General features: G+C 34.7%; 52 protein-coding genes (2 of these 52 cut by a window edge). 26 read left to right on the plus strand and 26 right to left on the minus strand.

From position 1 onward, the window contains the following. Window positions 1–1154 carry the 5' portion of a M1 family metallopeptidase gene (locus MR053_RS10530; RefSeq protein ID WP_242132392.1) on the minus strand. It extends 883 nt beyond the left edge of the window, so 1154 of the gene's 2037 nt are visible here — the first part of the coding sequence; its start codon is at window positions 1152–1154; the stop codon falls past the left edge of the window. 70 nt (window positions 1155–1224) lie between these two features. Here MR053_RS10530 and recG point away from each other — a divergent pair, with 70 nt between their 5' ends. Continuing rightward, window positions 1225–3372, plus strand: coding sequence for an ATP-dependent DNA helicase RecG (gene recG / locus MR053_RS10535; RefSeq protein ID WP_242132393.1), 2148 nt, complete (start codon window positions 1225–1227; stop codon window positions 3370–3372). Window positions 3373–3447: 75 nt separating this feature from the next. Here the strand turns inward: recG and MR053_RS10540 are convergent, their stop codons facing one another. The 5 genes from MR053_RS10540 to MR053_RS10560 all read right to left on the minus strand — a co-directional run bounded on the left by MR053_RS10540 (window position 3448) and on the right by MR053_RS10560 (window position 12267). After that, on the minus strand, window positions 3448–4539 hold the full coding sequence (locus MR053_RS10540; protein ID WP_242132394.1) for a DUF2911 domain-containing protein: 1092 nt from the start codon (window positions 4537–4539) through the stop codon (window positions 3448–3450). A 231-nt stretch (window positions 4540–4770) separates the two neighbouring features. Beyond that, window positions 4771–5631, minus strand: a complete 861-nt coding sequence (locus MR053_RS10545; protein WP_242132395.1) for an N-acetylglucosamine kinase — start codon at window positions 5629–5631, stop codon at window positions 4771–4773. An 85-nt stretch (window positions 5632–5716) separates the two neighbouring features. Then, window positions 5717–6718 carry a type I glyceraldehyde-3-phosphate dehydrogenase gene (gene gap, locus MR053_RS10550; RefSeq protein WP_242132396.1) on the minus strand — a complete coding sequence of 334 codons (1002 nt, stop codon included), beginning with the start codon at window positions 6716–6718 and terminating at the stop codon, window positions 5717–5719. A gap of 17 nt (window positions 6719–6735) precedes the next feature. Beyond that, window positions 6736–7722 (minus strand): 6-phosphofructokinase, encoded by a 987-nt coding sequence (gene pfkA, locus MR053_RS10555; RefSeq protein ID WP_223548509.1) that lies wholly within the window; start codon window positions 7720–7722, stop codon window positions 6736–6738. A 147-nt stretch (window positions 7723–7869) separates the two neighbouring features. Continuing rightward, window positions 7870–12267, minus strand: coding sequence for a translocation/assembly module TamB domain-containing protein (locus MR053_RS10560; protein ID WP_242132397.1), 4398 nt, complete (start codon window positions 12265–12267; stop codon window positions 7870–7872). A 240-nt stretch (window positions 12268–12507) separates the two neighbouring features. On the opposite strand from MR053_RS10560, the gene tsaD reads away from it, so the two are divergent. The 4 genes from tsaD (at window position 12508) to MR053_RS10580 (ending at window position 15693) form a co-directional block, all read left to right on the plus strand. Beyond that, a complete protein-coding gene (tsaD, locus tag MR053_RS10565; protein ID WP_242132398.1) occupies window positions 12508–13530 on the plus strand; it encodes a tRNA (adenosine(37)-N6)-threonylcarbamoyltransferase complex transferase subunit TsaD in 1023 nt (340 codons plus the stop codon). A gap of 67 nt (window positions 13531–13597) precedes the next feature. Then, on the plus strand, window positions 13598–14302 hold the full coding sequence (locus MR053_RS10570) for a 16S rRNA (uracil(1498)-N(3))-methyltransferase (RefSeq protein WP_242132399.1): 705 nt from the start codon (window positions 13598–13600) through the stop codon (window positions 14300–14302). Continuing rightward, window positions 14303–14947, plus strand: coding sequence for a DUF4159 domain-containing protein (locus MR053_RS10575; RefSeq protein WP_242132400.1), 645 nt, complete (start codon window positions 14303–14305; stop codon window positions 14945–14947). 239 nt (window positions 14948–15186) lie between these two features. Then, the gene (locus tag MR053_RS10580; RefSeq protein WP_242132401.1) at window positions 15187–15693 is read left to right on the plus strand and encodes a TrmH family RNA methyltransferase; all 507 of its coding nucleotides are present in this window, start codon (window positions 15187–15189) and stop codon (window positions 15691–15693) included. Here the strand turns inward: MR053_RS10580 and MR053_RS10585 are convergent. Together MR053_RS10585 and MR053_RS10590 are read right to left on the minus strand one after the other, a co-directional pair. Then, window positions 15680–16171 carry a GNAT family N-acetyltransferase gene (locus MR053_RS10585; RefSeq protein ID WP_242132402.1) on the minus strand — a complete coding sequence of 164 codons (492 nt, stop codon included), beginning with the start codon at window positions 16169–16171 and terminating at the stop codon, window positions 15680–15682. The genes MR053_RS10580 and MR053_RS10585 overlap by 14 nt on opposite strands. Before the next feature lie 5 nt (window positions 16172–16176). Beyond that, window positions 16177–16863, minus strand: a complete 687-nt coding sequence (locus tag MR053_RS10590; RefSeq protein ID WP_242132403.1) for a DUF4294 domain-containing protein — start codon at window positions 16861–16863, stop codon at window positions 16177–16179. Between the two features lie 239 nt (window positions 16864–17102). On the opposite strand from MR053_RS10590, the gene MR053_RS10595 reads away from it, so the two are divergent. From MR053_RS10595 to MR053_RS10605, 3 genes are read left to right on the plus strand one after another with little or no spacing between them, the layout of a single operon-like run. After that, window positions 17103–18191: a M42 family metallopeptidase gene (locus tag MR053_RS10595; RefSeq protein WP_242132404.1), complete on the plus strand. Its 1089-nt coding sequence runs from the start codon at window positions 17103–17105 to the stop codon at window positions 18189–18191. Window positions 18192–18224: 33 nt separating this feature from the next. Next, window positions 18225–18788, plus strand: coding sequence for an NUDIX hydrolase (locus tag MR053_RS10600; RefSeq protein WP_242132405.1), 564 nt, complete (start codon window positions 18225–18227; stop codon window positions 18786–18788). Between the two features lie 11 nt (window positions 18789–18799). Next, window positions 18800–20068: an NRAMP family divalent metal transporter gene (locus MR053_RS10605; RefSeq protein ID WP_242132406.1), complete on the plus strand. Its 1269-nt coding sequence runs from the start codon at window positions 18800–18802 to the stop codon at window positions 20066–20068. 79 nt (window positions 20069–20147) lie between these two features. Here MR053_RS10605 and MR053_RS10610 read toward each other — a convergent pair whose 3' ends face one another. Continuing rightward, complete coding sequence (locus tag MR053_RS10610; RefSeq protein ID WP_242132407.1) at window positions 20148–21233, minus strand: amidohydrolase family protein; 1086 nt, start codon at window positions 21231–21233, stop codon at window positions 20148–20150. A 212-nt stretch (window positions 21234–21445) separates the two neighbouring features. Here MR053_RS10610 and MR053_RS10615 point away from each other — a divergent pair, with 212 nt between their 5' ends. The 7 genes from MR053_RS10615 to moaA all read left to right on the plus strand — a co-directional run bounded on the left by MR053_RS10615 (window position 21446) and on the right by moaA (window position 26329). Further along, window positions 21446–22627 (plus strand): molybdopterin molybdotransferase MoeA, encoded by a 1182-nt coding sequence (locus MR053_RS10615; RefSeq protein WP_242132408.1) that lies wholly within the window; start codon window positions 21446–21448, stop codon window positions 22625–22627. Next, window positions 22624–22962 carry a winged helix-turn-helix domain-containing protein gene (locus MR053_RS10620; RefSeq protein WP_242132409.1) on the plus strand — a complete coding sequence of 113 codons (339 nt, stop codon included), beginning with the start codon at window positions 22624–22626 and terminating at the stop codon, window positions 22960–22962. Before MR053_RS10615 ends, MR053_RS10620 begins: the two co-directional genes overlap by 4 nt. Then, on the plus strand, window positions 22962–23552 hold the full coding sequence (gene mobA / locus MR053_RS10625; protein ID WP_242132410.1) for a molybdenum cofactor guanylyltransferase: 591 nt from the start codon (window positions 22962–22964) through the stop codon (window positions 23550–23552). Before MR053_RS10620 ends, mobA begins: the two co-directional genes overlap by 1 nt. Further along, on the plus strand, window positions 23536–23769 hold the full coding sequence (locus MR053_RS10630; protein WP_223548536.1) for a MoaD/ThiS family protein: 234 nt from the start codon (window positions 23536–23538) through the stop codon (window positions 23767–23769). Before mobA ends, MR053_RS10630 begins: the two co-directional genes overlap by 17 nt. Window positions 23770–23868: 99 nt before the next feature. Continuing rightward, on the plus strand, window positions 23869–24312 hold the full coding sequence (locus MR053_RS10635) for a molybdenum cofactor biosynthesis protein MoaE (RefSeq protein WP_242132411.1): 444 nt from the start codon (window positions 23869–23871) through the stop codon (window positions 24310–24312). Window positions 24313–24393: 81 nt separating this feature from the next. Further along, the gene (moaCB, locus tag MR053_RS10640) at window positions 24394–25305 is read left to right on the plus strand and encodes a bifunctional molybdenum cofactor biosynthesis protein MoaC/MoaB (protein ID WP_242132412.1); all 912 of its coding nucleotides are present in this window, start codon (window positions 24394–24396) and stop codon (window positions 25303–25305) included. A gap of 16 nt (window positions 25306–25321) precedes the next feature. After that, a complete protein-coding gene (gene moaA / locus MR053_RS10645; protein ID WP_242132413.1) occupies window positions 25322–26329 on the plus strand; it encodes a GTP 3',8-cyclase MoaA in 1008 nt (335 codons plus the stop codon). A 25-nt stretch (window positions 26330–26354) separates the two neighbouring features. Here moaA and MR053_RS10650 read toward each other — a convergent pair whose 3' ends face one another. Next, a complete protein-coding gene (locus MR053_RS10650) occupies window positions 26355–26939 on the minus strand; it encodes a DUF4202 domain-containing protein (protein WP_242132414.1) in 585 nt (194 codons plus the stop codon). A 17-nt stretch (window positions 26940–26956) separates the two neighbouring features. After that, complete coding sequence (locus MR053_RS10655) at window positions 26957–29254, minus strand: FdhF/YdeP family oxidoreductase (RefSeq protein ID WP_242132415.1); 2298 nt, start codon at window positions 29252–29254, stop codon at window positions 26957–26959. A 128-nt stretch (window positions 29255–29382) separates the two neighbouring features. On the opposite strand from MR053_RS10655, the gene MR053_RS10660 reads away from it, so the two are divergent. Continuing rightward, window positions 29383–30423: a LacI family DNA-binding transcriptional regulator gene (locus MR053_RS10660; protein WP_242132416.1), complete on the plus strand. Its 1041-nt coding sequence runs from the start codon at window positions 29383–29385 to the stop codon at window positions 30421–30423. On the opposite strand, the gene MR053_RS10665 is transcribed toward MR053_RS10660, so the two are convergent. The 10 genes from MR053_RS10665 to tilS all read right to left on the minus strand — a co-directional run bounded on the left by MR053_RS10665 (window position 30420) and on the right by tilS (window position 43425). Then, entirely contained in the window at window positions 30420–32036 is a 1617-nt protein-coding gene (locus MR053_RS10665; RefSeq protein ID WP_242132417.1) for a sodium:solute symporter, read from the minus strand. The genes MR053_RS10660 and MR053_RS10665 overlap by 4 nt on opposite strands. A gap of 3 nt (window positions 32037–32039) precedes the next feature. Then, window positions 32040–33365: a xylose isomerase gene (gene xylA, locus MR053_RS10670; protein ID WP_242132418.1), complete on the minus strand. Its 1326-nt coding sequence runs from the start codon at window positions 33363–33365 to the stop codon at window positions 32040–32042. A gap of 20 nt (window positions 33366–33385) precedes the next feature. Continuing rightward, entirely contained in the window at window positions 33386–34873 is a 1488-nt protein-coding gene (locus MR053_RS10675) for a xylulokinase (RefSeq protein WP_242132419.1), read from the minus strand. Between the two features lie 171 nt (window positions 34874–35044). Further along, entirely contained in the window at window positions 35045–35668 is a 624-nt protein-coding gene (locus MR053_RS10680) for a nucleotidyltransferase family protein (protein WP_242132420.1), read from the minus strand. Between the two features lie 2 nt (window positions 35669–35670). After that, window positions 35671–36699, minus strand: a complete 1029-nt coding sequence (locus MR053_RS10685; protein ID WP_242132421.1) for an XdhC family protein — start codon at window positions 36697–36699, stop codon at window positions 35671–35673. Window positions 36700–36709: 10 nt separating this feature from the next. Beyond that, window positions 36710–38917: a molybdopterin cofactor-binding domain-containing protein gene (locus tag MR053_RS10690; protein ID WP_242132422.1), complete on the minus strand. Its 2208-nt coding sequence runs from the start codon at window positions 38915–38917 to the stop codon at window positions 36710–36712. A gap of 11 nt (window positions 38918–38928) precedes the next feature. Further along, the gene (locus MR053_RS10695) at window positions 38929–39384 is read right to left on the minus strand and encodes a (2Fe-2S)-binding protein (RefSeq protein ID WP_242132423.1); all 456 of its coding nucleotides are present in this window, start codon (window positions 39382–39384) and stop codon (window positions 38929–38931) included. 55 nt (window positions 39385–39439) lie between these two features. Next, the gene (locus tag MR053_RS10700) at window positions 39440–40411 is read right to left on the minus strand and encodes a YheT family hydrolase (protein ID WP_242132424.1); all 972 of its coding nucleotides are present in this window, start codon (window positions 40409–40411) and stop codon (window positions 39440–39442) included. 43 nt (window positions 40412–40454) lie between these two features. Then, on the minus strand, window positions 40455–42074 hold the full coding sequence (ade, locus tag MR053_RS10705) for an adenine deaminase (RefSeq protein ID WP_242132457.1): 1620 nt from the start codon (window positions 42072–42074) through the stop codon (window positions 40455–40457). A gap of 37 nt (window positions 42075–42111) precedes the next feature. Continuing rightward, window positions 42112–43425 carry a tRNA lysidine(34) synthetase TilS gene (gene tilS / locus MR053_RS10710; protein ID WP_242132425.1) on the minus strand — a complete coding sequence of 438 codons (1314 nt, stop codon included), beginning with the start codon at window positions 43423–43425 and terminating at the stop codon, window positions 42112–42114. 124 nt (window positions 43426–43549) lie between these two features. On the opposite strand from tilS, the gene MR053_RS10715 reads away from it, so the two are divergent. Then, window positions 43550–44242 carry a hypothetical protein gene (locus tag MR053_RS10715; protein WP_242132426.1) on the plus strand — a complete coding sequence of 231 codons (693 nt, stop codon included), beginning with the start codon at window positions 43550–43552 and terminating at the stop codon, window positions 44240–44242. Window positions 44243–44258: 16 nt separating this feature from the next. Here MR053_RS10715 and pabB read toward each other — a convergent pair whose 3' ends face one another. Next, on the minus strand, window positions 44259–45548 hold the full coding sequence (gene pabB / locus MR053_RS10720; RefSeq protein WP_242132427.1) for an aminodeoxychorismate synthase component I: 1290 nt from the start codon (window positions 45546–45548) through the stop codon (window positions 44259–44261). An 80-nt stretch (window positions 45549–45628) separates the two neighbouring features. On the opposite strand from pabB, the gene MR053_RS14010 reads away from it, so the two are divergent. The 9 genes from MR053_RS14010 to MR053_RS10760 all read left to right on the plus strand — a co-directional run bounded on the left by MR053_RS14010 (window position 45629) and on the right by MR053_RS10760 (window position 54939). Then, window positions 45629–45865 carry an aldose epimerase family protein gene (locus MR053_RS14010; RefSeq protein WP_317221713.1) on the plus strand — a complete coding sequence of 79 codons (237 nt, stop codon included), beginning with the start codon at window positions 45629–45631 and terminating at the stop codon, window positions 45863–45865. Further along, window positions 45798–46520 carry an aldose 1-epimerase family protein gene (locus tag MR053_RS10725; RefSeq protein WP_317221714.1) on the plus strand — a complete coding sequence of 241 codons (723 nt, stop codon included), beginning with the start codon at window positions 45798–45800 and terminating at the stop codon, window positions 46518–46520. Before MR053_RS14010 ends, MR053_RS10725 begins: the two co-directional genes overlap by 68 nt. A 36-nt stretch (window positions 46521–46556) precedes the next feature. Further along, the gene (locus MR053_RS10730) at window positions 46557–47909 is read left to right on the plus strand and encodes a DEAD/DEAH box helicase (protein ID WP_242132428.1); all 1353 of its coding nucleotides are present in this window, start codon (window positions 46557–46559) and stop codon (window positions 47907–47909) included. A 179-nt stretch (window positions 47910–48088) separates the two neighbouring features. Next, window positions 48089–49174 carry a glycine cleavage system aminomethyltransferase GcvT gene (gene gcvT, locus MR053_RS10735; RefSeq protein ID WP_242132429.1) on the plus strand — a complete coding sequence of 362 codons (1086 nt, stop codon included), beginning with the start codon at window positions 48089–48091 and terminating at the stop codon, window positions 49172–49174. Between the two features lie 78 nt (window positions 49175–49252). Further along, window positions 49253–50095, plus strand: coding sequence for a sugar nucleotide-binding protein (locus tag MR053_RS10740; RefSeq protein WP_242132430.1), 843 nt, complete (start codon window positions 49253–49255; stop codon window positions 50093–50095). Between the two features lie 45 nt (window positions 50096–50140). Then, entirely contained in the window at window positions 50141–50431 is a 291-nt protein-coding gene (locus MR053_RS10745; RefSeq protein WP_242132431.1) for a 4a-hydroxytetrahydrobiopterin dehydratase, read from the plus strand. A gap of 66 nt (window positions 50432–50497) precedes the next feature. Beyond that, window positions 50498–51220, plus strand: coding sequence for a YebC/PmpR family DNA-binding transcriptional regulator (locus tag MR053_RS10750; RefSeq protein ID WP_242132432.1), 723 nt, complete (start codon window positions 50498–50500; stop codon window positions 51218–51220). Between the two features lie 11 nt (window positions 51221–51231). Continuing rightward, window positions 51232–52203, plus strand: coding sequence for a Gfo/Idh/MocA family protein (locus tag MR053_RS10755; protein WP_242132433.1), 972 nt, complete (start codon window positions 51232–51234; stop codon window positions 52201–52203). A gap of 156 nt (window positions 52204–52359) precedes the next feature. Then, window positions 52360–54939: a zinc-dependent metalloprotease gene (locus MR053_RS10760; protein WP_242132434.1), complete on the plus strand. Its 2580-nt coding sequence runs from the start codon at window positions 52360–52362 to the stop codon at window positions 54937–54939. 181 nt (window positions 54940–55120) lie between these two features. On the opposite strand, the gene MR053_RS10765 is transcribed toward MR053_RS10760, so the two are convergent. The 4 genes from MR053_RS10765 to kdsB all read right to left on the minus strand — a co-directional run. After that, on the minus strand, window positions 55121–55669 hold the full coding sequence (locus tag MR053_RS10765) for a 1-acyl-sn-glycerol-3-phosphate acyltransferase (protein WP_242132435.1): 549 nt from the start codon (window positions 55667–55669) through the stop codon (window positions 55121–55123). Between the two features lies 1 nt (window position 55670). Continuing rightward, entirely contained in the window at window positions 55671–56753 is a 1083-nt protein-coding gene (locus tag MR053_RS10770) for an iron-containing alcohol dehydrogenase family protein (protein ID WP_242132436.1), read from the minus strand. Window positions 56754–56855: 102 nt separating this feature from the next. Beyond that, window positions 56856–57566 carry an HAD family hydrolase gene (locus MR053_RS10775; RefSeq protein ID WP_394800250.1) on the minus strand — a complete coding sequence of 237 codons (711 nt, stop codon included), beginning with the start codon at window positions 57564–57566 and terminating at the stop codon, window positions 56856–56858. A 13-nt stretch (window positions 57567–57579) separates the two neighbouring features. Beyond that, on the minus strand, window positions 57580–57671 hold the end of the coding sequence (gene kdsB, locus MR053_RS10780) for a 3-deoxy-manno-octulosonate cytidylyltransferase (protein ID WP_242132437.1). The gene runs 637 nt beyond the window's last position; the window shows 92 of its 729 coding nt (coding positions 638–729); its start codon lies off the right edge, out of view; the stop codon is at window positions 57580–57582.

The raw sequence follows: 57671 nt of genomic DNA on the forward strand, positions 1-57671 counted from the left end.
AAGGTCGTGCTGCTGGATTTAGGATCTAACAGCGAGGTACTCTGCCCCGCTTTATCCTGCTCCAACAATTCCTGGGCGTATTCGTATAAACTCCAGTAATAATAATCATCACCAAAAATATCGCGTTCAGCTAACAGGGCATAATAAGTTGCAAAACCTTCCTGAAGCCAGTGGTGCGTGCCAGAGGTTTCGGTAACCAAATTGCCAAACCATTGGTGCGCCAGTTCGTGGGCGTTTACATTTACATAGTTTTTATCCACAAATGCAGTGGAGTCGATTACAAAACTATCCGAAAAAATAGTAGTACTAGTGTTTTCCATGCCCGCATATAAAAAATCTTTCACAGGCACTTGTTTATAATTCTGCCATGGGTAAGGTACGCCAATCTCTTCCTCCAAAAAATCGAACATACGCTTGGTATAACGATAGGTTGGCTCCACTTTATTGGAATCTTCTGGGTAATAATACATTTCTAACGGAATACCGCTTTTAGAATACGCTACTTTTTTATTGTATTTACCTATAGCCAAGGCGACCAAATAACTGGACATGGGCTCTTGCATATCGTAATGCCATGTAGTTGTTGATTCGTTGATTTGTTTATTTGTTAGTTTGCCGTTTGCAATGACTTCGTAATCAGAATCGAATGTAATTGACAAATCAAACTCAATTTTATCGGTCATGTCATCTATACTAGGCAACCAATTGCTGGTATATTTGCCCTGACCTTGGGTCCAGACTTGCCCTGAGGTTGCCGAATGGGCATCCCAATCAATAAAGTATAGGGCTTTTTGGGGATTATTTTTAAAAAAGAAAAAAGTAATTTGATAAGATTGCCCTTTTTTGAATTTATGAATTAGCCAGATCTTTTTGCCGTCATAATCGTTCACTACTTCTCCTCGACCTATAAAGTCTGATTTATTATTTTTAGGATGCATTCTTACGCGCATTATGCGCATATCTACTGCGTCCAAATAAATTGAATCTACATCTTTTAATATATTAAACACATAAGAGGCTTCTCCATAAATCTTCTTTTGAGAGATATCAAAACCAATATCTGCTTCAGCTGTTTTAAAATCAACGTATTCGGTTTGTTGTGCAAAACAAACCACAGCAAAAAAGTAACAAAACCATTGGAGCAATAACTTCATGCCTCGAATATAACAAACTTTAGTCCAAAATGCTACTTGCTAATACGCTCAAAAGAATTATTTTAGTTTTATGAATACCACCAACCTCCAAACCCCTATAGATTATTTAAAAGGTGTCGGTCCCAATCGTGGTGACCTGCTGCGTAAGGAATTGGGTATTCATACTTACCAAGACTTAATCAATCTCTTTCCCAATCGCTATTTAGACCGCACCCAGTATTACAAGATCAATCAACTGCAACACAATACGTCTGAATTACAGGTAATTGGAAAAATTATTGAATTTAAGGAAGTTGCTCAAAGCAGAGGCAAGCGCTTAGTAGCAACATTTCAGGATGATACGGGCGTTATGGAATTGGTTTGGTTTAGAGGTCATAAATGGATTCGCGAGAGTCTAAAAACCAATAAATTGTATGTTGCCTTTGGAAAGATCAACTGGTTTAATGGTCGGTTTAATATGGCGCACCCTGAGTTGGAACCATTGGAAGAGCATGAAAATAAGTTGCGTTCTGCGATGCAACCCATTTATCCTTCAACTGAAAAATTAACTAACAAAGGGATAACCAATAAGGTAACCAATAAAATCATGCAGGAGCTTTTTTTGGAAACGAAAGGGCGTTTTGTTGAAACTTTACCTGATAATCTATTATCTGAATTAAAACTAATCAATAAAAGTGACGCCCTGTTCAATATCCACTTTCCAAAAAGTCAGGAGCTCTTGGCCAAAGCACAGTACAGATTAAAATTTGAAGAGTTTTTTTATATTCAATTACAACTAATTTTAAAAAATCTAATCCATAAGACGAAGATTAAAGGCTTGCCTTTTGAGCATGTAGGCGACTATTTTAATCGGTTTTATGCTGAGCATTTAACTTTCGAGCTGACCAATGCACAAAAACGTGTGCTAAAGGAAATCCGTTCCGATTTAGGCAGTCACGCTCAAATGAATCGTTTGTTGCAAGGTGATGTGGGCTCTGGAAAGACCATTGTTGCGTTTATGTCAATGCTCATCGCACTTGACAATGGATTTCAAGCCTGTTTAATGGCGCCGACTGAAATTTTGTCAGTTCAACACTATAGCAGTTTACTGGAATTATGTAAATTATTGAATATCAACATTAAAATATTGACTGGTTCAACAAACACTTCAGAACGAAAGGTGATTTTTGAATCATTGGAAAATGGTGATTTAAACTTATTGGTTGGTACCCATGCACTACTTGAAGACAAGGTTAAGTTCAAAAAATTGGGGCTTGCCGTGATAGACGAACAACACCGTTTTGGTGTTGCCCAACGGAGCAAACTTTGGAAGAAAGGACCTAAAAGCCCTCCTCAATCCTCTGGGGAGGCCGGAGGGGCTGCCATACCTCCTCATGTTTTAGTAATGTCGGCTACCCCTATACCACGTACTTTAGCCATGTCTGTTTACGGCGATTTGGACATCTCGATAATTGATGAGTTACCCCCAGGGCGAAAACCTGTTAAAACAGTACATCGCTTTGATAAAAACCGACTTAGTGTATTCCGTTTTATAAAAGACGAAATAGCTAAAGGCCGACAAGTGTATATTGTATATCCATTAATCCAGGAAAGTGAAGCTTTGGATTATAAAGACCTCATGGACGGCTACGAAAGCATTGCAAGGGACTTCCCCCTGCCCGATTATCAAATATCCATTGTTCACGGTAAAATGAAAGCTACCGATAAGGATTATGAAATGCAGCGGTTCATAAAAGGCGAAACTCAAATTATGATATCGACAACTGTGATTGAAGTTGGCGTTAATGTGCCCAATGCTTCGGTAATGATTATTGAAAGTGCCGAACGTTTTGGTCTGTCCCAATTGCATCAATTGCGAGGCCGTGTTGGGCGTGGTGCTGAGCAGAGCTATTGTATCCTAATGACTGGCCATAAGTTGAGTAATGATAGTAAAGTGCGTTTGGAAACCATGGTGAAAACCAATGACGGCTTTGAAATTGCAGAAGTGGACCTAAAGCTACGTGGCCCTGGTGACCTTATGGGAACCCAGCAGAGTGGGGTTTTAAACCTAAGGATAGCAGACATTGTTAAAGACAAGGACATTTTGAATGCCGCACGTTACTACGCCAAAAAAATTCTTCATGCAGATCCTTCCTTGGTCAGCCCTGAAAATAAGGTCATATTAAATACCTACAAATCGATGGGCAAGTACAAAAATATTTGGAACTATATCAGCTAAGCTAAAAAACAGACCTGCAAGGTTTAAAAATCTTGCAGGTCTAAACAAAACTGTTGTAGTTTGATTGATGACAGTTTATATGGCGTCTAATTCGGCCAGTAATTTTTCTGAATTTGCCTTAACGTTTGCTGGCGGATTAAGTGCCAAAGCCTTCTTTAAGTTTTTAATAGCATTCTTTTTATCACCCATTGTTTTGTAGCACTCTCCTAAACTATCATAAGAATTAGCATCTGTAGGATTGTTGGCGACATTTTGCTTAAAATATTTTAACGCTCGGTCGTAATCTTTGGCATTTAACATTTGATAACCCAAAGCATTTAACTGATTTTTATTGGCCATTCCCGCAGCTTCATCCATTAATGTCGCATACTGCTCTGTTTTCCCCATTTTATTTAGAATTTGTCCCTTTATGGAGAGGTTGTTAAATGTTTTCTGACTAAAAAAGTTGCCTGAAATAGCATTATCTATCCAGCCTAAAGCCTCATTTAAATCACCATTATTATTTAAGGCATAATTAGCCGCACGTTCCCAGTTTTGCCTTTGGAAGCCATCTTGTCCGTTGAACCTGGCTCGAACATCATCTAAAACTATAGTTGATACATCCACCTCAATTTTAAAAGGAAATGCCTTTTCTTCCCACTTCAAAACAGCTGTTGCCGCATGAGGCTCAACGATGTCGAAATTATAGGTTAAAAGTTCAGTATGGGATACAGATTCTGTTTTAATGTCCACACGTAAAGCATCTTCTTTAGGGTTGTAAAAATAACTGCCCCAAGAGGTATGATTGTTGGAAAAAATAAGCGTGGCCGTATCATCTTGTTTCACTATAATGTGAACTCCGTATTTACCAGCTTTTAAAGCCTGTCCTTCAATAGTTACATCATCTGAAAATTTAATAACCGTGTTCTCATCTGCGCCTGCTCTCCATGGCGATTCCTTAGCAGTACCAAACCCAAGGTTGTTCATGCCATAGGGCACCAATTGCCCCCATATTTGGCGACCTTTTACACTTGGTCTGGAATAAGAAATTGTGACATCGGTAATACCTATGCGTTGTGAAACTTTGGCTTGCTGACTGCTTCTAGGAAAATTTAATTGAGCAAAAACACTAAAATTTAAAGTAAGCGCTATACATAAAAATAGCTTGGTTAGGTTGTTAGTCTTCATAATTGTTTGTTGTTTGATTTATCTAAAAGTAGATAGAAATGCTACTGGCAGATGTTAGCATTTTGTTAAAGAAGAAGGAGCTTTTGTTAATTAACTTTCTTTTAAGAAAAAAGCCGACACCCTATGAAAACCCATAAAATGATGTGAATAGAACAAGAAATGAAGTGAATGAACATAAAAAAAGGCTCAACGTCTTGTTAAGCCTAATTTGATTATAAAAGAGCAAAGTTCTTACATGTCTTTGGTGTGAAAAGGAATTAGACCATCTATTGGCCTTCTCACGAAATTTCCAACCTTAAATCCCATTTCTTCAGCAACTTCTTTTATTTCTTTTTGAGCAAAAAAAGCTATTGATCCCGCAAAGTGGACAGGAACGGTTTTTAAATGTTCTTTATACTGAAAAATCATATTTTTTGCAAATAGCCTAACCCCTTCTTTTATTAAATTGATGGTGTAGTCTGAATCTTTATGCAAAAACATAAACTCAGCAAAATTAGCCAAATAAGCATTGGGGTTGGGTTGTTTGTATAAATTGTACTTTATATAATCTGCATCCATATTGTACTTACTTCCAAAGGCTAACTTAACATTTTCAGGCATATTATTAAAGTAGTAATCCCTTATTAACTGTTTTCCATAGTAATTTCCAGAAGCATCATCCATAAGAGTATATCCAAGGGACAACACATCTTGATGGAGTTTTTCTCCGTCATAAAAACTACAATTTGATCCGGTACCCAAAATGCAAACCACAGCTGCTTCGGTTGGGTTATTTATACAGGCATAAACAGCTGCCATGGTGTCTTCATTTACCTCTACTTGTGCATTTTTAAAGAAGTCCTGTAAAACCTCCTTTAATTGTTGGGTGGGTTTTTCAGTGCCACACCCAGCTCCATAAAAAAACACATGGGTGACTTTATCCCGGTTACTCTTTAAATCCTCATTACTTTTAATTATTTTTTTTAGTTTCTTTTCTGGTAAAATAGCAGGATTTAGACCCTTAGTACGAATTTTTTCAAGTAATTTGTTACCTTCTCTATCTACTGCAATCCAATCGGACTTAGTAGAACCACTGTCGACAATTAAAATCATAAGTTTAGAGTTAAAAAAAACTCCACAGAATACTGTGTACTATACACAATAACTCTGTGGAGTTATCATTATATTATTTTACAAACTAAATTGAGGCAATGTGTTTAGCTAAATCAACTAATTTTGTTGAGTACCCAAACTCATTATCGTACCACGACACTAATTTAAAGAAATTATCATTCAATGCAATACTAGCTCCAGCATCAAATACACTTGTTAATGGTTCTGAAACAAAATCTTGAGATACAACAGCTTCATCAGTATAACCTAAAACACCATTTAACTCATTTTCAGATGCATTTTTTAATGCAGTTTTAACATCATCCCAAGTCGCCGCTTTTTCAGTTCTTACAGTTAAATCCACAACTGATACATCCGGTGTAGGTACTCTAAATGCCATACCTGTAAGTTTCCCATTAAGTTCAGGAATTACTTTTCCAACGGCTTTCGCTGCTCCTGTAGATGAAGGAATAATGTTAGCCAAGGCGCTTCTACCACCTCTCCAGTCTTTTCTAGAAGGCCCATCAACAGTCATTTGTGTTGCAGTTGTAGCGTGCACTGTTGTCATTAACCCTTCAACAATTCCAAAATTGTCGTTGATTACTTTAGCTAATGGTGCTAAACAATTAGTAGTACAAGATGCGTTAGAAACGATGGTGTGTTCTGCAGTAATTTTATCATGGTTAACCCCCATAACAAACATTGGTGCGTCTGCAGAAGGCGCTGATATAGCTACTTTTTTAGCACCCGCGTCTATATGAGCCTGAGCTTTATCAAGCGTGGTGAAAATACCCGTACAATCTAAAACAACCTCTGCGCCAACGGCATCCCATTTTAAATCTTCAGGATTACGCTCTGCTGTAATTCTTATTTCATTTCCGTTAACAACCAAGTTCCCGTTATTTATATCTACAGTACCATTAAATCTGCCATGAACAGAATCATATTTTAGTAAATAAGCTAAATGTTCTACGTCCAACAAATCGTTAATTCCTACCACTTCAATATCTGGTCTAGAAGCTGCAACTCGAAATGCAATCCTACCAATTCTACCAAACCCGTTAATTCCAATTTTTAATTTTGACATGTTATTAAGTATTAATTTTAAATGCTCATAATATCTGAGACACGTAATAATTCTAAATTTATTTTTGTTTTTCCTTTTATGGCTTTATCCAAAGGCGTTAATTCCATTTTATTTGCTATAAGACCTACCATATAGTTGGTTTTACCTTCTAATAAGGTCTCTACAGCCTTAACACCCATTCTGCTGGCTAATACACGATCAAAACAAGAAGGTGAGCCACCACGTTGCATGTGGCCCAATACAGAAACACGCACATCATAGCCTTCCATATTTTCATCAACATATTCTTTAAGCTCAAAAATATTTTTTCCTATTTTATCCCCTTCAGCAACAATTACAATGCTTGATGTTTTGCCAGAAGTCCTGCTTCTGTTTAAGGAATCCACTAATCTATCTAAACCTAAATCTTCTTCAGGTATCAATATTTCTTCAGCCCCACCAGCAATACCTGTATTTAGCGCAATATGACCAACATCACGCCCCATAACCTCAATAAAGAATAAACGATTATGTGAACTTGCCGTATCACGTATTTTATCAATGGCATCCACTACCGTGTTAAGTGCAGTATCGAAGCCTAAGGTATGTGACGTACCGAAAATATCATTGTCAATTGTTCCGGGAATACCCATGACTGGAAACCCAAACTCATTATTAAAAATTAGGGCTCCAGTAAACGATCCATCACCACCAATAACCACCAAGCCATCAATATTATTATCAACTAATTTTTGATAGGCCTTTTGACGTCCTTCTTTCGTCCTAAACTCTTCTGATCTAGCAGACTTTAGAATGGTGCCTCCCTTGTTTATGATTCCCCTTACGCTTCTGGCGTCCATTTGCTTGAAGTCTCCTTCAATTAACCCTTCATAGCCTCTATATACTCCAACACATTCCACATCATGATAAGCACAAGTTCTAACCACCGAGCGTATAGCAGCATTCATTCCGGGGGAATCTCCTCCTGAAGTTAGAACAGCTAATTTGTTTATTTTATTTGGCATTAAACCTAATCTTAAATTTTGGAACGTAAAATTAATAAACAAATATTACATTTATATAGCATTTATAGTATTTTAATGCTAATTAGAACTATAACGTTTTAGTTAAATATCTACAAATGACATAGCTAACTAAAGGGAGCAGCCAAATTATTTTTCTGCTTTTTCAGAAGATTTTACCTTTACAAATCCAGGAAGTTGGGAATTATATTGAGTAGCAGACGTTTTGTCAGAAACCTCAATTTCTTCATCCTTCACTTTCGTTTTAAAAAGGTTTTGAAGCAACTCTTTAAAGGTGTTAAAATCTACATTATATGAAATACCTAAACCTTGTGTATATCCAATGGCTTCTCCAAAATTTTGAATACTATTCTCCCTATTAAAAACTTTTGCTGTAAGTGTTCCTTCTTCATTAAGTAAAAAATCTATTTCCACATCTCCAGCAACAACAGTTTCTGTAGCACTTGCGCCACCTATGGGAACCCCTACTTTTCCATTTATTAAAACACGATCGCTTATTTGTGTTTGCAAAGTAACACCAACCCTATCATTAGTTTGGTAGTCTGGTCTATTTTGCCCTGCTTCGTAATTTATGCCAAGATTAAATTTACCATCACCACTAGAAAAAATACCATTTATTATACCATTAAGTCGTTCTGCGATGGTCCCTGAGAAGTCAAGTTCATTTAACCCTCTTGAAAATGAACCAGTAGACAGTAAATATAGCGCTTGGTTTTGTCTGTCATCTTTAGATTCTAATCGGTACTGCAATTCCGATTTTACTGTAGAATTAACATTAGGGAAATTAAAGGTAAAATCCGGGTTAGGCTGCATCAAATTGTCCTGTAAATGAATTTTTAATTCAACAGGAATGCTTCTATTTATAGGATTGTCTAATAAAGGTGATGGGTTGGCTTGAGTTCTGTATATGGCTTCAATATTAATATCGGCTTCGAGAGGCTCTCCCTCCCAAGCAATTGTTCCACCTGGTTGTACAATGAATTGTTTTTGTACCAATCCACCATACGCAAAATTATAAACTCCTTTAAACACGGATATATCTCCCCACATCTTAAATTTTCCATTGGTATTAATTTCTACTAATAAAGCACCTGCCCCACTTCCTTTTAGGGAATGCCCTGTATTTTTATCTATAATGATTTCAACCTCTGCATCTTCGGTGATATCCAGATCAAAATCAAGTTCCAACCCCTTAATATCGTTAAAAACTATTTCTCTCCCATTTTTTCTAGCTTCCTTTTCTTCCTTGGTAACAAATCTTATATAAGTGTTATCACCAAAAGATTCGGTGTCACGAATAGGGATTTTAAAAACGGTACCTGCTTTAGTTTCCCCAACAACGTTTATGTTTAATTGATTGGCTGGGCCATAAATGTTTGCAGAACCACCAATAAATCCAGTACCATAATATAAGGCATCTTCTGATTCTTTAGTATCAAGAACCAACAATCGTGGTGTTAAAATTTGTAAATTCAAGCGCCAATTGGAAAGATTTTCATGACTCATTGAACCATTTAACTCGCCTTTCGAATTATATTTGGTATCGGTAAGTTTTAAGTCTTTGAAGGTAAAGCTTTGATCCTTAAGTCCAACTTTCGTGTTATCATTAAAATCGTAATCTACATTAAGGTAAGGAATACCCAAGCCGCCATCATCAAGTGTTAATGCTCCGTTTATATCTGGCTTTTTTAAGTCTCCCTTTATATTTGCAGTTCCAGATACAAGCCCTCTAATATTGGACAAAACATCTTGCAACAATGGGTTTAGTGGTATTAAATTAAATTTATTAAAGTCAAGCTTTAGATCAATATTTGACCGTTTACCAATGACGTTAATATCACCTTTAGCGCTAAAAGATTTTGTTTTATCATCTTTAATTGAAATATCCACATTGTAGTTAGTCAACGATTCCTTTCCGTCAATATTGGCCTCGAAAGAACCCAACAAAAAATCGTTGACTTTTAAATTGTCTATTATTATTTTTGATTCTGGTAAATAGCTATTGTTCTTAGAAATGATATTCAACTTTCCATTAACATTACCTGCTAAGGACAAACTATCTATATCTGGTGTTATTTTAGCTAAGTCAACATTTTTAAAATTGAGTCTTAAAGAATCATTTAATGAACCTGACAATTTAATTTCTTCATTTATATGATTTATTTTTAATCTATCTATATTAAACTTTGTCAGCTTTTTGTCAAAAGCAACTGTATTAAACCTGTCTTTATCCTCATTTATAAACCATTTGTTATTTTTAATAGTCACATCCGATTTTTTAAACCCGATAACCGATTCGTTTTTTTCATTTATGGTATGGTAAAAACTTAAGTTGTAAACATCATTGTTTTGCTTACCTCCTTTAAACTCAGATCGCATAAAAAGAGTATCGTTAACCGTTGCATTAATCAAACTAAAACCTGATACACTATAATATTTTGTACTTAAACTATCTAATTCAATATAGGTATTGAACAAAGGATTTTCATTATCTACTTGAAGCTCAATATTGCGCACCAAGTTTTCTGCCAATTTAATTTCAGGCGATTTAAACAATAACTTAAACTCCTTTGCGTCACTCTCCACTGTTCCTTTAATAAAAGTGTTTTTGCCTACTTGAATATCTGGTAAGAAAACCTCAAGAATTTTGTTATATATGGTGAAGTTAAAATCGATGTGTTGATTACCTGCAACATTATTGGGAATATAATTTGTATATATATTCCCCAAAGAATTTTCGAAGAGTTTTTTTAAGTCATTAAACTTAAACTTACCAACCATACCTCCACTAATAATATCGGGTGAATTAATACTTATATACCTTACCTCATCCACAAACCTTGAATTAGTTTCAAACCGATTAAAGTAATAGGTGTTGTGTTCGTTTTTATATGTAGTATTATTAAATACTATATTGCCGTAAGCGTCGTCAAAACTACTTCCGTTTACATTCATTTTAACTGAACTTTCAAATAATGAAATACTATCATTTTTAACAAAGTTTAATGCCCGTAAATTGGCATAGTCTACTTTGGCTTGAAAATCATATTTGCGAACATCTTGTGAAAAGTCCACTATTCCATTAAAATTGAAAATTAAGTTCCTGTCATTTGTAACAAGATTACCATCAAAAATTTTATTTCTAATAGTACCGGCTACTTTGGTGTTCGAATAATTATAATCATTATAGACTGCACTAATAATATCCCCTTTCACTTCAGTATTAAGCGTCTCTGTTAAAAAACCCTTTCCGTTTACATCAAAATTAAGCGATACTAAACCTATTTTTGAAGCCTCTACAAATGTACCTGCATCAAATTCTTCTAAAATGAATTTCCCTTTATACGATGCATTGTCAATACTATTAATTTTAGAGATATCCAGGTTTGTTTTAATAAGGCCTAAATCTGTTTCTATCTTAATATCGGCCTTAACATTTGAAGCTGTAACTTCTGAAGTTCCAACAATAGTAAAATATCCCAATCGATCAAACGAGGACGGTATAGAGGCCCCCAACACATTGGGCAACATGCTCTTTAATTCATCATAGGTTGATGATAAATTACTGAAATGTCCACCCATATAGAAATTGTTAGGGGTTTTATTAAACAAATTTTTAAAGTTGATATCCCCATATACTCTTGTAAGTCTATTGGAGTTTAGTCTCAAGTTTTTTGCATATAAATTATTTAGAGTCCCAGAGAGGTCAACATCAAATCTGGTACGTTGATTTGAACCAAATTCATTATAAAAGGTATTGAGTTCATCTAATAGTACATTAGAATTCCTAAACGACGCATATATTGTAACCTTTTCCGTAAAGAATTGTAGATCTTCACGATTATATATAAACTTTAAATCTCCTTTTAAAATCGAGTTTTCTGTTTTTATTTCCAGACCATCAAAGGTCATATCGGTAAGGGTATATTTAAAATTAGTCATCATGTTTTTTACAGTAACACCCCTACTATCCCTAAGTGCCAATGTATTTATTCTCGCACTAACATCACTTCCACTTATTAAAAAATTTGTAGCATTAATATTTAGATGACTAAAATCCAATGTTTTTTCATTGACTTTATTTTCATCTGATAATTTAAAAATACCATCATAAATTGAAACATCACTGGAAGACAACAAAAAATTCCCCTTTTTCTTTCGAGGATTATCACTTTCTAATTTTTTAACAAAAACATCTAGATTGGTATCTTGTGCGTTCTTGTACTTTTTGATGTTAAATATTAGTCCTTCAATATCAATGTCTCCAAAAATCAAATTACCTTTATATAGATTGGACAAACTTAAAATAGAGGTATTCAATTCTGTGATGCTAATTAAAGTATCTTGTTTGTAGTCTTCAATGTAAATATCCTTTAACTCTATATCTCCATTAAATTGTAAGCTTACACGTTCAACATTAATATTAGTTTTGAATTCCTTATTCAATTTTTTGGTAACATAATTACCAAGATCTGTTTGAACAGAAGGGATAGATAAAACCAACACCAAAATGATGAAGAACAGCAATATAACTATCGCTATTTTTGATGCTATTTTGAGTACTTTCTTAATATTCTATAAAGATAAAAGATTAGTTATTAAAACAGGGACACCAATAAAACATAAGGATATGAAGTGCTACTTCTATATATCCTCGCTAAATCTATCTATTAAAAAAATAAAAAGACTAGTTTTGTGTTGGTTTAAAATAATGTACTTGCTTTATTTGTTTTCAAAATTAACAATTATTGTGCCTAAAATTTAGTAATGGCTGAACAAAATATTTATATTCTCGGAATTGAGTCATCTTGCGACGACACAGCTGCTTCCGTTATTCATAACGGAAAAATTTTAAGTAATGTTATTGCAAATCAAAAAATACATGAAGCCTATGGTGGTGTTGTTCCTGAATTGGCCTCTAGAGCACATCAGCAAAACATAGTTCCAGTTGTAGATCAGGCCTTAAAACAAGCCAATGTTTCTAAAAAACAACTTAATGCCATAGCTTTTACTCGTGGGCCTGGCCTAATGGGATCGTTATTGGTAGGTACCTCTTTTGCTAAATCTTTGGCTTTTGGTTTAAATGTGCCGCTAATAGATGTTAACCACATGCAGGCTCATATTTTGGCGCATTATATAGATGAAGAAGGTTACAATAAACCTCCATTTCCCTTTTTGGCTATGACGATCTCAGGGGGTCATACGCAAATTGTTCGCGTTGATAATCACTTTAATATGACCGTTATTGGTGAAACCATCGATGATGCCGTAGGTGAAGCGTTTGACAAGAGCGGAAAGATTCTTGGCCTAGGCTATCCTGCAGGCCCCGAAATTGACAAACGAGCGAAGCTAGGTAACACAAAAGCTTTTAAATTCACCAAACCCAAAGTAGAGGGGTTGAATTTTAGCTTTTCAGGATTAAAGACCGCCATTCTATATTTCATTCAAAAAGAAACCAAGAACAATCCCAATTTTATTGAAGAAAACCTTAATGACATTTGTGCTTCGATTCAATATACCATTATTGGTATTTTAATTGACAAATTAAAAATAGCAGTAAAACAAACCGGTATTAAACACATTGCCATTGGTGGTGGTGTATCAGCCAACTCTGGTATAAGACAGGCTTTAAAGGATGGCGAACAAAAGTTTGAATGGACCACCTATATTCCCAAATTTGAATTCACCACAGACAACGCCGCGATGATAGCCATTGTAGGCTATCTGAAATATTTAGAAGGGCATTTTACAAAACAAAATGTAACGGCATCGGCTAGATTGAAGATTTAATTGCTAAACCTGCTCGCTAATAAATTAGATTAAAGAATGATTTTTAAATGATAAAAGTAATACCGTTATGCAATTATTCTATAATCCAAACATAAATGAGCAAACTATTGAGTTTGCTTTTAACAAGGAAGAAAGTCGGCATATTTCGAAGGTCTTACGAAAACCCGTTGGTGACACCTTGTACATTACCAATGGCTGTGGATGGTTGTTTACTGCAGAAATTTTGATTGCCGACAGCAAGAAATGTGTCGCTAAAATTATCAATAAAGCATTACAAGTACAGCGGCCATACACGTTACATCTAGCCGTAGCACCTACAAAAATGAATGATCGCTATGAATGGTTTCTAGAAAAGGTTACTGAAATTGGCATCGATACTATAACCCCTATAATTTGTGACCGCAGCGAGCGTAAAATGGTTAAAAAAGAACGTTTTGAAAAGATACTGCAATCAGGGATGAAACAATCGTTAAACTGTTATCTGCCTAAACTTAATGAGGTCATTACATTTAAGGATTTCATAGCACAAAATTTTGAAGGTGATTTATTTATAGCCCATTGTGTGGAAACCGAACGCAAAAACCTAAAACAAGTGTTAAGTCCCAACACTCATACCACCATTTTAATTGGACCAGAAGGAGATTTTAGTTTTAAAGAAATTGAAATGGCTCTAAAAAATGATTTTATTCCTGTAACTTTGGGTACAACTAGATTACGAACTGAAACAGCTGCAATAGTTGCTTGTCATTCGGCTGCTTTTATTAATCAATAAATGAAGAAAACACTTTTATTTCTACTATTTAACGTTGTAATTCTAACTTTAGGGGCTCAAGAAATTGCAGTTTTAAAATACAAAGGTGGTGGTGATTGGTACAGTAACCCAACAGCATTACCCAATTTAATCAAGTTTTGTAATAAGCATATCAATACCAAAATAGACGAAAAGCCTCGAACAGTTGAAGTTGGTAATAGCGATATTTTTCAATATCCCTTAGTATATATGACAGGACATGGCAATGTATTTTTTAGTGATGACGATGCCGAAAACTTGTACAATTATTTAGTTTCTGGTGGTTTTTTACATATTGACGACAATTATGGCATGGAACCATTTATAACAAAGGAACTTAAAAAAGTATTTCCAAATGCAACGCTGGTAGAGCTTCCTGCTAACCATCCTATTTTTAGTAATGCTTTTGAGTTTAAAAATGGATTGCCCAAAATCCATGAGCATGATGGTAAACGCCCGCAAGCTTTTGGTATTTTTTATGAAGGCAGATTGATATTATTGTTTACCTACGAAAGTGATTTAGGTGATGGATGGGAGGACCCCGAAGTACATAACGACCCAGAACATGTACGACAAAAAGCCCTTAAAATGGGAGCCAACATTGTGAAATATGCCTTTGAAAATTAGCTAATTGCAAATTTATGATTAAAAATGTTCTGATAGCAATTATTGGATACTCAGAAATCATTACTGATTTAATCTTTAATCGAAATCACGGAGATGAAACATCAATTAAAACACTATTTATTGTTATCTTGAAATTAGTGTTCTTTTTATTAGTTTTATCTAGTGTTATATGGATAGTATTAATACTTTAAATAGTTGCTTTATTAAACAACCTGAAACACTAAACTTTGAACCCCAAAATGCAACTTACCCACTACAATACCAAATTTAAGCCACACACTTTTCCTATTACATTGGTTTGCGACAATGTTACTAACTCCTCAAATATTGGCAGCTTGTTTAGAATGGCCGATGCTTTTGGTATAGAAAAACTGATACTTTGTGGTGAAGCTATTCCACTGGGTAGGAAAATGACAAAAACGTCGAGAGCTACAGAAAAAGTGGTTAATTACAGTATTGAAAATTCAGCTTTAGAAGTTGTAGAAGCTTTAAAGCATCAAAATTACCACATCATTGCGTTGGAGATTACCAATGACAGCAAACCCATACATTCCTTTCAATTTTCAAACAACAAACCTTTAGCTTTAATTATAGGGGACGAAAATTTTGGAGTTTCTGAATATATTCTAAAGTTGGCTGAAGATATTATACATATTGATATGTTTGGCAATAATAGCAGTATGAATGTGGTTCAGGCCACTAATATTGCTCTTTATGAAATAACCAAACAGCTTAGAGCATTTTAACCATCTTATAGTCGTCCATAATAAAACCATTTCCTATATCCTTTACTGCTGGGCCTATATTTTTAAAACCAAGCTTTTCATAGACCAATATGGAATTATAATTATTTTTGTTGACTGTTAAGGTAATGTTGTTTATCCTTGATGCTTTTGCCTTTTTTTCTACAAATTGTAACGCTGTTTTACCAATTTTTTTGCCGCGATGATTACTCAATACATATATTTTACTTAAAAACAAGCTATCATCTTCTTTTTTAATTGAAATGTAACCTACAGGTGTGGCATTAAAATTTATCAAATAATATTCATAGCCTTGGTTTGATTGCTCACCAATTACCTCAGCAGACTGAAACTTTTCTAGCATATAATCTATTTGTGCTTTACCCACCATAGGAATATAATGCTCACGCCAAATAATATCTGCCAATTTAGCTGCGATTTGATAGTCATGTTCTGTTTTAGCTTGGTTAAACGTAACCATAAATACTAGTGGGTATTAGTAGTTTCAGCATTTAACCATTTATCTGTGAGTTCATAAAAATCGTATTTCATAGCAGACATTTGTCGCTCTAAAACTCCACTTTGAAAATTACGTTGTAAAATGTCTTCAATTAAATAGTCCTCTTTGTCGTTATATGGGTCGAATTCCTTTTTAAGCGAAATGTCGAACATACTAGCTGTAGTGTTATACCAAAAGGCACGCCATCCATTACGCAGATCCTTAACTAAATCGAAGGTGGTGTGTCCCGTTTGTCTATGGATAAGCTTAACCAAAATCTGACCTTCAGTACGAGTTAGTTTTTTCAATTCATCTGAAAATTCACCTTCAATATATTTTTGGATTATTTTAGTATATCGCTTTTTATCTCGTTTTTTTGTAATGGTTTCCAAACGTTTGTTTAAGGAGTCCAGTCGGTCTGCTGCCAGTTTAGCATATGGAAAGACTTTTACCGTCTTCTTTCTTAAAATTAAATACCTAATACGGTCTTTTCTGCTATCGAATTTAAGTTTGTGTAATAACATTACCTCTTCCAAATCGATTACCGTTCTTGGAATGGAATCCCCTTTAATAATTAAATATTCATATTCGGTAGTGTCCTGCTCCACTTCATTTACCTGTGAAAGCAAAACCATTGGAAAAATTAAGATTATAAATTTTAAGATATTTTTCATAAACAGGATTTGGAGCCATTTCCATACCAAAATTAATAATTTACACTATGCAAAACATTATTTTTAACTGTTATTTGGCAGGATTTTATACAAAAAAGCATTTTTTCCAATCATGCTTAAGTTATTAACCTTAGCATGGACTAACAAAAATAATTTTTATATTTTTCTTATTATTTTTCAAGTATAAAACAGTACCTGATTCTGTTTAATATTATTATTTTAGTGCAAAACTTTTAAATATGGCAAAAAAGAGTATTCTCAATAAAAAATCGCTAACATTTTTAGAAAACTATTTAAACAACGCAGCCCCTACAGGTTATGAGTGGACCGGGCAACAATTATGGATGGACTACCTAAAACCTTATGTAGATGAATTTATCACAGATACTTACGGCACTGCGGTTGGTGTAATTAATCCTAAGGCCAAATATAAAGTGGTTATTGAAGGTCACGCTGATGAGATTTCTTGGTATGTAAATTATATATCAGATAATGGTCTAATCTATGTGATTAGAAATGGCGGAAGTGACCATCAAATTGCACCTAGCAAGATAGTAGACATTCACACCAAAAAAGGCGTTGTAAAAGGGGTGTTTGGCTGGCCAGCAATCCATACCCGTGATCGATCTAAAGAAGAAGCACCCAAACCAGAAAATATCTTTATTGATTGTGGTTGTGCTACCAAAGAAGAAGTTGAAAAATTAGGTATACATGTAGGTTGTGTGATTACCTATCCGGACGAATTCCATATTTTAAACAATGATAAGTTTGTATGTCGCGCTCTTGACAATCGTATGGGTGGTTTTATGATTGCAGAAGTTGCACGCTTATTAAGGGAAAATAATAAAGAACTCTCTTTTGGGCTTTACATCACCAATTCTGTTCAGGAGGAAATTGGTTTGCGTGGCGCCGAAATGATTACCCAAACCATTAAACCCAACGTCGCTATTGTTACCGATGTGACCCACGACACTACCACGCCGATGATTGACAAAAAAAAAGAGGGGCATTTAGAATTGGGCAAAGGCCCCGTAGTCGCTTATGCACCAGCGGTACAACAAAAATTACGTGATTTAATTACTGATACTGCTGAAGCCAATAAAATTCCATTCCAACGTTCAGCTTTATCACGTGCTACTGGCACCGATACTGATGCCTTTGCATATAGCAATGGAGGGGTAGCTTCAGCACTTATTTCATTACCTTTACGCTATATGCATACTACGGTAGAAATGGTACATCGTGATGATGTTGAAAATGTGATCCGTTTAATTTACGAAACCTTACTGAACATTAAAGACGGAGACACATTTAGTTACTTTAAATAGTTAGGGATTCCCGCAATAGCGGGAATTATTTTTATGGATGAATATATAGACATTGTTACTAAAGAAGGAAAGCCTACGGGTAAATCGGAATTAAAATCGGTGATTCATCAAAAAGGATTTTTTCACCATACAACCCACATATGGTTATATACCAAGAGAGGAGACATTCTATTGTCACAACGTTCAGTAAAAAAGCTAATTTGTCCTTTACTTTGGGATGTTTCTGTTGCAGGACATGTTGATGCTGGTGAAGCAGTTGTACAGGCAGCTATTCGAGAAACCAAAGAAGAAATAGATCTTACCATTACTGAAAGCGATTTAAAGAAAATTGGAGTTTTTGAATGTTTTCAGGATTACCAAAATGGCTTAAAAGATTACGAATTTCACAACACGTTTATATGTGAGCTGAAGGTGCCTTCGTCACTTCTTACACCTCAACCAAATGAAGTTGAATCCTTAAAATTAGTGACACTTTCAGAGTTTGAAGAATTGCTTGAAAACAGTGGTAATAATAATCATTTTGTGTCTTCAAACAGAGCATATTATAATATTGTTTTAAGTGCAATCGAAAAGGAAGTGGTATCCAAAACCAAGTAATAGAATTAATTATGAACTGGGAAAAAATTAAAAAAACATTAGGACCGGGTATTTTATTTGCTAGTACTGCAATTGGTGTGTCCCATTTAGTACAGAGTACCCGGGCGGGTGCTAATTTTGGTTTTGGCCTTGTCCTTTTTATCATAGCCGCCAATGTTTTTAAATTCCCTTTTTTTGAATTCGGTGCACGTTATGCCAATGCTACGGGTAAAACACTCATAGACGGGTACAAACGTTTAGGTAATTATGCCATTTGGATTTACTTTTTAGTAACTATTTGCTCCATGTTTTTTGTGAGTGCAGCCGTGGTATTAGTCACGACAGGTTTTATGGATAACCTTTTTGGATTGTCGGTGTTGTGGCCTACATTCAATCTATTCCCAATTGCACTCGTGTTTTTGGTTACTGTGAGTTTGCTCATGTCTGGAAAGTATAACTTTTTGGATCATTTTATAAAGATTGTAGGTATAGTATTATTGATTTCTACATTAATCGTTTTTGTACTAACATTAATAAACGGTCCTGCCGAACATGTTGAACATTTTATACATCCCCATATTTTTGATGACACGAGCATATTGTTCATCATTGCATTGATGGGCTGGATGCCAACCGCAATGGACATGTCTACCTGGGTAAGTTTATGGACGGTTGCCAAAATGAAATCGTCCAACTACCACCCTACTCTAAAAGAAACCCTTTTCGATTTTAATTTCGGGTATTGGGTGTCAGCTTTTTTATCGTTGTGCTTTGTTACCATAGGTGCGTATTTAATTTACGGTACAGGTAAAACCTTACCTGCTGGAAGTGTTGGTTTTGCAGATGGGGTTATAAAACTCTATACCTCTACCATGGGTAATTGGAGTTACCTGATTATAGCCACGGCAGCCTTTTCAATCATGTTTGGTACCTGCATAGGTTTGTTTGATGGCTATGCTAGAACTTTACAGCGCACCACGACCATTTTGTTTGCAAAAAACGATAATAAAGAAACCGATTCCCGAAATGTTTACATCTGGTCCTTGGTTATTTTAGCGATTGGTTCGTTTGCTATTAATGCATTTTTCTCAGGACAATTTAAAATTCTTATTGATTTGGCAACTACCATTTCCTTTTTAATAGCGCCTTTGGTTGCTGTAGCCAATTTTAAATTGGTTAGCAGCAAGTATATCGACAAAGCCTTTTTACCTGGCAAACTTATGAAATTAATAAGCTGGTTAGGAATTCTATTTTTAACAGGATTTGCATTTTTTTATATGTATGTGAAGTTTCTTAAGTAAACACTAACTAACCAAATGACAATTAAAACATAGGAAAGAAATAAAATTTTAAGCTTCTAAAGAATATTAAAAAATTAGATTAATCCACAAACATGCTCTTGTCCAATCCAGGTACAATCCGCAAAGCGTTTTTATAATATACCTTTTTTAATACTTCGTCGGGTAAATCCATACCATACATAGGCCAAAACGCATGGTACTTTTTATGGTAAGGAAAGTATTCATCAGCTGTTTCCAATACTCTAAAATAAGTTGGAAACTCTTCAGGTTTCCAACTATCCTTACCAAACAGAATCCTATCTTGGTATTTTATAAAAAAAGCTTTGGCAAATCGTGGTTGCCTTCCCAATTCAGCAATAATGGCAGCTATACCCACATTCATATTGGGGATTTCATCAAGCAATTTACCCAATGCTCCTAAGTCATTTGCAAACCAGCCCATATGTGCATTGATAAAGGTGGTTTTAGGATGCTTCTTAAACATATTATGTTGTTCGTTTATAATTTGTTCCCAAGGAACCGGATTATTAGCATCACGCTTACGCCTGGGGTGAGTCTTTAGTTCCAGCCAACGTTCATTATCAGCATTAAATTCATCCCAAAAGGGTTTAGGATCTGCCGCATGGATTAAAACAGGAATTCCCAGTTCGCTACACGTTTCCCAAATAGCTTCTAAACGCACATCATCAATAGCCAAGCGCTTACCGTCTACATCTTTGTTATACATGCCCAAGCTCTTATAAACTTTTAAGCCTCTAGCCCCTTGCTTTACATCTTCCTTGAGTTGGCCCACGGTTTTTTCTATCCATCCTGGCGCTCCAGCTCCATCAAAATCAATATTAGCAAACACTACAAACCTATTGGGATAGTTATTTTTTATATTTTCTACTGCTTGTTTTAAATGATTACCAGACCGTCCGCTTAAATTTACCATGATTTGCATGTTAAGAGTATCCATGGCTGCAATAACTGGCGATAAGTCTTGAGTAGGCATTCTATATTGATGTCCATGAATATCAATAAATGGATATTTGGCACGCTTTACAACCTTACCAGGTACCACCAATGTTGATTTAGGGTTATATTCTTCAAACGACATCTCTTGTGATATTGAAAAAAATGGTATTGAAACAGATATTAATATTAATAACACGAATGTTTTCATTTGTCAATAGGCTTTTATAGAGTCTAAAAATACGCCACAGGATATTGATAAGCTACTTTTTAAGACGGCTTTAACAAGTATATATGCCTTAAAGTATTTAGGAACCAGTGGTATGAGTAACAAAAGTATTTTAAGTTAAATGATATTTATCATTAAAACAAGAAAATATAAAGCGTTATATTTGTTTAGATATAACGATTATTATCATTTAAATGATTTCTATAAAAGAAGCCATACAGCTTGTTAAAAGCAATTCGGATACCTTAGGTATAGCCAAAGTGGGATTAAATGAAGCCTTTGGATATCTGGTAGCGAATGATATAAAATCTCCAATAAACATGCCACCATTTAGACAATCGGCTATGGATGGTTACGCCATAAACATAACCGATAAACTTTCTTATAAATTTATTGGAGAGATAAAGGCGGGAGATGGCTACCAACCCATTTTAAATACAGGTGAGGCAGTTCGGATTTTTACGGGAGCCCCCGTTCCAGATACAGCCAATGCTGTTGTGATGCAGGAAAAAATAAAAATTAAGGATGGTAATATAATACTTGAACATGAAATTCCTCAAGGACATAACATCCGCTCCCTAGGTGAACAGGTGAAGAAGGGCGACTTGGCCTTAAAAAAAGACACTAAATTAACACCGGCTGGTATTGGCTTTTTAGCTTCTTTGGGAATTACGGAAGTAGATGTTTACAAAAAACCAAGAATTGCTGTTATTACCACAGGAAATGAGCTTATTGAACCTAACCAACCTCTTGATCATGGCAAAATTTATGAGAGTAATTCACATATGCTAACTGCCGCACTTGCGAATTTGGGTCATAATAATGTTTCCGTTTACAAAGTAGAAGATAATTATGATAATACTTATCAGCTTTTAGATAAAACCATAAACAATTCCGATTTGGTACTGATTACTGGAGGTATCTCGGTTGGTGATTACGATTATGTAGGGAAAGCGTTAAATGAATTGCAGGTTGAAGAAATATTTTATAAAGTCGTGCAAAAGCCCGGTAAACCGCTCTACTTTGGAAAAAAAGCCGAGACCCTCATTTTTGCCTTACCAGGCAATCCGGCCGCAGCTCTAACCTGTTTTTATATATACGTTTATATTGCCTTGCAAAAGATTACAAATAATCAACAGAATGAATTACCTCGGATACAAGCTGAATCCCTTTCAAACTTTGAAAAGAAAGGTGACAGACCCCAATTTTTAAAAGCGATTTATTTAGATGGGAAAGCAGAACTATTAGAAGGTCAAAATTCATCTATGTTACAAACCTTTGCGCTTTCCAACGCTTTGGTTTTTGTTCCGGCAGAGCAAAACCAAATCGCTATTGGTGATCCTGTTGAAACTATATTATTACCTATTGAATTATGAACTACTCGATTAAAAGTAGAATATGGATTGAATCAAACGGGCATGTACTCTTAGGTGAAGGTCGTGTACAATTACTAAAAGCCATTGAACAAACCGGATCGCTCTCGAAAGCTTCTAAGACATTAAATTTATCCTATAAAAAAGCTTGGCACCTTTTGGATTCTATTAATCAATCAGCAAAAAATCCTGTGACCATCAACACTACTGGTGGTAAGGATGGAGGGGGTACAATATTGACCAACTATGGGAAAACCTTAATCAGGGTTTTTGATGATATAAACCAAAATTGTTGGGAATTTTTGGATAGTGAATTAGAAAAAATGAAGAATTTATAATGCTAGCAGTTAACAAAAGTAACATTACAGGAATTATTTTAGCGGGCGGGAAAAGTTCTAGAATGGGAACTGATAAAGGCCTTTTGAAGCTTAATAATAAACCTTTCACGCAATATATTATTGACGCCCTAAAGCCCTTAGTTTCTGAAATTTTAATTGTTTCCGACAATTTAAATTATGATGTTTTTGGTTATAAAAGAATAGAAGATATTATTAAAGATGCTGGTCCCTTGGCTGGAATCTACTCAGGTTTGACTCATTCTAAAACCGATTATAACCTTGTACTAAGTTGTGATATCCCATTAATAAGTACCGAAGTGTTAAGGTGGCTTATAGAACATGCCAATGATTCTTCTGAAGTCATTCAAATCGAAAGCCATGGTAAAACCATGCCACTAATTGCACTTTACAGAAAAGAATGTTCTAGTATTTTTTTAAGCTTATTACAAAATGGTGAAAGGCGATTACGAAAAGCCGTTAGCCAATGCACCATTAAAACTATTAAACTGGATATGGATGATCATATTGTAACAGCAAACATAAATACTCAACAAGAATTAAAAGACATACAGAATGCATATAAATATTAAATATTTTGGGCAAATTGCTGAAGTTACCAAATGTGACGAAGAAATAATTTCTATTTCAAAAAACTTGGTTTCAGAACTAATTGCTTACTTGTATATCAAATATCCTGAATTGAAAAATAAGAGTTTTAAAATTGCACAAAATCAGGAATTGGTATCAGAAAACATAAAATTGACAGGCAAAGAAATTGCACTGTTACCACCGTTTGCGGGAGGGTGATTCAGTCTTCATTTAGTAAACAGTAGTAGTATATTGCAGTTAGTGTAATAATCAACAACCTTAACATTTTTGAATTATTGGCTATAAAAATTAAAAAACATGAAAGAAAACAGGTCTAAAAGCGTATTTATACAGGGGGCAATTTCTTCAGAATTTATTGGAGGCTCCATTGCCAAACACCAGACCAAAACCAGTATTGGAGCCCATAATATTTTCTTAGGACAAGTGCGTGCCGATATTATTGAAGGCAAAACCATTAGTGCCATTGAGTATACCGCTTATGAAGATATGGCCAATACTAAGTTTTATGATATTCGAGAGGCTACATTTAAAAATTTTGACATAACCTGTATGCATATTTATCATAGTTTAGGTACCGTTAAAGCTGGTGAAATATGCCTGTTCGTGTTTGTTTCATCACCTCGTCGCAAAGTGGTTTATGAAGCTTTAGAGTACATTGTAGAACGTATAAAAACAGATATCCCTGTTTATGGAAAGGAAATTTTTGAAGATGAAACACATCAATGGAAAGTAAATAACTAGTTATTGGTTAATAATCATTTGTAACTCCAAATAGTTAAGTTAATAACATTAACTAATAATTGTAAACAATAAACGTTAATCATGGTCGACATTACATATAAAAATACTACACTACGAATGGCTATTGCGCAAGCCGTTGTCAAAGTTAGTAAACCCGAAACCATTACTGCTATAGATAACGATGCTGTTCCTAAAGGCAACGTTTTTGAAATGAGCAAAGCCGCAGGTTTATTAGGGGTGAAACGCACTCCGGATATTTTACCGGATTGCCACCCCCTCCCTATTGAGTTTACGAGCGTGGATTATAACATAAACGGATTGGAAATCACAGTTATATTTACTGTAAAAACCATTTACAAGACTGGTGTGGAAGTTGAAGCCATGCATGGCGCTAGTGTGGTGGCTCTAAACATGTACGATATGCTTAAACCCATTGATAAAGACATTGAAATATGCCAGATAAAACTGTTAAGCAAAAAAGGTGGTAAATCCGATTTTAAAGACCGTTTTATAACCGATTTGAAAGCCGCTGTTGTAGTATGTTCTGATACTATTTCAGCTGGATTTAAAGAGGACAAAGCGGGTAAAGCCATTATTGAAAAACTGAATAGTTGTAAAGTTACAGTTTCAGAATATACCATCATCCCGGATGAAGTTGAAATAATTCAAGAGAAAGTAAAACACTATCAAAATCAAAATATAGACATGGTTATATTTACCGGAGGCACTGGGCTTTCCGATCGTGATGTAACCCCCGAGGCCTTAATACCATTATTAGACAGACGTATTTCTGGTATAGAGGAAGCCATTAGAAGTTACGGGCAAGAGCGCACCCCGTTTTCCATGCTATCCAGAAGTATCGCTGGAACAATAGCCAATATGTTAGTTCTAGCCTTACCGGGATCTACTAATGGCGCAAAGGAATCTATGGATGCTATTTTTCCATCAGTCCTGCATGTTTTTAAGATTTTAAAAGGAGCCAGACACGATTAAGTTATAGATGTTGAAGATGACAAAAGACAACGGCCTATTACAAGATACCTTCAATAGAAAACATACCTATCTGCGCATATCACTTACCGAACGCTGTAATCTACGATGTTCATACTGCATGCCAGAAAATGGGATACAATTATCGCCCAAAAGTCACTTAATGTCTTATGAAGAAATATTCAATATTGCTAAAATATTTGTAAAACACGGTGTTAGCAAAATCCGCTTAACGGGTGGTGAACCTTTAATTAGAAAAGATATTCCCGTTATACTAGAAAAACTATCAAGTCTTCCAGTAGAACTATCCATAACTTCCAATGCCATTATTATTGATAAATTCATAAACACTTTAAAAGATAATGGTATAAAAAGCCTTAACATTAGTTTAGATTCCTTAAATCGTGAAAAGTTCAAACAGATTACACGCCGTGATCAATTTGAAAAAGTTTACGATAATATTTTGCTATTGATAAAAGAAGGTTTTAACGTCAAAATAAATGTCGTTTTAATTAAAGGATTTAATGATAATGAAATTATCGATTTTATAAATTTAACTAAAGAGCTACCGGTTACGGTTCGTTTTATAGAGTTTATGCCCTTTGATGGCAATAAATGGGATATGGCTAAAATGGTTTCTTTTAAAACGATTATGGAAAACGTATACAATACGTTTACTGAAAGCCAAATTATACGTATTCAAGATGCACCTAGCGACACCTCTAAAAACTTCAAAGTAAAAGGTTTTAAAGGTAGTTTTGCCATAATAAGTTCGGTTACCAATCCGTTTTGCGACTCCTGTAACAGATTACGATTAACAGCCAACGGTCAATTAAAAAACTGTTTGTTTTCAGCTTTAGAATCCGATTTACTTACCCCACTTCGACACGGCAAACCTATTGAATCCATTATTGAAAAAGCTGTTACGGCAAAATTTAAAATGCGAGGCGGTATGGATACATTGGAGAAACTTCAAAACCCAGAATTACATAATAACAATAGAAGCATGATTTCAATTGGAGGTTAATAATGAATATTAAGTTTAAATGTTTTTAATTAATCGCTTTTTTTACTAGGATTAAACTTTTATCGGAAAAATTCAGTTGCAATGCAGCATCTTGACCCTTATTGGACATTTTACGCCAAGTTTTTTGGAGAATATTTATAACTTTATCATCATCATGCTTCGCAGCGAATTCTTCAAAATAATAATCAAGAAAAACCAAACAAACTGTATCTTCCAAGGTCTGTGATTCTTCATTCTTTTTGATTAACTTTTTAGTGATAAGTTGTGATATACGATCTACATATTGCTTGTCGTAACCAACCTGTTTTAATATGTTTGAAGTGAGTTCAGCATGCATTTTTTTAAGGGTTTCACGCCACTTTAAATATCCTTTTCTATCCATGGGGTAATCCCCTCTTGGAATTTTCCATCGGCATATATGTTGTGCCCTAGCTGCAATTTGTAACGCTTTTGAAGCATTAGGCTCAAATTGCAACAATTTTCTGGTCATGCGTTGCGAATACAGCAATTCTTTGGGATATGACATACCAAAAACCTGATAGGTATTAATGTCTTCTGCATTTTTTTTGTCGATTAATGCCATAGCAGATTCAAATCTTGTTGGTTTCATTTTAATATTTTTAAAAGTTAACTGGCAATTTCAACCGTTACAATCACACTTTTTGATGCTGGTGTTTTAGCCGTATGGGCAAAACTATCCAAAGGTACCAAAACATTGGCTTCAGGAAAGTAAGTTGCACAACAATTTTTGGGAATATCGTAACCTACAACTTTAAAGTTGTTAGCTATTCTAGTGGTGCCCTTATAGTGAGATTTTAAGTTTACTACTTGTTGTTCATCTAAATTACGGACTTTCATGTCTTGACCATTCATAAAGATAATACGTCTTTCATTAAAAATACCTCTATACCTATCGTTTAGTCCATAAATTGTAGTATTAAATTGGTCATGGCTACGAATAGTCATCATAATCAATTCCCCTTCTTTTAACTGCCAATCGGGTAATTTATTTAAGCTAAAATTAGCTTTTCCCGTTTTTGTGTGGAATTGCCTTATTCTAGCACCATTTGGCAAATAAAATCCATTGGGCTGTTGCAAGCGTTTGTTATAATCACTGAACCCGGAAACAATTTCTTCAATATCATTACGCACTAAACTATAATCATCTTTATAAGAAAGCCAGTTAACATTTGAACGTCCCTTTAAAGTTTCATGGGCAATACCGCACACCACAGCTACTTCACTCAACAGCTTATCGGAACAAGGTTTTAAAATTCCTTTGGTGGATGATACTATACCCATAGAATTTTCTACACTTTGAACTTGCACTCCTGTTTTTTGAAAATCTTTTTCGGTGCGTCCCAAACAAGGTAAAATTATAGCTTCTTTTCCATTTACTAAATGTGAGCGATTTAATTTTGTACTCACATGTACTGTTAAATTGCAATTGGCTAGTGCCTGTGCTGAATACAAGGTATCTGGTACAGCAGAAATAAAATTGCCGCCTAACCCCAAAAACACCATAGCTTTCTTATCATACATAGCTTTAATTGCATCTATTACCGAATAGCCATGTTTTTTGGTTGGTTTAAAGCCGTATTTTGCTTCAATCTTATCTAAAAAATCTTGTGGTGCAGCTTCCCAAATACCCATTGTCCTATCACCTTGCACATTGGAATGCCCTCTAACAGGACATGTGCCAGCCCCTTCCTTTCCAATGCTTCCCTTTAGCAGTAACAAGTTTACCAATTCCCTAATATTGTCAACTGCATTTTCATGCTGTGTTAGGCCCATCGCCCAACATATAATAATCTTATTGTTGTTCACGATTAAATCAAACATCTTCTTAAAGATCTCAAGGGATACCCCGGATGCCTTCAAGCATTCATCAAAACTATAAGTTTTTAAATCTGAAATAAATGATGCATAACCATAAGTATACTTTTCTATAAACGCTTTGTCGAATACCTCATTAGTTTGTTCTTCCTTTTCCAGTAACTTTAGTAGTATGGCCTTAAATAAAGCAACGTCTCCATTTATAGTTACAGGAACAAAAACGTTAGCAATTGGAGTGCCTCCTGTAAATAATGCCTTCGGGCTTTGAGGATTAGTAAACTTTACCAATCCTGCTTCTGCAAGTGGATTAATTGAAATTATTTTGCCTCCATTTTTTTTACATTTTTCTAGTGCATTAAGCATTCTTGGATGATTAGTCCCTGGGTTTTGACCAACAACCATAACTACTTCGGCTTTATATAAATCGTCTAAAGTAACCGAACCCTTACCTATTCCTAAGGTTTCCATTAATGCCTTACCACTAGCTTCGTGGCACATATTAGAACAATCGGGTAAATTTGAAGTTCCATACTCTCGTACAAACAACTGATACAAAAAAGCAGCTTCATTTGTTGTTCTACCTGAGGTATAAAATACAGCTTCATTAGGACTCTCCAAAGCATTCAAATGACTAGCCACTTTTTTAAAAGCATTTTCCCAAGTAATAGGCTGATAATGTGTTGCTCCTTTCGGCAAAAACATAGGTTCTGCTAATCTTCCTGATTTTCCCAATTCAAAATCAGTCCAATTAGCCAATTCTTTAACAGCATGTTTTGAAAAGAAATCTTTTCCTATAGTTTGCTTTTGGGCCTCTTCTGCAATAGCTTTAATGCCATTTTCACAATATTCTCCCAAAACTGAACGCTCATCATCTGGATCTGGCCACGCGCACCCCGGACAATCAAATCCTTTCCTCTGATTCATCTTTAGAGATAATCTTAACGCATCAACAGGCTTAATATATTTGTAAACTTGAGTTACTACAGATTTTAAAGCACTAAAGCCAGCACTATTCATTGGAGGTTCTATAGTTTTTAATTTAGTGAACTCCTCTGGCGTTACTGCTTTATTCTTATGTTTTTTGTTCATGCTTATTCTTTGTACTGTAAATATCGTCTTTTTTTTATGGAAATTAGGATTCTTGATTCAAGCAAAATTATTCTATAATTTCCTAAATTAATATCTTAAATTAGTAGATGGTATTTCTAAACCATCTCATGAAAAAAAAAATTACACTTAAAGATATTGCCTCAACGTTCGGAGTTTCTATAGCTACGGTATCAAAAGCACTAAATGATAGTTTCGATATAAGTACTAAAACCAAGGAAAAAATACAAGAGTATGCTAAAGCCAATCATTACAAGCCAAATGTTGCTGCACTTAATTTACTAAGTAAGAAAACAAAAACCATTGGTGTGATTATCCCTAATATTATGAATAGTTTTTTTGCTAAGGTATTTGTTGGTATTGAAAAAATAGCATCCCAAAATGGATACCAATTGGTATCTTGTATTTCCAACGAATCCCATGAGAAAGAAGTAAAAACCATTCAGTTACTCAAACATGGTGATTTAGATGGACTTATCATTTCTTTAGCTGAAGAAACCGAAATAAAACAAGACTTTAATCACCTTACTAACACACTTAACGAGGGTGTTCCCATTGTGATGTTTGATAGGATTTCAGAGAATATCAACTGTGACAAGGTTATAGTTAATGATCTGGAAAGTGCTTTTCACGCTACAGATTATTTATTAAAAACGGGGTGCAAACGAATTGCCTTAATTTCTGTTATAGATAATTTAAGTGTTGGGAAATTAAGAGTTGAAGGCTATAAAAAAGCATTAATAAAATATGGATTACCTATAGAGGAACAACTTATTGTTCGCCTTGGACATTATGAAGATTTTGATACGGCTATGAAAATTGTACTCTCAGACCAATCTATTGACGGACTCTTGTGTCTAGAAGAGAGCTCTGCTATTAATGCCCTAAAACTTCTTAAACAAATGGAGTACAAAATACCTGAAGAAATGTCTATTATTTGTTTTACCAATGGCAAACTTTTACAGCACCTTAGCCCTTCAATTACGGCAATAAGTCAACACGGAAAATATATTGGTGAAACCACGGCCCGTATTCTTATTGATCGTATAGAAAATGAAAAGAGTAATACGTCTTTTTCGACAAAAATTATCAAAACCACTTTAATAGAGCGAGAAAGCACCAGATTAATTCCACTACAGAAGGAGGCTTAACCAGTAAAATAGGTTAATATTATAACAACAACCATTACCAATAATATAGATAAAACCACATCTATTTTATCAAAACTTTCCTTATTGGACTGTCTTTGTTCAGAAGAAAGTGTTCCAAAAGCTAGACCTTTTATAGCTTCATAGTTTGGCGATTCAGATACAAGACTCACGATAACACAAATAACAACTGAAAAAATAAACATAAAGATAGCCATATGGGCAAAATTAATGTTTGCAAAACTATAGGCAATACCATGTAGGTTATCAATATTTACTTCTGCTATAATTCTTAATGCAGCAACAACTAAACCAGCTATAAGTGTAAATATAGCTGCTTTAGCGTTAACACGTTTCCAAACTATTCCCAATACAAAAACTGCCGTAATAGGTGGTGCTATATATGATTGTACACTTTGCAAGTATTTATATAATGTGCCACCTCCTATTTTTTCCATAATAGGAATCCATATAATTCCTAAAACCACAACAATAGCTGTGGCTATTTGACCTATTTTAACCAGTTTTTTCTCGGTCATATTAGGTTTTAATTTCTTGTAAATGTCTATTGTAAAAATTGTAGAACATGAATTAAATACCGAAGCCAGTGAGCTCATAAGGGCAGCCATTAAGCCCCCTGCCACTAATCCTTTTAGTCCTACGGGAAGCAATGTTTTTACCATAACGGGGAAAACTTGATCTGCTCTTTCATAAGATAAGGCTCCTTTTTGTGCTAAAGCAAAAGCTATAATTCCTGGTATTAAAAAAATAAAAATGGGAAGTATCTTTAAATAAGCTCCAAAAATTGCGCCTCGCCTTCCTATTTTTATATTATGGGCTGCTAAAGTCCGCTGGACTATATACTGATCTGTACACCAATACCATATCCCTACTATGGTTCCTCCAAACAAAAGTCCGGTCCAAGGAAAATCGGGATCATCTATAGGACGCCACATATTAAAATGATCAGAACCAACCGTAGTTCTTAACTCTGTCCACCCTCCAACTTCTTGTAAGCCCAAATAGGTAATAATTACTGACCCTGCAATGAGAATAACTGTTTGCAACGTTTCTGTATAAATTACAGCTTTCATACCACCTATAATGGTATAAATTCCTGTAAAAACAACTATACCTATAGCTCCATACCAAAATGGAATACCAATTAATTCAGATACAACTATACCTCCGGCATAAATAGTTACTGATACTTTGGTAATAACATAACCTGCTAGTGAAAACACAGACAAAAACCAACGCGAACGTGCATCGAAGCGCTTTTCTAGAAATTCAGGCATAGTAAAGGCTCCACTTCTAATATAAAATGGCAAGAAAAGCCATCCCAAAAGGAGTACAATCCATGCATGAAGTTCGTAATGTGCCATTGGCATGCCCGACTCTGCCCCCGTACCTGCCAATCCAACAACATGCTCTGAGCCTATATTAGAAGCAAAAATAGATGCTCCTATTACAAACCAACCCACATTTCTTCCCGCTAAAAAATAGTCTTCCGTATTTTTATTTCTTTGAAGGATAACCCAAATAGCAACCACCATTAGGGCTAAAAAATATCCTCCAAGGACCAACCAATCTAAACCTTCTAAAACTGAATTCATACTTTAAATATATTGATTAATTATATTCTCAAATAGCTCTTGTTTACCACTTACCAAAGGTAACTCACCATTATCCTTAGCTATTTTATATAAGTCTGAAAGTGTTAGTTTACCTTCTTCAAAGTTCTTACCATTACCTGAATCGAAAGAACTGTAACGCTCTTTTCTCAGTTTTTCATATGGTGAAGCATTTATTATCTTTTCTGCTGTCAATAATGCACGTGCAAAAGTATCTGCACCCCCAATATGGGCATGAAAAACATCCTCCATATCTGTGGAGTTCCTTCTTATCTTGGCATCAAAATTGACACCACCTCCTTGCAACCCTCCTGCCTTTAAAAATACTAACATAGCTTCGGTAGTTTCTAAAATATTATTTGGAAACTGATCGGTATCCCATCCGTTTTGATAATCGCCCCTATTGGCGTCAATACTTCCCAACATACCTGACTTAGCAGCCACTTCCAATTCGTGCTGAAAGGTATGCTGTGCCAAGGTCGCATGGTTAACCTCTATATTTATCTTAAAATCCTTGTCCAATCCATATTCCCGTAAAAAGCCTATAGCGGTAGCCGTATCAAAATCGTATTGGTGCTTGGAGGGTTCCATGGGCTTTGGCTCAATAAAGAACGTGCCTTTGAAACCTTGGTTTCTTGCATAGTCCCTAGCCATGGTAAGGAACTGAGCCATGTGGTCCAGTTCACGTCCCATATCGGTATTGAGCAGTGACATGTAACCTTCACGGCCACCCCAGAAGACATAGTTTTCACCTTTTAGTTTTATGGTCGCATCTAATGCAAGTTTTACCTGAGCCCCAGCCCTAGCCACAACGTTAAATTCTGGATTTGTTGCCGCGCCATTCATATACCTTGGATTGGAAAAGCAATTGGCGGTTCCCCAAAGTAATTTTATTCCTGAGGCAGCTTGTTTCTCTTTAATGTAATCGGTAATAATTTCCAGACGTTTTTCGGATTGTTTAAATGTGGGGGCTTCGGCAACCAAATCAAAATCATGGAAACAGAAATAATCAAATCCCATTTTACTAATAAACTCAAAAGCGGCATCAGCTTTATCTTTGGCTGCTTGTATAGGATCATTGGATTGGTCCCAGGCAAAGTTTTGAGTACCTGGTCCAAATGGATCCGCCCCCTGTCCACAGAAAGTATGCCAGTAAGCCACGGCAAATTTAAAATGTTCACGCATGGTCTTTCCCGCTACTACTTTATCGGGGTTATAATATTTGAAAGCCAAAGGATTGTCCGATTCCCTGCCTTCAAATTTTATTTGTCCTATACCTTTATAATATTCCCTTTCTCCTATGATTGCCATTGTTATGTTTTGCTTTTTGGTTAGCTATTGTTTAATATAAGTTCGAGTTCTTGTTTCCATTTTGTATAGGCTTTTAAATATGGGGCTTTATCTTTGTTTGGTTTATAGGTCATGACAAAGTCATTGTCCATGATTGATTTACCAAAACTTTCGAAATCGCCTTTGTGCAATCCTGCTGCACGGGCTGCACCTATGGCTCCTGTAGTATTGTATATTTCTATGTCTTGATCTATTAAGGTAGCCACTGTATTGGTGAAAATTTCCGAACGGAACAGGTTATCGTTACCTGCACGTACCACTTTTGCCTGAATACCATCAGACTTAAGTATTTCCATACCATACACAAAGGAAAAGGCAATCCCTTCCAAGGCCGCCCTACACAGATGACCTCTATGGTGGTTATTCAAATTTATGTTGGTTATCCTTGTTCCTATTTCTTTGTTATTTAACATGCGCTCAGCTCCATTTCCAAAAGGTATTACACAAACTCCATGGGAGCCTATTGGTACTTGTGAGGCCAAATGGTTCATCTCGTCATAGGAACTGACATTCAAATTATTCAACAACCAACGGTACTGAATACCCGAACCATTGATGCACAATAATTTGCCAATGCGTGCCTCTTTCCCTTTTTCATAGTTTACATGTGAAAAATTATTTACTCTGGCACATTCTGTTACCGATAAATTATCTGTTACGGCATAAAAAACTCCAGAAGTACCTCCCGTTGCTGCCACTTCTCCTGGGTTGAACACATTTAGGGATAGTGCATTATTGGGTTGATCGCCTGCTCTATAGTAAATGGGGGTTCCTTCTGATAAACCACTTTCCTTAGCTCCATTTTTATCGACCACACTTTGGAAACCAAAAGTTTTAACTATATCTGGAATCAACTTTCCATCAATACCATAATGGTCCAATAAAAACTGGGCAACGGCGCCTGCTTTAAAATTCCAAAGAATGCCTTCTGACAATCCCGAAACGGTCGTATTGATTGTATTGGAAAGTTTATAGGCAATATAATCGCCTGGGAGCATGAACTTATGGATCTTTTTATAAATGCCGGGCTCGTTGTCCTTGACCCATTTTAGTTTTGAAGCCGTAAAATTTGCAGGAGAATTTAAGAGGTTCGAAGTGCAGGTTTCTCCCCCTATATCCTTAAATGCTTGGTTGCCAATTTCCACAGCACGGCTATCGCACCAAATAATACTTTTTCTTAAGGGTTTTCCAGCTTCATTAATTACTACCAATCCGTGCATTTGATAGGATATACCTATGCCCTTAATTTGTGCTCTAGTTATGTTGTATTTTTTTTTTAATTGTTTTATAGCATTACAGCTATGTAGCCACCAATCGTTTGGATCTTGTTCGGCCCATCCATTTTTTGGAGCGTATATGTCCATTTCCTGTTTTGGCTCCTGAACAACCCCAATGCTCTTGCCGCTGTCAATTTCCACTAAGGCAGCTTTTGTACTAGAACTGCCAATGTCTAATCCTAAATAATACAAAGAATACTCAAATATAGTTTCTCAAAGTTATGAATAGAAATTTAAGTTAGTATTTTACCATTTAAAAATACCTTCAAATTCCATAAAAATATTTATTGTAACTCGTTGATAATATTGCTTTTAAAAACTCAAATCAGTTACTTAAAGGTTTTCGTAATTTTTCCTTTACATCTAATGTAGAGGTTTAAAGTTTTGATCATATAACATTTTATAATCCTCTAGTGTATCCAAATCAATATTCTTAAAATTAAGGTTTATATTTTTTACAAAAGTTTGGTTTTTCACAAGTATTGACTTTGCCCCAAAATCACCATCCAATTGCAATAATGCTTTAAAATAATGTGAGTCGAATAGAACTGGAACGCCTTGTTTACGATTAGAGTATGATGTTGCAATGATTTGGTTTGTACCTGGTGAAAAATTTAAAATCAATTCATTAAGATGTTCTGAAGTCACTAATGGTTGATCTGCTAAAGTTATTAATACACCGTTAGGTTTTTCCTCTTGATTATTCAAATAATCTATGGCAGAAGCTATAGAACTCCCTAGACCAAATTCCCATTGATTATTAAAAACAATAGTTACAGGTAAGTGACTTATTTCTTGAAATATAATATCATAATTTGCCCCCAAAACCACAATAACTTCCTCAACATTAGAACCTAATGCATTATTAATGGCATGAGTTATTAAATTATCATTTCCCCAAGAAAGTAATTGCTTTGGAGAACCCATTCTGGATGAAGCTCCAGCTGCTAAAATAACCAGACTAATATTTGAAGCTTTATCTGACAAAACTAAAGCATCTTTTTAGTATGAATCTCTCCTCTTTTCTGGTTTAGTGGCATCGGTTCATGATTACGAGTAAATGCTAAAATTTCTGAAATAATGGATATAGCAATCTCTTCCGGTGTTTCCGAACCTATATTTAATCCCGCTGGACCATGGATACGCTCTAAAAAGTCTCCTTCAATTTCTGGGCAATACTCCATAAATTGATTTAATAAATCATCCCTACGTTTCGATGGACCTAAAAGGCCTATATAAGCTGGCATAGTAGTTTTAAGTGCTACAAAATATCGTAAATCAGTTGCAAAGTTGTGTGTCATGAGTACAATGGCCGTTTGAGAATCAATGGTATTCACATCCAAAGACTCTGCTGTTGTACTAGTAAAAGAATTTGCACCCGGGAAATTTTCTAAAGTTTTATATTCATTTACTCCTGCTATAATATCAACTTCCCAGCCAGTTAGTGTGGCATATTGACAAAGCTTAACTGCATCATGTTCTGCACCAATAATTAGCATTTTAAAACTTGGAAGCATATTTTGTCTAAAAACAGAAAGCTTATTATTCTCGTATTCAATAGTTGGATTTGAAATAGAAAATAGTGTGTCATTTATTTTAACATAAGAACCCAAACCTTTAGATACTCCTTCACTTTTTTCAAAAAAAGAAATAATTTGAAATGGTATTCTCTTCTTTAAACAGCTAAAAAAAGCATGACTAAATTCCTCTTGCGGATCAAACAACTCCAATAAAATGTATAGAACTCCTTCACAACCTAACCTGTAACGGCCATCATAAGTCATAATTTTAGATACACCTGTTTTAAAAACTGATTGCGATTGTAACAATACTTCTTTTTCCACACAGCCACCGCTAACAGCACCAACCATATCACCATTTTCCAAGACCAACATTCTGACGCCTGGTCTACGATATGACGAACCATCTAAAGCCACTACAGAAGCTAAAACCGATGTAATACCATAGGTTTTAGCCAACAAAGCCCGTTCAACTATGTTTTTAAATTCGTGAGTCATAAACAGTCCTCTACCCAACAACTTTTTCTAATGCCATATTATTGGCAAAAGGTTGCTTATACACTCGCTGTCCAGTAGCTTGGTATATGGCATTTGCCAAAGCACCCACAGCTGGTGGTAGACCAGGTTCCCCTAAACCAGTTGGATCAACATTACTATCCACAAAGAATACTTCAATATCATCAGGTGCTTGTGAAAGCCTAATTAATTGATACCTATCGAAGTTTGTTTCATTAGGAGCTCCACTGTCAAAAGTTAGTTGACTATACATGGCGTGACCTATACCGTCAATAACGCCACCTTGAATCATATTGATTGCCGCATCTGGATTTATTACAATGCCACAATCGACAGCACACCATACTTTCTTAACTTTTGCCTTTCCATTTTCTAAAACTACATCTACTACTTCGGCAACGTAGGAATCATGACAAAAATAAGCGGCTACACCGCGATGAATACCAGCTATCGATTGTCCCCAATTAGATTTTTCTTTAACTAATTTTAATACACCTGCATAACGCTCAGCGTCATAGTCATTATTTTCACCTACAGGACTATTAATCGCACGATCAAATAATTCCAAACGAAAATCTATAGGGTCTTTTCCTGCCAATTCTGCAATCTCATCTAAAAAAGCCTGCTCTGCTCCAGCAGTAAAATGTGATCTAGGTGCACGCCAAGCACCTGTGGTGACATTAGTTACAACATCTATTTTCTCAGCTAGGTAATTATCTATAGTACCAGCAGGAAAACGATTTGGAAAAACAGGGCCCTCAGGTAAACCAGCTCCTTTAGCACTAAAAGCAATCAAATTGTTATTTTCATCTAAACCTGCTTTATAAATCGATTGATAAGCGGGTTTATATGTACCTTGCGTCATATCATCCTCTCTAGTATAAATGAGTTTGATAGGTGTTCCTGCTTTTTTTGAGATGACCGCAGCTTCAACTCCAAAATGCGTATAAAGCCTTCTACCAAAGCCCCCTCCCATGCGGGTCATGTTTACGGAAATATTCTCAACAGGTAAATTTAATAATTTGGAGACCGCATCTTCGAGTGCCTTAGGTGTTTGTGTTGGACCGATTAATTCTGCATCATTCTCGGTAACATGAGCGAAAAAATTCATGGGTTCCAATGTATTGTGTGGTAAAAAAGGTGATGAATAGGTACGCTCAATCACTTTGGTAGCCTTATTAAAAGCAGTTTCAGGATCTCCATCTTTTCGGCTTTCATTAACTTCACCTGAAACCAGTGCATTTTCTAGATATTTTGCATGCAAATCTGAATTTTCAAATTCTGAAATTACTTCCCAATTAGCTTTTATCGCTTCTTTAGCTTTTATGAGTTGCCAAGTTGATTTACCTACTATAGCTATTAGCTGGAAAAAACTTTTTTCATCACACCAAGCTTTATCTTTAATTTCTGTGTCGATAACAAATGCATCTACGATTCCAGGCATTGATTTAATGTGATCTTCATTAAAGTCTTTTAGTTTCATTCCAAAGGCTGGAGGATGCTGTATCATGGCTAATTGCATACCTTCTCTTTTAAAATCTAAACCAAATAAAGGCTTCCCTTTTACTATTTTCTCTCCATCAACATTTTTCTTACTATTACCTATTAGTTTAAAATCATTACTGTCTTTGAGTTCTATTTCTTCTGGAATCTCAATACCCACTGCCTTTGAAGCTATTTCACCATAGCTAATTACACGTTCTCCATTTTTTTCTTTAATAATGCCTTTGTCAACTTTTAAATCAGAAATCACCAGCCCCCATTCTTTGGCAGCAGCTTCAAGTAGCATTCGCCTGCCTGTGGCTCCGGCCATTCTTAAAGCATTCCAACTTAATTTAATAGATAAACTTCCTCCTGCAAATTGAGGGTTTTTAAACGCATCTTCATCTAAAGCACCTTGTTCAACAACAACATTATCCCAATCAACATCCAATTCTTCGGCTACAATCATTGGCATTGAAGTTCTTACATTCTGGCCAATTTCTGGATTGGGAGAATATATTGTTACCATACCTGTATCTCCAATTTTTATATAACCGTTTATTTCAAACCATTCATTGGGAATGGCCACTTTATTCTTTATTTTTTTGTCGGAAGTACATCCAGTAAACCAGCTAAACCCTATTAGCATGCCACCACCTGCTGCTGCAGAAACCTTTAAAAATGAACGACGGTTATAATGTGTTCTTATCTTTGTCATAATGTACTAATTTAAAGTTTGGAAGCGGTTTTAATAGCTTGTTTTATTCTTACATAAGTGCCACACCTACAAATATTACCACTCATTGCAGCATCAATCTCTTTATCAGAAGGATTTGGACTATTCTTCAATAAGGCGACAGCACTCATAATTTGTCCAGTTTGACAATAACCACATTGGTAAACGTCATGCTCTAACCACGCTTGTTGTACCGGGTGGTAACCTTCTTCTGAAAGCCCTTCAATGGTTGTAATGTCCATTCCTTCAGCTTGAGAAACCTGCAGCAAGCAACTACGAATGGCGTTACCGTTTACATGAATGGTACAAGAACCACACTGTCCAATGCCACAACCATATTTGGTTCCTAACAAATCCAAATGATCTCTCAAAACCCATAAAAGAGGGGTGTCACTATCTGCTTCGACAGTGTAAGTGTTGTTGTTTATTTTTAAAGTAAATACTGGCATAGTAAACAGAATTAATATTAGCACTTCAAGATACAAAAAAATATACCGCAATATGTTACGATATTGGTTTTAACATGGTTTTTATAAATTCTAATGTCCGTTTTTCGTTATAATATACATTACCCTTATCTATAAACCCGACATGCCCTCCATATCTAGGCATTTCTAAATATAAATTGATGTTGTTTTTAGCTTCTCGTACAGGATAGCATTCTGGAGATAAAAATGAATCGTTTAAGGCATTAATAATAAGCGTTGGAATATTAATATTAGGAAGAAACTGTAAACTACTACATTTTTCATAATAATCCAAAGCTCCTTTAAATCCATGTGCTTTTGAAGTATAGACCTCATCAAAATCCCTTAAAGTTTTTATATTGAGTAATGTTTTTAACGACAATTCCTTGGGAAATCGTTTTTGTTTTTCTTTTAACCGAGTTAACAAGTCCCTTAAAAATCGATCGTGGAACAGTTTGTTCTTAAATTTATGGAGCATCTTACAGGAACCATATAAATCACATGGTGCAGAGATAGCTAGAGCTGCTTTTACTTCAGGAGGAACTACATTCCCTTCTCCCAAATATTTTAATATCAAATTGGCGCCTAAGCTGATTCCTTTTAGGTAGATTTCATCATATTGTTTTGTTTTTATGGCAAATAAAACAACTGCTATCAAATCTTCTGTTGAGCCAGAATGGTAACTATAATACTTTAAATTTTGTTCTCCACTACACCCTCGAAAATTGACACAAACTGCATCGATACCATTTTCATTAAAAAGTTTGGCTGGTCCAGTTACATAAGGACGTTGCCCGTGCCCCTCCAAACCATGTAATAAAATAATAAGCTTCTTGCTAGTTACTTTAGAATAACTCCAATCTAAATCCAGAAAATCGCCATCACTTAATATAATTCTTTCCCGCTCCTGTTCTAAGGAAACATGTCGAAAGAGTCCTGAATAAACAGTAGAAACAAATCCGTTTTTAAAATAAAATGGAGGTATGTAGGTAGTTTCTAATACAGGCATAATTTAGTTTATGGTTAGCAGTTTTCACTAAGTAGGATGAAAATCAAACGTGAAGTGAAGTGAATTTAAAATCCGTTCCATTAAACAACCCTTTGTCACTTAACTTTAACGATGGAATAACCAATAAGCCCATAAACGATAAAGTCATATAGGGTGCTTTCAAGTTGGACCCTAAACACTTTGCCATCTTATCTAATTTAGCATATTCCCTTCCAACGGTTTCACCATCTTTATCACTCATAATCCCAGCAACCGGAAGCGGCATGATGTGCTCTTGGGTATTTGATATCGCACAAATGCCACCCTTGTTTTCAATGATTAAATTAACCGCTTTACAAATGGCTTCATCTGAAACACCAACCGCAATAATATTATGGGAATCATGCGCCACCGAAGATGCTATGGCTCCTTCCCGTAAGCCAAAACCTTTAATGAAAGCCATGTTCGGATTCATGTTGCTATATCGGTTAACTACTGTCATTTTTAAAACATCGCCTTCAATATTTGATATGAGATTACCGTTACTAAGTTTTGCTTCTCCAACCGTTTCGTTAGTAACCAATTGACCATCCAAAGCCTCAATAACCCGTATTTTAGTTTCTGAAGATACTACTTTAAAATCTGAAACACCTTTTTTACTACAGTTGAAATTATTTAGATTTTCAAATCTTACTCTTGGTATTAAAGAGTTAGTATTAGTATACACTAACTGACCATCAATATAGGTTTGTAAGGTTTTGAAGGTTATTAAATCCTCTACCACTATACAATTAGCTACATCTCCTTTTTTTAGTAAACCCAAATCCAAATTATAATGCTTTACAGGATTTACACATGCCACCTGCAATACTTTGAATACATCAAAACCTTTAGCTACAGCTCGTTTGCAAAGCTGGTTAATGTGCCCAACCATTAGATCGTCTGGATGTTTGTCGTCACTACAAAACATCATATTTTTATAGTGTTCGGGCAACAAATCGATTAATGCATCAAAGTTTTTCGCAGCACTACCCTCCCTAATTAAAATCTTCATCCCTTTTTGGAGTTTTTCCAATGCCTCTTGATAAGTAAAACATTCATGGTCGGTTGAAATCCCTGCGTTGATATATTTTGAAAGGGCTTCTCCTCTAACACCTGGAGCATGACCATCTATTGGCTTACCATAATGCTTAGCCCAAGCAATCTTTTTTAAAACCTCCTCATCATCAAACAAGACCCCTGGGAAGTTCATCATTTCCGCTAGATATTTAATATTAGGGTTTTCTAAAAGTTTTTTTATTGCCACAGAATCAATAACCGCACCTGCCGATTCAAAAGTTGTTGCAGGAACACAAGACGGTGCTCCAAAATTAAATTTAAAAGGGACATTTTTTCCATTTTCAATCATAAACTCAACGCCTTTTATACCCAAAACGTTGGCTATTTCATGTGGATCGGAAACCGTGGCCACTGTACCATGCCTTACAGCAATTCGAGAAAATTCACTAGGCACTAACATGGAACTTTCTATATGAATGTGGGCATCAACAAAACCGGGTAAGATATAATGTGCTACATCATTATCTTTTTCTTCAATACCTTCAATCTTGCCAGCTTTAATGTTGATTTCTCCTTTAAATATACGTCGGTTGGGTATATCGACAATATTGCCTTGTAGTTTCATACCTCTCTGTCCTTTGGACATTTCTCCAAATGAGAAATTATCTTAATGTTATTTTAAAAATTTTACTTGTATTTTTATTGACTCTAAATCGATTGTCCGCTCGTCTACCAACCACCCATACTATAGAATCTCCTGAACATAACAGCCAAGTGTCTTCCTTATCCAAAAGTGATAGTTTTTCATCTTTAAAGTATTTGCTCAACTTTTTTTTTCCAGTCATACCTAACGGATAAAAATAATCCCCTTCCTGCTTTTTTCTAATTATTAACGGAAACTTAAGTAGTTCTGCATCAACATAAATCGTGTTTAAATCCTCCTTTAAAATTTCTTTAACAACATTAAACGACAACATTCCTATAGGAGTGTGAATCTCATTATCATATTCTGGAATAGTAATACTTTTTTGTTGGTTTTGGACATTGATTTCCGTTAACAACAAATACTCACGATCTTTAATAAGCCTATGCGTATTGGAAAACAATTGCTTTCCTGGTTGTGCATCCAGCAAATTCAAAACATCGTTCCATTCGGTAAACCCATAATCCTTAAAGACTTGGTACAAATAAGCCCCAGGAGCGTTTTGTTTTTTAAATGCTGCTATACGAAACCAAATTTCGTTTTCGGTAATGCGTTCGATTGCCTTAGTCAAAAAGTCATCTATACTATTAGAAACAATAATTGACACATCGGTTAAATTATTCAAAGTTGTTGAAAAACTTTGCAGTAAACTTGGGTTAATTTCCTTTAACACGGGAACCACCTGGTGCCTTAGTTTGTTTCGTAAATACTTAGCTGATTGGTTACTGCTATCATTTTTCCATTCTAAAGTATTCGTAATGGCATAATTTTCTATATCAGTACTTGAAAACATCAACAAGGGCCTCACAAACTTGCCGTTAACTTTTGGGATGCCCATTAAACCTTCTATGCCTGTGCCACGTGTAAAATTAATTAAAAATGTCTCTAAATTGTCATCGGCATGATGAGCTGTTAAAATATAATCGAAATTAAGTTGCTCGGCAAGTTCACTAAACCAATGGTAACGCAACTCTCTAGCTGCCATTTGTATGGAGCATTTATGTGTTTTCGCATAAGCTTTGGTATCGAAACTTTCTACAAATACTTCTAAGTATAAATCTTCAGCCAAATCCAACACAAAAGTCTCATCAGAATCACTTTCATCTCCCCTTAAATTAAAGTTACAATGAGCTAACGCTATGTTTAACTTCAACTTATGGCACAAATGTGTCAATACTACACTATCCAAGCCACCCGAAATAGCAACTAGGAGTTTGCCTTCTCTTAAAAATGGCAAATGAGAATCTATATGATTTTTAAAAAGCTCGAACATGTGTTCAAATATACAATATTGCCAATTTATAATTCATTATTAATATTCTTAGTTTAATGACAAATGTCATATGACGGTTCAAGCTATTTTGTAACTTTAGATTATAATTTTAATACCTTTTGTTATGTGCTCAATAAAAAAATTAACCGATAAAAACTTTCAAAAAACTTTTAATAGGAAAGTAGTTGCAATAACGCAGCATTTAAGAGCCTATGTAAATCACAGGATATACATTGCCGAATCAACCGGTATTATTCCCAAGAACATGTATAATTCAACTGATTTAATTGACGAGGCCATAGTAAAATTTTATGAGCAAGGTTATGACATTGACTCAGAACCGCTTGCAATTAAACTGAAGCTTTTTAAGATTGTAGATACCGATTTAGATACGCTTTTCAAAAAAGAAGCATTTCACAAAAGCACATTTAGCACGGACGCCATTTTACATGAAGAATTGGATGGATTGGAAGAACGATATACTGTAGACGAAGATTTTGATTTTATAATGAATGAAGACTTAAACGATATTTCTTATAAACAACAACAAAAACACAAACACATTTTTGTTTATGATGACAATGACACATCCATTGCAAATGCCTTTGAAATTGAAAATATTGAGCACTTACAACAAAAAAATATGCTAGGGAAATTTTATGCTTCTTCTCCTATTTCTATATCTGATATTGTAGACCTGTTTGTATTTGGTAAATTAGATTATGAAGATATTGCTAAAATAAAGAACATAGGCCCTAAACGTGTAGAATACATTTTAACTTTAGCTATAGAATCAATAAAAAGTAAATTGGACTAAGAGATTATTCAAGAATTTAATTTTCCAGAACCGTACGCAAGGCTTTGGCCTTAACCAAGCATTCCTCGTATTCCTTTAAGGGCATACTCTTTGCTGTAATGGCGCCACCAACAGAATAAGATACATATTTTTTGGAGGCATTATATAAAATACTTCTTATAACGACACTAAAATCAAAGTCACCTTTTGGCGTTAAATAACCTATAGCACCGGAATATACACCTCGTTTGGTTTCCTCTAAGGCCTCAATAATTTGCATAGCAGAAATTTTAGGCGCTCCTGTCATGCTGCCCATAGGAAAGGTGCTTTTAATAATATCAACAGGGGATGTATTAGGGTCAACTTTTGCAGTAATAGTTGATATCATTTGGTGTACTTGGTTAAAGGTGTAAACTTTACAGAGCTCTTCAACTTTAACACTGCCTTTTATGGCCGTTTTGGATAAATCGTTACGCACCAAATCCACAATCATAATATTTTCACTTCGTTCTTTTGTATCGTTTGCCAATGCTGTTTTAAATAAAGCGTCCTCATGGGAATTACTAGATCGTTTTGATGTTCCCTTGATGGGTTGTGAAATAACTTGAAGCCCTCTTTTTTGCATATAACGTTCTGGTGAAGCACTCAGCACATATTTATCACTTATCTTTACAAAAGAAGCAAATGGCGGTTTAGAAATACTATTTAGTCGCTCGTAAGTTTCCAAGGGATGTATTGCAGTATTTTCAGCATAAAACTCTTGACAAAAATTAGCTTCATAAATATCGCCTCTATGGATGTGCGATAATATTTCATTGACTTTTTCAAAATACTCATCCCTATGAATGCGAAGCTTAATTTTGATATCATTCTTTTTATGTTTTGCTGTTGTGTTAATTTGTTTAATCTCATTTAAGTCTTGGACGATATCAGCTTCAATATATTTTAAATATTGAAGTTCAACAGTATTTCCTTTAATTAAAAATAATTTTTTAGGCTGAAAAAAATACAGATCGGGGAAATGCAAACCATCAAAATTAGAAGAAGATAAATGTTCAACGGTATTCTTTAAATCGTAAGTAAGATACCCAAAAATCCAATCACTAGTATGGGTTTTATAGACTTTTAACTTTTCAAATGCTTCAAGGTAATCGGTTTTTATACTTGTAAATGCATCTACTGCCAAAACAGCATCGAAGTTGGCATATTCTTGAGCATAGCTATTGGAATCCAACCAAACAATATCATCAAATTGCTGTGCCCATTTCAATAACTGATTTTTAAACCTTTCAGGATGTTCTATATTATAAGTTTGTGATGTTCTCAACAAATAGTAAAATTAGATGGTAAAGTTAAACAGATTCCTTAAAAAGTAAGAGTTTTGTATGTACTTTAAAACAAATTGGAATGCATACGCTAAAAAATCGTAAATTAGAAATTACCATCAACCAAATTGGTGCTGAACTTTGTAAAATCACATCGGTAAAATATAAAACCGAATTTATGTGGAACGGCAACCCCAATATTTGGGTGGGTTATTCACCTGTATTGTTTCCAATAATTGGAGCATTAAAGAATGGATCATATAATTTTGAAGGAAATAATTACAAACTTTCAAAAGCATGGTTTTGTAAGGCACAATAACAAAATAGAACTAAACAATAAAACCAGCAACAGTCTAGTTTTTAAATTGGTTTATAACGAGGAGTTATTAAAAATATATCCCTTTAAATTTGAATTTTATATTAGTTACCTGCTCATTAACAATAGAATTAAAGTAACCCACATCATAAAAAATGCAGACAATAAACCGATGTACTTTTCAGTGGGCGGACACCCTGCATTTAAATGTCCTGTTTTTAAGGATGAATCTTATGAGGACTATTCTCTAATGTTTGAACACAAGGAAACTCTCAAAACATATTTAATTAACTTGAAAAACGGACTGATGACTAATACAACCAAAACTGTGCTTAACCATTCGAACCGAATAGCGTTAACACACGGCCTGTTTAGCAAAGCTGCTTTGGTATTTAAGAATTTAAAGTCCAAAAGGGTCACCTTAAAAAGTAAGCATCATGGTAACATCCTAACAGTAAGTTTTCATGATTTTCCCTATTTGGGCATTTGGGCAAAACCAGAAGGCGATTATGTTTGTATTGAACCTTGGTTGGGTATAGCAGATAGCGAAACTACCAATCAGGATTTTAAGACTAAAGAAGGCATCATATCCTTAGCTCCCAATACATCGTTTGAAGCCAGTTATACCATAGAAATTAGCGATTCACTTTTGGTCTAATAAATTAATAGTAGCTTTGCGGCTTAAATTACTGTTGTGACTTTTTCAAATTTCAACTTAAAAACACCGCTTTTAAATGCCCTTGACGATTTAGGGTTTACAACTCCTACACCAATACAGGAACAGGCATTTAATGTGGTTTCATCTGGCAAGGATGTGGTGGGCATCGCTCAAACAGGTACTGGAAAAACCTTTGCCTATATGCTTCCTATCCTGAAAAACTTATCCTTTTCTACACAGGACAATCCCAGGATACTTATTTTAGTACCTACTCGTGAATTGGTGATACAAGTTGTTGAAGAAATTGAAAAACTTTCAAAATATATTAACAACCGTGTGTTGGGAGTGTATGGAGGCACTAACATTAACACTCAAAAACAAGCTATTTCAGAAGGTTTGGATATTTTAGTGGCCACACCTGGACGTTTGTACGATTTAGCATTAAGCAGGGTACTTCAGCTAAAGTCCATTCAAAAACTTGTGATTGATGAAGTAGATGTTATGTTAGATCTGGGATTTAGGCACCAACTCATCAATATTTTTGACATCCTTCCTGAACGCAGACAAAATATCATGTTTTCTGCCACCATGACAGAGGATGTTGATACCTTGTTAAACGATTTCTTTAAAGCCCCTAAACGTATTTCCATTGCTGTTTCTGGTACACCTTTAGAAAACATTGAGCAAATAAGCTATAAAGTACTTAATTTTAACACCAAGGTCAATCTATTAACCCATTTATTATATGACTCTAAAATCTTCAATAAGGTGTTGGTTTTTGTTGCCCACAAGCGCATGGCAGATCGTTTGTTTGAAAGGTTAGAAGAAACATTCCATAACGAACTCTGTGTGATCCATTCCAATAAAACCCAAAATTATAGATTGAGGAGCATTGAAAATTTTAAAGATGACAAACACCGGATTCTAGTATCAACCGATGTGATGGCCCGTGGATTGGATATTGACAATGTATCTCACGTTATCAATTTTGACACACCAGAATATCCTGAAAACTACATGCATCGCATAGGTAGAACAGGACGTGCCGAACGTAAAGGTACAGCTATTGTCTTTTCAACTGAAAAAGAACAAGAAGCCTTAAATCGTATTGAAAGTCTTATGCAAAAGAAAATTCCAATATTGGATGTTCCTGCATTGGTAGAAATTTCAAACGAATTGATTGATGAAGAACGTCAACAAATAAAAGAACACTATAATCCATTGAAGCAAGGCGTTGAAGATGCTCCGGGGCCGGCATTCCATGAAAAGAAAGAAAAAAATAAAAAGGTTAATCTGGGAGGCTCATACCGAAAGGAAATAGCCAAAAAGTATAAAAAACCAAAAACAAGGGGTGATAAAAACTTCAATAGAAGAAACAAAAGAAAATAGATTGCTTTATTAAGAGAGTAATACGCTGTTTTTTAATAGCAATAGATTCATGGTGTTTAGAGATAGTTGATTCTTACAAAATAATTATTTAACCAATAAACTAAATATCTTAATTAATTGCCTTGTTGCCGACTTGACTAGAAAGAACTACATTTGTCTCAAATAATTTTTACTATAGAATGAAGAATTTAGCATTAACAGCCTCACATGAAGCTTTAGGGGCAAAAATGGTGCCTTTTGCAGGATTTAATATGCCTGTGCAATACGAAGGCGTAAATATAGAACACGAAACCGTACGTAAATCAGTTGGTGTTTTTGATGTTTCACACATGGGTGAATTTTTAATTGAAGGCGAACAAGCTTTAGAGCTTATCCAAAAAGTATCAAGTAATGATGCATCAAAGCTTAGCATAGGAAAAGCACAATACAGTTGTTTGCCCAATGAAACTGGTGGTATTGTGGACGACTTAATTATTTACAGGATTAAAGAACATACATATTTATTGGTTGTTAATGCAAGTAACATTGAAAAGGACTGGAACTGGATCCAATCAAAAAATGATATTGGTGCTAAAATGCGCAATATAAGTGATGATTATTCCCTGCTTGCCATTCAAGGTCCAAAGGCTATTGAAGCAATGCAAAGCTTAACGGATGAGGATTTATCTTCCATAAAGTTCTATAATTTTGTTGTAGGTAATTTTGCAGGAATAGAACACGTTATTATTTCAGCAACAGGATATACCGGAAGTGGTGGCTTTGAAATCTATTGCAAGAATAGTGAAGTAAAACAAATTTGGGATAAAGTGTTTGAAGCTGGAGCCAATTATAACATAAAACCTATTGGTTTGGCTGCTAGGGATACCCTACGTTTGGAAATGGGATATTGTCTTTACGGAAATGATATAGACGACACCACCTCGCCTATTGAGGCGGGATTGGGATGGATTACAAAATTCACAAAAGATTTCACAAATTCTCAAGCCCTAAAAGTTGAAAAGGAACAGGGTCCAAAACGTAATCTCATTGCATTTGAATTGGATGAACGTGGTATTCCTCGTCAAGGCTATGATATTGTTGACGACAAAGGCAACGTAATTGGTAATGTAACCTCTGGTACGATGTCGCCATCATTGGGTAAGGGTATCGGCTTAGGCTATGTGCCAAGGGCATGCTCTGCAGTAGGTTCTAAAATAAATATACAAATACGCAAAAATGCTGTTTCTGCAACGGTTGTAAAGCTTCCGTTTTATAAAGATTTTTAATGTGTAAGGTTAGAGGTTTAAAGTACAATATGGATTTTAAACAAATACCTTATAGATTTAGATTAACGACTAAAATTGATGAAGCGGAAGGCAGAGGAAAGTAAACAAAGAATTTTAATTTTAGGAGCCAGTGGTTTTTTAGGCAATGCCATTTATAAGGAACTCTGCTCCTATTTTAAAACATTTGGGACCTACTGTACTTCTAATAAAGTCTACGAGAAAAATCATCATTTTTTTCAGTACGATTTTGAATTGGATGATATATATGAAATCCTAGATATTGTAAAACCATCCATAATTATTTCTGCATTAAGAGGGAATTTTTCTAAACAGGTTTTACTCCATCAATATTTAGGAGAATATATATCTAATAAAAAAGTAAAACTCATATTTTTATCGTCTGCCAATGTTTTTGACGCCTATAGCAAATATCCGAGTTATGAAAATGACAAAACCTATAGCAATAGCATTTATGGACATTTTAAGATTAAAATTGAGAATATGCTCTTCCGTTTGCCTAAAACCCAAACAGCTATTATAAGGTTACCCATGGTATTTGGAAACCAATCCCCTAGACTAATGGAGATCCTGCAGCTTATAAAAAATAAAGAACCTGTTGAAGTATTTCCAAATCTAATCATGAATGTAACCTCAGACGACAAATTTACTCAACAAATTCATTATATAATCAATCGAAACAAGTCTGGTGTTTTTCATTTGGGCAGTACAGATTTGGTACACCATGATGAATTCATAAAAGAAATTATTACTGTCTTACAATTAGAGAATAAGGTGATTTATAAACGTGTTTATACTACTAATAACGATAGATACTTAGCCGTTTTGCCTAAGTTCAATAAACTTCCTAAACATTTACAACTCTATAGCCAAGATGTTTTAAAAACGTTGCATTTAGTTTAAAAATTGGTTACATTGGCTTAAACTGCTATTTTAAAATATAACAAAATGGATAAACTTTCAGAACAAGATATCGAAAAAAGATTACTACACTTTCCAGATTGGGATTACTATGATAATGCCATTCATGCCGAATTTGAATTCGAAAACTTTAAAGATTGCTTTAGTGCTATGAGCCGTATTGCTTTTGAATGCGAAGCCTTAAACCATCACCCTAATTGGAGTAACATATATAATGTACTTACCATATCATTATCCACCCATGATGCCCATGGTGTTACCGATAAGGATTTTAAACTGGCCGAAGCTATTGAAATGATTGTTGAACCTGAAGAGTAATTTATTTTTTCCTTAAATAAATCATTATTATTTTCGCTTCATAAAAAAACAAATATATAGCACATTATGGGAAGAGCTTTTGAATTTAGAAAAGCAAGGAAAATGAAACGCTGGTCAGCCATGAGCAAGGCTTTCACGCGTATAGGTAAAGATATTGTAATGGCCGTTAAGGAAGGTGGACCAGATCCGGATAGTAATTCCAGATTACGGGCAGTCATTCAAAATGCCAAGTCGGTTAACATGCCCAAAGATAATATTGAACGTGCTATAAAGCGTGCTTCAGATAAAAGTCAAGGTGACTATAAAGAAGTTCTTTTTGAAGGCTATGCTCCTCATGGTATTGCCATTTTGGTGGAAACCGCTACCGACAACAATACAAGAACTGTTGCCAATGTACGGAGTTATTTTAATAAGTGTGACGGTAGTTTAGGTACTTCAGGCTCTGTTGTATTCATGTTTGATCATACCTGTAATTTTAGGGTCAATGTTGAAGGTTTGGATCCTGAAGAATTGGAATTAGAATTTATAGATTATGGAGCTGAAGAAGTTTTTGTGGACGATGATGGTATTTTAATTTATGCTCCATTTGAAAGTTTTGGCGCTATTCAAGCAGAGTTAGAAAACAGAGGTATTGAAATACTATCTTCAGGATTTGAAAGAATTCCTCAAGTCACAAAACCATTGAGTCCTGAGCAAGCTGCCGATGTAGAAAAACTATTGGAAAAACTGGAAGAGGATGATGATGTTCAAAATGTTTATCATACAATGGAGGAAAGTCAGGAAGACTAATGTCTAATTAGATGTCTAAAATAATTAATTGGGGTATTATTGGTTGTGGTAATGTTACCGAGGTTAAAAGTGGTCCTGCCTATAAAAACACAAAAGGCTTTAACCTGAAAGCCGTAATGAGGCGTGATCAAATAAAAGTAATGGATTATGCACAAAGGCATAGTGTTGAAAAATACTATACAAATGCTGATACTTTAATAAATGATCCAGATATAGATGCGGTTTATATTGCAACCCCACCTGATACCCATAAGTATTATGCCATGAAGGTAGCCAAAGCAGGTAAACCTTGTTGTATAGAAAAGCCTATCACCCCGACCTATCAGGAAGCTTTAAATATTAATGATGCTTTTAGTAATAAGAATATTCCACTTTTTGTAGCATATTACAGACGTTCATTACCCAGATTCAATAAGGTAAAACAATGGATAGATAATAATTATATTGGTGATATAAGACATATTAGTTATAATCTTATAAGACCTGCAAACAAAGTAGATCTTTCTAAAATTTATAATTGGAGAACCGATTCCAAAATTGCTCCCGGAGGCTATTTTGATGATCTAGCATCACATGCCATCGATTTGTTTACTTTTCTTTTAGGTAATATAAAAACTGTTAGCGGGATTAGCACTAACCAACAAGGCCTCTATAGTGCCAAAGATGCAATAACAAGCAACTGGCTACATGAAAATAATATTACAGGATCTGGAACTTGGAATTTTGGAAGTTATAGTTATACAGATAACGCTATTATTTACGGCAATAAAGGAACCATATCCTTTTCCGTTTTTCAAGATAGAAATATTGAACTCCTTTCTGAAACAAAAAAGGAATCCTGCTTCATTGAAAACCCAAAACATATACAAATGCATCATGTTGAAAACATGAGAGACTATTTGATGGGAAATGCTAAATCACACCCTTCTACTGGACAAACAGCCCTTCATACTAGTTGGGTTATGAGTGAAATTTTAAATTGATGTGTTAACACTAAAACATTAAATAATTTACATACTTTTCAATTTCTTTTTAACAAAATTATAAGACTATTGCCAGCCTTTATTTTTAAATTAGCCAACAATTTAAAAATAAATAATCGATAGGATTAACATTATCCTTTTAAAGTCTATTACATCATGATGTTTAACTTATTAAATACTCTTAAACGGGTATCCTTGGCTATACTATTGGTATGTCTTGTATTTCCCAATAATGTTGAAGCCCAAAAGAAAAAAAGAAAAAAAGACAAGATTGAAGCTACTGCTCCTAATCTAGAAAAGAAATCAAAACAAAAAACAATTGAAGAGTTAACAAAATCCTCAAAGGAAATTGAAGGCTTATTTAAAATCTACCAAGATACCATAACTGGAGATTTACAGATGGTTATTACAGAAGATCAAATTGGTAAAGAATATATCTATTTTAGCCAAGTGGCAGATGGCTTTATGGATGCAGGAAGAATAAATAGAGGTTTATATAGAGGGTCAAAAGTTTTTAAAATAGAAAAATACTTTGATAAAATAGAATTTGTTACTCAAAACACTTCATTTTATTACGACTCCAACAATCCAATTTCAAAAGCTGAAAATGCTAATATTAGCCATGGTAATATGGCCAGTGTAAAAGTTGAAGCTCATGATACTAATAATGGGTTGTATCTTATCAAAGCTAATGACTTATTTTTAAAGGAAACTTTTTCGAGAATAAAACCGCCTTCAAGGCCTGGAGCTTCCCCAATGTCTTTTAAAATAGGTAATCTGGATAAGGATAAAACAAAAATAAATAGTATAAATAACTATCCTGAAAACACAAATTTAAAAGTTGAATATGTGTACTCCAACCCTTCAACTTTAAGTAGCGGATCTAATGCTTTGGCAGATAGCAGAAATGTTAGTATTAAAGTTTTTCATAGTTTAATTGCCATGCCTGAAAACGATTATGAACCAAGATATGAAGACCCAAGGGTTGGTTATTTTACCACTCAGGTAGATGACCAGACATCAACATCTTCTACTCCTTACAAAGATTTGGTTCACAGATGGCACTTAAAAAAGAAAGACCCCAATGCAGCTATTTCAGAACCTGTAGAACCCATTACCTATTGGATGGAGAACACCACCCCTCATGAGTGGAGGGAAACTATAAAGCAAAGTGTTTTAGAATGGAATAAAGCTTTTGAAAAAGCAGGTTTTAAAAATGCCATTGTAGTGAAACAACAACCTGATGATGCCGATTGGGATGCTGGTGATATTCGTTATAATGTACTACGTTGGACTTCTTCTCCACAACCTCCTTTTGGTGGCTACGGTCCAAGTTTTGTAAACCCCAGAACTGGTCAGATTTTAGGTGCAGATATAATGTTAGAGTATGTTATGTTCTCCAAAAGAGCTTTATATGATAAAATCTATGAAGGTTCTGCTCAAGCTCATGAATTTGATAATGATCACTTGCATTGTTCTTTTGGAGAGGTTTTACATGAAGACACTATGTTTGCCAAGGCAGTGGCTTCTGCTTTTGGTGCTACTGAATTAGAGCTTAAACAACTTCAAAAAGAAGTGCTAACAGCTTTGTTGATGCATGAAGTAGGTCATACTCTTGGACTAAATCATAATATGAAGGCCAGTCAGTTGTTCTCTCCTGAGCAGTTAGCTGATGCTGAATTTATTAAAGGAAAATGTTTAACAGGCTCGGTTATGGATTATGCTACTTTAAATGTTACCAGAGACCGTAGCAAACAGGGACACTATAGCGATATGTCTGTTGGACCATACGATGTTTGGGCCATCCAATTTGGATACACGCCTTTTAAATCTGAAAGTGAAAAAGAAGCTTTACTTAATAGATCTACTGAACCAGAGTTAATTTTTGGAAATGATGCTGATGATATGCGTGCTCCTGGAAAAGCTATAGACCCACGAGTAAATGTTTGGGACCAATCTAATGATGCTATTCAGTATTCAGTAGATAGAATTGAATTAGCCAATGATTTAATGAAAACAGCTAAGGAAAGATTTACGAACGAAGGAAAATCTTATCAAGAATTAAGAGATGTTTTTGGTTATTTAAATGGACAAAAATCTAGTGCCCTTGGTATTATTTCAAGATATATTGGTGGCGTTTATGTAGATAGAGCAATGGCTGGACAAGAAGGAGGCACTCAACCTTACACCCCTGTTAGTTTAGAGGACCAAAAGAGAGCTATAAAAGCTCTAAAAGACTATGCTTTTGCTCCAAATGCTTTTGATGCTCCTAACGATATATATAATTATTTGGCCAAGCAAAGACGTGGGTTTGATCTTGGTAAAGAGCCTGAAGATCCAAAAATTCATGAACAAATACTTAATGCCCAAAAAAGTGTTTTAAATCATTTACTACACCCTAATACCCTTCAGCGCATTACTGATTCTGAACTATACGGAAATAAATATACATTATCTCAGTTTATGAGTGATTTAAATACTGCTATTTTCAATGACGACATATATGGTAGTGTAAATACGTTTAGACAAAATTTACAACTTGAATATACGAACAGATTAATTAGTATGTTAACTGGAAATCAAAAAGACAGATATAGCTATAACTCTAAATCTATGGCATTGTACAATTTAGGTAAAATACGTACTATGGCAGCACCTTCAGGAAATATGTCATCTAGAGCGCATAAGCAACATTTGAGGACTTTAATTGATAATGCGTTAAAGGAAGTAAAATAGTTTCACTCCTTAGGCTTTAAAGTTAAACTATGGGTATTAAACAAAAAGTGGCTGAACATTAAAAATTCAGCCACTTATTTTTTTAAATAGTATATGTTTCTTTTTAGGGACAAAAACTGTTTACTTTATGTTTCATATACTATATATAACTGTCAATTTTTATGCCAATCTCACAATATTTTTAGGAATTTTTAGGATTTTTTCCTTTTACCCCTCTAAAGAAATTATGCATAAATTTAAAATCTGCTTCCATATTTTCTGTTGGATAAAATGGTTCTGAAATTTTATTCTGTTTGTTTTCAAAATCGAGTGTAAACATAATGATTGGAACCTGGGCAATTTTAGCGATGTAATAAAAACCTGTACGCCATTTATTTACTTTTTTTCTGGTACCTTCTGGAGCTAATGCCATTCTAAATTCCTCTTTTTTATTAAACAACTTAGCGATGGCCTTAACTTTGTTTTCCTTAGTATACCTATCTATTGGTGTACCACCCAACATTCGTAAAAACCATCCAACCGGAAAAACAAATAATTCTTTTTTACCAACAAAATTTACTTTAATACCCAATACAGCTCGTAATAGAACGCCTATATAAAAATCATGCCAACTAGTATGGGGAACAGCTATAATAACGGCCTTCTTTATAGTGTCCTTTGAAATGTTGGTGTTACCAACTATTTTCCATCCAAGGACTTTATAATAAACGAATTTGGCTAACCATTGCATATTACATTTTTAAGTACATCGTCCTAAGTTGTTTAGGAGATATTTTTTTCTTCCAATTGTTTCCAAGTGCGTTCTCCCAAAGAGGTTCCATAGCCCATGAAATAGAAACCATAGTATCTAAATCCTCTTCACTTAAATGGGCACAAATGCCTTGTGGCAGTTCTATATTATGTTTTTCTTTCATAATTTTGAACAGCCTAACACCTTCAGGATAAAATTCTTCCAAAAAGTCAAAAACAATGCAATTTCCTATACCATGCTTGGTTCCTAAAACATATGACAATCCATAACTCATAGCATGTGCCACACCAACTTGTGAATATGCAATACTCATACCACCGTGCCAAGACGCCATCATTAGCTTATCTTGAGCTTCTGTAATACTTAGTGTATTCTCTAAAAATACTTCCTTACATAAATTGTAAGCCATATCGCCATAACTTTTACTAAAAGCATTTAAATATGATCCTTGAAGTGATTCTACAGAATGTATAAAACAATCCATTCCAGTAAAAAACCATTGGTCTTTAGGAACATTTTTAGTTAACTCGGGATCTAATATTACTTGGTCGAAAGGGGTGTAATCTGAATTAATTCCAAGTTTCTTTTTTGGACCTGTTAATACGGTGGTTCTAGAAACCTCAGCACCTGTGCCCGAAATGGTTGGTATGCCCACATGATATAAGGCTGGATTTTTTACTAAATCCCAACCTTGATAGGAATGGGTTTCTCCTTCATTCGTTAGCATAATAGAAACAGCTTTTGCCAAATCCAATATACTCCCTCCCCCAATACCAATAATTCCGGACGGACGTTCCTTAACACTTAAAATAATCTCTTCAACTAAGTTATCAACTTGTATTGTTTTTGGTTCTTCCTCTGTTGAAATATAAATAATTCTATCATCGTAAGATAATGAAATGCGGGATGTAAGCCAAGAATCACTCTTAAATACATCATCTATCAAGTAGATAAATGGTGCATTCATATTTAGTCGCATTGGGGCAATGATTTCATTTAATTGATTGAAACTACCTCTGCCAAATATTACCCTTGGCACCATTGGAAAGTTTTTATAATTCATTTAATTTGTTTTCTTTTTTCACAGAAAGTAAAAATAGGTTTTATATAAATTTTATTACTGGAAATTTTTTTTTAGTGTCTTCTCCTATACACATGATTGATTTTAGTTCAATAACTTTAAAACATCACGCAAACTATTTACCGATATATATGCTTTTCTATTGGATTCCTTTTCAGTGACCATTTCATGGACCCATGTTGTATGGAATGGAATATGTATGGCATTTGACTTAATATTTACCAATGGTAAAACATCAGACTTTAATGAATTTCCTATCATAAGAAATTGTGAAGGTTCTATATCTAAATGATCTAATAATTTTGAATAATTAGCTTCCTTCTTATCACTAAGCACTTCTATATGATGAAAATACTTCGTTAATCCCGATTTTTCCAATTTACGTTCTTGATCCAGTAAATCACCTTTAGTCGCCAATATCAATCTATATTTTTTTGATAAAGTTTCTAAAACTTCTTCAACCCCATCCAACAACTCTACTGGTTTGTTAAGCATGGTTTTACCTATATTAAGAATAGCTTCAAAAGTTTTAGTTCCAACATTATAATTGGATAATTCCAAAGCACTCTCAACCATTGATAATACAAATGCTTTTATTCCATAACCATATAAATCGAGATTTCTTATTTCAACCTTAAATAGCTCTTGATCTATTTTATTAGGTGTTTCATACTCTGATAGTAATTTAGCGAACTCTGATTCGGCTTCCCTGAAATAAGTTTCATTAACCCAAAGGGTATCATCTGCATCAAAACCAATAACTTTTATGTTTTTATATTCCTTAATCAATTTCATCAAACTTTAATCTTTATTTCCAAATTTTTTTTGCACGTTCTAGGTCTTCAGGAGTATCAATTTCTACACCTTGAACTTTGGTTTCAACCATTTTAATACGTTTAC

Source organism: Aestuariivivens marinum, from assembly GCF_022662175.1.
Classification (GTDB): domain Bacteria; phylum Bacteroidota; class Bacteroidia; order Flavobacteriales; family Flavobacteriaceae; genus Aestuariivivens; species Aestuariivivens marinum.

Bases quoted from the DNA above. Each gene is read 5' to 3' on its own strand.
- MR053_RS10545 (WP_242132395.1), bottom strand. From the start codon at position 5,631: ATGATTTTAATTGTCGACAGTGGTTCTACTAAGTCCGATTGGATTGCA.
- MR053_RS14010 (WP_317221713.1), top strand. From the start codon at position 45,629: ATGCATACGCTAAAAAATCGTAAATTAGAAATTACCATCAACCAAATT.
- gcvT (WP_242132429.1), top strand. From the start codon at position 48,089: ATGAAGAATTTAGCATTAACAGCCTCACATGAAGCTTTAGGGGCAAAA.
- MR053_RS10665 (WP_242132417.1), bottom strand. From the start codon at position 32,036: ATGAATTCAGTTTTAGAAGGTTTAGATTGGTTGGTCCTTGGAGGATAT.
- tsaD (WP_242132398.1), top strand. From the start codon at position 12,508: ATGGCTGAACAAAATATTTATATTCTCGGAATTGAGTCATCTTGCGAC.
- MR053_RS10620 (WP_242132409.1), top strand. From the start codon at position 22,624: ATGAACTACTCGATTAAAAGTAGAATATGGATTGAATCAAACGGGCAT.
- MR053_RS10650 (WP_242132414.1), bottom strand. From the start codon at position 26,939: ATGAAACCAACAAGATTTGAATCTGCTATGGCATTAATCGACAAAAAA.
- MR053_RS10660 (WP_242132416.1), top strand. From the start codon at position 29,383: ATGAAAAAAAAAATTACACTTAAAGATATTGCCTCAACGTTCGGAGTT.
- tilS (WP_242132425.1), bottom strand. From the start codon at position 43,425: ATGTTCGAGCTTTTTAAAAATCATATAGATTCTCATTTGCCATTTTTA.
- MR053_RS10570 (WP_242132399.1), top strand. From the start codon at position 13,598: ATGCAATTATTCTATAATCCAAACATAAATGAGCAAACTATTGAGTTT.
- MR053_RS10755 (WP_242132433.1), top strand. From the start codon at position 51,232: ATGTCTAAAATAATTAATTGGGGTATTATTGGTTGTGGTAATGTTACC.
- MR053_RS10750 (WP_242132432.1), top strand. From the start codon at position 50,498: ATGGGAAGAGCTTTTGAATTTAGAAAAGCAAGGAAAATGAAACGCTGG.
- MR053_RS10725 (WP_317221714.1), top strand. From the start codon at position 45,798: ATGGATCATATAATTTTGAAGGAAATAATTACAAACTTTCAAAAGCAT.
- MR053_RS10690 (WP_242132422.1), bottom strand. From the start codon at position 38,917: ATGACAAAGATAAGAACACATTATAACCGTCGTTCATTTTTAAAGGTT.
- MR053_RS10740 (WP_242132430.1), top strand. From the start codon at position 49,253: ATGAAGCGGAAGGCAGAGGAAAGTAAACAAAGAATTTTAATTTTAGGA.
- MR053_RS10540 (WP_242132394.1), bottom strand. From the start codon at position 4,539: ATGAAGACTAACAACCTAACCAAGCTATTTTTATGTATAGCGCTTACT.
- MR053_RS10745 (WP_242132431.1), top strand. From the start codon at position 50,141: ATGGATAAACTTTCAGAACAAGATATCGAAAAAAGATTACTACACTTT.
- MR053_RS10605 (WP_242132406.1), top strand. From the start codon at position 18,800: ATGAACTGGGAAAAAATTAAAAAAACATTAGGACCGGGTATTTTATTT.
- MR053_RS10630 (WP_223548536.1), top strand. From the start codon at position 23,536: ATGCATATAAATATTAAATATTTTGGGCAAATTGCTGAAGTTACCAAA.
- MR053_RS10685 (WP_242132421.1), bottom strand. From the start codon at position 36,699: ATGACTCACGAATTTAAAAACATAGTTGAACGGGCTTTGTTGGCTAAA.
- MR053_RS10580 (WP_242132401.1), top strand. From the start codon at position 15,187: ATGCAACTTACCCACTACAATACCAAATTTAAGCCACACACTTTTCCT.
- MR053_RS10575 (WP_242132400.1), top strand. From the start codon at position 14,303: ATGAAGAAAACACTTTTATTTCTACTATTTAACGTTGTAATTCTAACT.
- xylA (WP_242132418.1), bottom strand. From the start codon at position 33,365: ATGGCAATCATAGGAGAAAGGGAATATTATAAAGGTATAGGACAAATA.
- MR053_RS10595 (WP_242132404.1), top strand. From the start codon at position 17,103: ATGGCAAAAAAGAGTATTCTCAATAAAAAATCGCTAACATTTTTAGAA.
- MR053_RS10765 (WP_242132435.1), bottom strand. From the start codon at position 55,669: ATGCAATGGTTAGCCAAATTCGTTTATTATAAAGTCCTTGGATGGAAA.
- recG (WP_242132393.1), top strand. From the start codon at position 1,225: ATGAATACCACCAACCTCCAAACCCCTATAGATTATTTAAAAGGTGTC.
- mobA (WP_242132410.1), top strand. From the start codon at position 22,962: ATGCTAGCAGTTAACAAAAGTAACATTACAGGAATTATTTTAGCGGGC.
- MR053_RS10585 (WP_242132402.1), bottom strand. From the start codon at position 16,171: ATGGTTACGTTTAACCAAGCTAAAACAGAACATGACTATCAAATCGCA.
- MR053_RS10760 (WP_242132434.1), top strand. From the start codon at position 52,360: ATGATGTTTAACTTATTAAATACTCTTAAACGGGTATCCTTGGCTATA.
- moaA (WP_242132413.1), top strand. From the start codon at position 25,322: ATGACAAAAGACAACGGCCTATTACAAGATACCTTCAATAGAAAACAT.
- pfkA (WP_223548509.1), bottom strand. From the start codon at position 7,722: ATGCCAAATAAAATAAACAAATTAGCTGTTCTAACTTCAGGAGGAGAT.
- MR053_RS10635 (WP_242132411.1), top strand. From the start codon at position 23,869: ATGAAAGAAAACAGGTCTAAAAGCGTATTTATACAGGGGGCAATTTCT.
- MR053_RS10775 (WP_394800250.1), bottom strand. From the start codon at position 57,566: ATGAAATTGATTAAGGAATATAAAAACATAAAAGTTATTGGTTTTGAT.
- MR053_RS10590 (WP_242132403.1), bottom strand. From the start codon at position 16,863: ATGAAAAATATCTTAAAATTTATAATCTTAATTTTTCCAATGGTTTTG.
- moaCB (WP_242132412.1), top strand. From the start codon at position 24,394: ATGGTCGACATTACATATAAAAATACTACACTACGAATGGCTATTGCG.
- ade (WP_242132457.1), bottom strand. From the start codon at position 42,074: ATGAAACTACAAGGCAATATTGTCGATATACCCAACCGACGTATATTT.
- MR053_RS10715 (WP_242132426.1), top strand. From the start codon at position 43,550: ATGTGCTCAATAAAAAAATTAACCGATAAAAACTTTCAAAAAACTTTT.
- MR053_RS10600 (WP_242132405.1), top strand. From the start codon at position 18,225: ATGGATGAATATATAGACATTGTTACTAAAGAAGGAAAGCCTACGGGT.
- MR053_RS10700 (WP_242132424.1), bottom strand. From the start codon at position 40,411: ATGCCTGTATTAGAAACTACCTACATACCTCCATTTTATTTTAAAAAC.
- MR053_RS10655 (WP_242132415.1), bottom strand. From the start codon at position 29,254: ATGAACAAAAAACATAAGAATAAAGCAGTAACGCCAGAGGAGTTCACT.
- MR053_RS10610 (WP_242132407.1), bottom strand. From the start codon at position 21,233: ATGAAAACATTCGTGTTATTAATATTAATATCTGTTTCAATACCATTT.
- MR053_RS10615 (WP_242132408.1), top strand. From the start codon at position 21,446: ATGATTTCTATAAAAGAAGCCATACAGCTTGTTAAAAGCAATTCGGAT.
- gap (WP_242132396.1), bottom strand. From the start codon at position 6,718: ATGTCAAAATTAAAAATTGGAATTAACGGGTTTGGTAGAATTGGTAGG.
- MR053_RS10770 (WP_242132436.1), bottom strand. From the start codon at position 56,753: ATGAATTATAAAAACTTTCCAATGGTGCCAAGGGTAATATTTGGCAGA.
- MR053_RS10695 (WP_242132423.1), bottom strand. From the start codon at position 39,384: ATGCCAGTATTTACTTTAAAAATAAACAACAACACTTACACTGTCGAA.